This window comes from Blastococcus sp. Marseille-P5729, assembly GCF_900292035.1.
GTDB lineage: Bacteria > Actinomycetota > Actinomycetes > Mycobacteriales > Antricoccaceae > Cumulibacter.
The window spans coordinates 1,189,767-1,246,023 of the sequence record NZ_OMPO01000001.1 but is presented as its reverse complement, the minus strand read 5'-3'; the positions used below and the strand labels follow the sequence as shown (position 1 = coordinate 1,246,023).

Below are 56,257 nucleotides of genomic sequence, written 5' to 3'. Positions count from 1 at the left end.
AGGTGGTGTGCGCCCCAGGCAACGCCGGCATCGCTGATGATTGCGCCGTCGCGCCGGTCGACGTGTCCGACCCGGCCGCCATCACGGTGCTCGCCCGCGAGCAGGCCGCCGACCTGGTCGTGGTCGGGCCGGAGGTGCCGCTGGTGGCTGGAGCAGCGGACGCCCTCGCCGACGCGGGCATCCTGTGCTTCGGCCCACGCGAGGATGCCGCCCGGCTAGAAGGATCGAAGTCCTTCGCGAAGGAGGTCATGGCCGCCGCCGGCGTCCCGACCGCCGGGTCGCGCACCTGCGCGACGCCAGAGGACGTCGCGGCCGCTCTCGATGAGTACGGGGCGCCGCACGTGGTCAAGGACGACGGCCTCGCCGCTGGCAAGGGCGTGGTCGTGACCAACGATCGCCAGGCGGCGCTCGCACACGCGACGGCCTGCCTGGAAGCCGGATCGACCGTCGTCGTGGAGGAATTCCTGGACGGGCCCGAGGTCTCGCTGTTCTGCATCACCGACGGCACCACGGTGCTTCCCCTGCAGCCTGCGCAGGACTTCAAGCGCGTGGGGGAGGACGACGCCGGGCCGAACACCGGTGGCATGGGCGCCTACACCCCGTTGGACTGGGCGCCGTCCGGGCTGGTCGACGAGGTGGCGCGTGACATCGCGCAGCCGACTATCGACGAGATGCGCCGCCGCGGCACGCCGTTCGCCGGGGTGCTGTACATCGGGCTCGCGCTCACCTCGAAGGGCACCCGGGTCGTGGAGTTCAACGCTCGGTTCGGCGACCCCGAGACCCAGTCGGTACTGGCAATGCTGACGACGCCGCTGGGCGAGCTGCTGGCCGCCGCCGCACGCGGTGAGCTCGCGAGCCACCCGCCCCTGGAGTGGCGGGACGGCGCGAGCGTCACCGTCGTCCTGGCCGCGTCCGGTTACCCGGCTTCGCCGCGTACGGGTGACCCGATCGTGGTGGACGGCGGTCCCGTCCCCGGCACGGCGATCCTGCATGCCGGCACCAGGATGGACGGCGTCCAGGTCGTGTCGGCGGGCGGCCGGGTGCTCAGCGTCGTCGCGGTCGGCGAGGACCTCGCGGGGGCCCGTGCCGCCGCGTACGAGCAGATCGCCCACATCCACCTCGACGGCGCGCACTACCGCCGCGACATCGCCGCGAAGGCAGAGCGCGGCGAGATCACCCTGACCGGCTGAGCGAAGGAGAACGCGTGGTGCAGCACAGTGCGGACTGGTCCGACGAGGTCGCCGAGATCGCGGAGCGCAGGCGGCAGGTTCAGCAGATGGGCGGCGAGGCGAAGCTCAAGCGGCAGTCGGACGCCGGGCGCCTCAACGTGCGCCAGCGGATCGACGCTCTCGGCGACGTTGGCTCGTTCCGTGAGGTCGGTGGCATCTCGGGCTTCGGCGAGTACGACGAGCATGGGCAGCTGGTGAGCATCCGCTCCAGCAACTTCGTCTTCGGGACCGTCCGCGTCGATGGTCGCAAGGTGGTCGTGGCCGGTGACGACTTCACGGTGCGCGGCGGCGCGGCGGACGCCGGCATCAAGGAGAAGCAGATCCATGCCGAGATGCTCGCCAACTCGCTCCAGCTGCCGATCGTCCGGTTGATCGAGGGCACCGGCGGCGGCGGCTCGGTGCGCACGTTGGAGGTCGACGGTTACACGTACGTGCCGGCGAATCCTGGGTGGGACTACGTCGTCGACAACCTCTCCGTGGTCCCGGTTGTGGCCTACGGCGGCGGGCCGGTCGCCGGGCTCGGCGCCGGCCGCACCGCGATGTCGCACCTGGCGATCTTCGTCAAGGAGAAGGCGCAGCTGTTCGTCGCTGGGCCGCCGGTCGTCCTGCACGCCACCGGTCAGGACCTGAACAAGGAAGAGCTCGGCGGCTACCAGGTGCACGCGCGCAACGGCGCGATCGAGCGGTGGGTGCGGTCTGAGGAGGAGGCGTTCGCGGAGATCCGGCGGTTCCTGTCCTACCTGCCGCCGTCGGTGTACGAGCTGCCGCCGGTCATCGCCAACGAGGATGACCCGGTGGACCGCGCCGATGATGCACTGCTGTCCCTCGTGCCGCGGGACCGGCGCAAGGTGTACCGTTTGAAGACGCTGCTCGACGGCGTATTCGACAAGGGCTCGGTCTTCCAGTACGCCGAGTACGGCGGGTCGATCTTCACCGGCCTGGCTCGGCTCGACGGGCACCCGGTCGGTGTCATCGCCACCGACCCGTACAAGGGTGCGGCCGTCACCGCCACCGGTGCGCAGGCCATGGCGCGGCTGATCGACCTCTGCACCACCTTCCACCTGCCTCTCGTCTCGCTCACCGACCAGGCAGGCCTGGCGATCGGTCTCGCCGCCGAGATGACCGGGGCGATCCGGGACGGCGCCCGCGCGATCGTCGCGGCCTACCAGGCGAACGTCCCGACCGCCGAGGTCATCGTGCGTCGCGTGTTCGGCGTGGGCGGCGCCGGGCAGGTCAACCGGCACCGGCACGTCACGCAGTGGGCGTGGCCCTCCGGCGACTGGGGCTCGCTGCCGGTCGAGGGCGGCATCGAGGCGGCGTACACCGCGGATCTGCTGGCTGCCGAGGACCCCGAGGCGATGCTCGCCGAGATCCGAGAGCGACTCGAGGCCATCAGGAGCCCGCTCCGGACGGCGGAGCGCTTCGGCGTCGATGACGTCATCGATCCGCGACAGACCCGGACGCTGCTGTGCGACTGGGTGCGGGACGCCTACCAGGTGCTGCCGCGGCTCGTCGGTCGCCCGTCCTTCGGAGCGCGGCCATGATCGATTCCAACGAGACGGCACGGCTGACCGCGCTGCTCGAGGAGGGCGGCGCGACCTTCATCGAGGGCTTCGACCGGCACGCGGCCGAACGGCCCGAGGCGCTCGCGGTGACCTACGGCCCGACGGAGGAGCAATTGAGCTTCGGCGAGCTGGCGCGGCGGTCGGACGCCGTCGCCGGCAACCTTCGTCGACGTGGCCTCGACGACGGCGATGTCGTGAGCGTGCTCGCGACGGACCCGTTTCAGACGACGGTGTGGATGGTGGGGATCTGGAAGGCCGGCGGCATCTACGCGCCCGTCAACTTCCAGTACGCCGGCGGGCTGCTGGCCTACTCACTGAACGACGCGAAGCCGAGGCTGCTGATCGTTCAGGATGAGCTGCTGACGCGGATCACCGACATCTGGGAGGGCGTCGAGCAGCACCCAAACGTGCTCGTTGCGGGCGCGCAGCCGGGTAACTCACCGATGCCCGTCCAGAACGCGGCCGCGCTCGACGAGCCCTGCGAGCGTCCGCGTGTGCCGATCGCCTTCGATACTCCGGCGAGCCTCATCTACACCTCAGGAACGACCGGGCCGTCCAAGGGCGTCGTCCACCCGCATCGTTGGATCAACCAGTACACGTGGGGGCTACGTCGGCGGCTGACCACCGACGACGTCGTATATAACGACCTGCCGATGTACCACGTCGGCGGTGCGTACGCGAATGTCGCGGCGGCCCTGTGGGCCGGCGCCGGCGTCGTCCTCTGGGATCGCTTCTCGCCGACCGAGTTCTGGGCGCGGATCCAGTCCGGGGCGTGCACGACCGCGATCATCCTCGACGTCATGATCCCGTGGCTGCTGGCCAACCCGGCCTCCGCCGACGACCGGCGAAACACCCTCAACAAGGCGCACATGCAGCCGCTGCCGGTGCGGCACGCCGAGTTCGCCCAGCGGTTCGGCATCGACTCGGTGACCTGTGGCTTCGGCCAGACCGAGGGAGGAGCCCCGCTCTCCATGACGATCGAGGAGTGCGCGCCGGGCGAGGGAACGCCCGATGAGCTGTTCCGCGGGAAGTCGCAGGCACAGCTCCGGGCGGACGCTGAGGCGGCGGGGTTGTACGTTACGACGGGTGAGAAGGTGACCCGCAAGGCCGCGATGGGCCTCCCGGGACCGTTCTTCGACATCGCAGTCCTCGACGAGCACGATCAGCCTTGTCCCAGGGGGACCGCTGGGCACTTCGCGCTGCGACCCAAGCTGCCCTATCTGCTGTTCACCGAGTATCTCGGCAAGCCGGATAAGACAGTGGAGGCGAACCGCAACCTGTGGTTCCACACCGGCGACTCGGCAGTGCAGGACGACGACGGGTTCTTTTACTTTCTCGACCGACTCGGAGACCGGATCCGCGTCCGCGGTGAGAACGTCTCAAGCGTGCACGTCGAGGAGATTCTGTCTGGCCATGACCACGTCGATGTGGCGGCGGTGGTCGCTGTACCAAGCCCACGCTCGGATGAGGACGAGATCGTCGCCTTCATTCAGCTGCGGCCGGGTATCGAACCCGACGAGCAGACTCTATGGGAGTACGCCGAGAAGACGATGCCGAAGTTCATGAGGCCGTGGCAGTACCGCTTCGTCGATGAGCTGCCGAAGACGCCGACCAACAAGATCGAGAAGCACAAACTGCGCGCCGCCGCGCGCGAAGAGGAGGAACAGCAATGACAAGCACGGTGAGGTCCGAGATGGTCGGTAACGTAACCCAGGTCGTCGTGAGCTCCGGCGATCAGGTGCAGACCGGTGATCCGCTGTTGTTCATCGAGTCCATGAGGATGGAGATCCCGGTCGAGGCCGAGGCTGCTGGAACGGTCGCGGAGGTCCTCGTCGAGCCCGGCGCGAGCGTGAGGTCCGGCGACCCCCTCATCGAGATCTCGTAACGCCCGTCCCGCCCTGCGGCGCAGTCGTCTTGGGAACCGGCGGGTTCGATGCGTACTCTGATCGACGTGGATCCGCTAGTAGTCATCCTGATCGTGCTCGTCGTCGTCCTGGTCGGCGCGGTGCTCTATTACCGCGGCAAGAGGACACAGAGGCCCCAGCGCGCCGCGGGTGTCGATCCGTTCTCCTCGGCGGACGACGACTCTGTCTGGGGCAATCCCCGCACCCTCAAGCCCGGCGACCTGGTGACGGTCCGCGGGCAGGACTACACCGTCCGCGGTGCTCTGCGACTGTCCGAGGGCAGCTACACGTGGAGCGAGATCTTCCTCGATACCGGGGTCGGCGACAAGGTGTGGCTGTCCGTGGAGGACGACCCCGACCTCGAGGTCGCGCTCTGGCGCGAGATCAGGGGTGTCGCCGTCCAACCGGGTCCTCCGTCGATCGAGCTTGACGGACGCCGCTATCAGTCCGACGAGTCCGGCACTGCGCGCTTCGTCAGCGAGGGCACGACCGGCGTTGCTGAGCGGGGCACCGTCGAGTACCACGACTACGAGTCCGGTGACGGCACGCTCTTGTCGTTCGAGCGGTTCACGGGCCCGCAGGGCCAGTGGGAGGCTGCCCGTGGAGAGCGCCTGGGTCGCGCCGACTACACCATCTACCCACAGAACAACTCCTGAATCGCCATGATCGTCGATCTTGCCGTTCCCTTCAAGGATAGCCATGCCGACCAGCTGTCGTTCTCGCTGCACACGCCGCGGCTGCCCGCCGAGCACGTGCAGCAGTGCGCTGTCGACGGCTTCGAGATCGAGGTGCGCGTGCTCAGCGCCAGCCACCAGGTCGTCGTTCGGCACGCGGACGGCGAGCTGATCGAGACCGTCGCGTGTCTGCCGGGTGACGGTTCCCTCCCGCGCCGCCACCGCACCTGCCGCGGAGCACTTACGCACGAGATGGTCTCCCGTACGTCCCAGCATGAGGCGGGCGAGCTACACGGTCTCGTCGCCCGGCTCGTCGAGCGGGCGCAGACCGGCGACCACGTCCTCGTCGGCCGGTTCCCAGGAAGCCCCGACGCGATCACGGCCATCGAGCTGCAGGACGGTGCCCCAGGCGGCTGGCAGACCTGGCACGCCTACCCCGAGCGTGATGAGCTCGTCTGGACCCGCTCCTGGATTGGTCAGCGCAAGTGAGTAGATATCCCGCCTGGGTGAAGGTTCTCGCGGTCATCACCGGCATCGTCGCAGTCGTCGTCCTCGCGCGGGCCTGCTCGTCGCCGGACGACCCTCGCAAGTTCATCGCCGACACCTACCAGCGCACGTCGTCCCTCGATGAGGGCCAGCTGCGGGCATACCTCGCCCGCGGCAAGGGGCCGCACGCGGTCGCCACCGAGATCTCCGCCGAGGTGCAGCCGATCGACCGTCGATCTGTCCCGGATCCGGCTGGAGCGAACGCCGACGACGCGGTCTTCTTGCAGTACGGCGACCAGATCGTGGCCGTCTTCGCCCACGAGGGTGGGTCACGCGTCATGGTGGGCGAGTACCGCGCCGCGCGCAGCCACTACATCGCGTTCATCGGCGGCTATTGGCCGGCCACTCCGTCATACGGCGGTACGGGCAGTGGCAACCGCGGCGGCGGCTCGGGAACCGGCAAGTGAGTGACGTCGAGATCCGCCCGTGCGGGCGGCCAACCATGAGGAGCGGGAGATGTTCGAGGTAATCGGCAAGGACGCGCTTGCCGCCGGCGCCTATAGCGTCGTCGGCATTCTGTTGATGATGCTGGGATTCGTCGTGGTCGATCTGCTGACGCCGGGCAAGCTGCCGGTCCTCATCTGGCAGCAGCGCAACCGCAACGCTGCCATCCTGACCGCCTCGAGCCTGCTCGGCGTCGGCCTCATCGTGTGCGCCGCGATAAACGCCAGTGAAGGGGACCTGGGCAACGGTCTGCTCGGGACCGCGCTCTACTCCCTCATCGGGCTCGCGGCGATGGCCGTCGCCTTCCTCATCATCGACCTGCTCACCCCGGGCAGGCTTGGTGACGCGCTCGCCGACGCCCAGCCGCACCCGGCCGTGTGGGTGCAGTCGGTGCTGCATCTCGCCATCGCCGCAATCGTGGCTGTATCCCTGCTCTAGCGCGTGTCGAGCACCAGGGCGGATGCCGTCACCCGTCGCGAGCTGCCGGATGAGGCCGTGTCGCCCAGCGCGGCGCCTGGCCGTTCCGGGCCGGCTCGGACGGTGCTGCTCGGCGTCGTCTTCGTCTGCGCGGCATGCGGACTGGTCTACGAGCTCGCCCTGGTCACCCTCGGCAGCTACCTGCTGGGCAACACTGCAGCGCAGGCTTCGATCGTCCTTGGCGTCATGGTGTTCGCGATGGGGGTCGGCTCACTGCTGGCGAAGCGGCTGCGCCGGAGCCCAGTCGTATCATTCGTCGTCATCGAGCTGGTGCTTGCCCTGGTGGGCGGGTTGTCCGTCCTGGGCCTGTACCTCGCCTTCGCCTTCCTGGCCATCTACACGCCGGCGTTGGTGATCGCTGCATTTGCGGTCGGTCTGCTGATCGGTGCGGAGATGCCGTTGCTGATGGAGCTGCTGCAGAGGATCCGCAAGCAGGCGGCCGGTGAAGCGGTCGCTGACCTGTTCGCCGCGGACTACATCGGTGCACTGCTCGGCGGGCTCGCCTTCCCCTTCCTGTTGTTGCCGATGCTTGGTCAGATCAACGGTGCGATCGTCGTCGGCCTGGTCAACGCGCTGGCGGCGAGCATCATCGTCTTCGCGCTGTATGCCCGGTCGATGACCCCGCGGCAGCGCGGCGTGCTGTCGGCCGCAACCGCCGCCGTCGTGGCGGTGCTGGTCGCTGCGCTGCTGCTGTCGAGCCGGTTCGAGGCCTCCGCCCGGCAGTCGCTGTACCGCGACCCGATCGTGTATTCCGCGCAGACGCCTTATCAGGAGATCGTCGTCACCGAGTCGGTGGACGGTTCGGACCTGAGGCTCTTTCTCAACGGCGACCTGCAGTTCAGCTCAACCGACGAGTACCGATACCACGAGTCGCTCGTGCATCCGGCGCTCGCGGGAGACCGGGGCGAGGTGCTGGTGCTCGGTGGTGGGGACGGGCTCGCGGTACGCGAGATCCTGCGGTATCCCGACGTCCAGGGGGTGACTGTCGTGGACCTGGACCCTGCGGTCACCGACCTGGCCAGCACGATGCCCGAGCTTCTCGAGCTCAACTTCGACAGTCTCAACGACGGGCGCGTGGAGGTGATCAACGCCGACGCGTTCAGCTGGCTGCGCGAGCATTCCGAGCAGTACGACGTGATCATCGTCGACCTGCCCGACCCTGATCAGACAGCCATCACCAAGCTCTACTCGGTCGAGTTCTACGGGATCGTGAAGGCTCATCTCGCCCCCGGTGGCCGGGTGGCCGTGCAAGGCGGATCGCCGTACTTCGCACCGAAGTCCTACTGGTGCATCTCGGCGTCCCTGCAGGCGGCGGGACTGAGCACGACGCCGTACCACGTGGACGTGCCGTCGTTCGGCGACTGGGGATTCTTCCTCGCGACGGCCGAGGGGACGCCGCCGCTCACCTTGCAGGCTCCCAGTCCGCTGAAGTTCCTCACTCATGACCTATTGCAGGCTGCGTCGGTATTCCCGGCCGATCGCGGGCCGCGGCAGATGCCGACCTCCACGCTCATGGATCCGGTGATCCTGGAGTACGCGCAGGCTGAGTGGCGCTTCTACTAGTGGTGTGTCCCAGTTCGGTTGTCTGGTTGATCGACCGGCGCGCCGCGTTGGGCCGCTTTCGTGACAGAACTAGTCGACTCCGGGGGAGAGGTACTGCTGTGTGGAACAGTCCTTTGAGTCGATGTCGCACCAAAGGCCGTCGTACTCGAGCACCGCGCCGCGGCAGGTTCGCAGCTGCCCGTACTTGGCAACCGCGCGGTCATCGGGAAGCTCCTCGCCGGTCAAGGTGACGACCAGGTCGGACAGCCCTGGGTTGTGGCCGACGATCATGATGACCTCCTCGTCCTCGTCGACCTCGCGCAGGACCTGGAGGATCTCGTCCTCGTCGAAGGCATACAGTGCCGGGGTCTCGCGGACGACGACCTCCGGGCCGAGGGCGGGCTGGATCTCATCCCAGGTCTGAGCGGCTCGCAGCGCCGTCGAGACGAGCACGACGAGACGATCGTCCAGACCGAGCTCGGCGACGTCGGGGCCGAGGGAACGAGCCTGCGCACGTCCGCGATCTGTGAGGTTGCGGTGCCAGTCGTCGACGGCGTCCGCCTCGGTCTTGGCATGGCGCAGGACGATGAGGGTCTTCACGCGTGCTCCGTTCACGAGATCTGCGGTGAGCCCCTGCCGGTGCCGATAGCCATTATCCCGGCCCGCTCACACCGCGGGCGGCGGCAGGCCCTACTCGACGTACGACGCCGGTGGGGTGAAGCGGAAGGACGAGATGACGTGCTCGAACTCGGGGCCGAGCGCGTCGGCGTCCGGCTCTGCCCACTGGATGATCAGCGTGGGTACGACGCGGGTCCGCACGTCCTCCGGCGCCTCGGCGATCATCACGTAGGCGGTGGCGACCGGCGGGTCCTCTGCGCGGTCGACGACGATCCGCACCGCCTGGCCGGTGCCGCTGAAGTCGCGATCGACGGCCTGTGCGAGCTGCGCCCGAGGGTTCTCGGCCAGCAGGCGACCGATCGTGAGGTCGGCAGCGTCGCGAGCGGAGAGGTGGCCGGAGAAGGTCTGGCTCTCCAGCCGCAGCAGAGCGTCGCGGCGCAGGTCAGAACCGGAGCGGATTGCCTCCGTGACGCTGTCGCCGAGCGAGTCGATGGTGGTCCAGGTCGATGGCAAGCTCAACTTGAACTGTGAGTGCGGCACCCGAACCTCCCTCGGTGCTGGGGCGACGCGGGAACGAACGTGAAGTGCGGTCCGCGCTGCTGCGAACTCGGTCAGTTCCGTTTCTACTACAGATCAGTCGGCGGTTGGGGTTTTTGGATCGGCGGCTTCCACCGCGTCGAGCTCGTCCTCGGGGTCTGGCGGTTGCTCGTAGAGATAGCTGAAGGCGGCGTTGAGCGATGCGGCCAGCGGGACGGCGAGCAACGCGCCGACGATACCGGCGGTGATGGTGCCGACCGCGATGGCCAGAATGACGCCCAGTGGGTGGATACTCACCGCGTGCCCCATCAGGATCGGCTGCAGCAGATGCGACTCCAGCTGCTGGACGGCGATGACGATGCCGAGGGCGATGAGCGCCTTCACCGGCCCGACCGTGACAAGCGCGACCAAAACGGCGACAGCGCCGGAAAGCGTCGCGCCGACGAGGGGGATGAACGCAGTCAGGAAGACGAGCGCAGCCAGGGGGATGGCCAGCGGGACGCCGAGGATGACCAGGCCGATCCCGATGCCGATGGCGTCGACCAGCGCGACCATCGCTGTCGCCTTCACGTAACCGGCGAGCGAATCGAACGAGCGGTGAGCGGCACCGTTGATGGAGCCGCGGGACTGCTGCGGCACGAACCGCAGGACCCACTGCCAGATTGCAGCGCCGTCCTTGAGGAAGAAGAACAGGATGAACAGGGTCAGCAGGAAGCCGGCGATCACGTGCCCTGCGGATGTCGCCGTGCTGAGCGCCCCCGTGGTGATCTTGTCGCTGTTGTCGCCGATCCAGTTCTGGGCGGTCTCGACCCAGCCGGAAAGCTGCTGGTCGCTGATGTGGAACGGGCCGTTCTCGAGCCAGTCCAGGATCTCGTCGAGGCCACCCTGCGCCTGTCGGGCGAGGTCCGGCGCGCCCTGCACGAACTGTTGCACGATCAGGCTGATCAGCCCCAGCACCACGACCAGCCCACCGACGAAGACGAGAGGTGCGGCCACACCGGGGGGCACGCGCCGGCGGACCATCCAGCGCTTCGCCGGGCTGAGCAAGGCGGACAGCAGCAGCGCGATCGCGATCGGGATGGTGACGGTGGCGAGGAAGCCGATGATCTTCGCGAATACCCAGATGGCCGCGATGACGAGCAGGAAGCGCCATGCCCACGAGGCGAAGACGGTGAGGCTCGGGGTGACCAGGTCGCTCTGGCGCCGTGGCCACGGAAGTCGCGGTGTGAAAGGCGCTGCCTCGTAGGCATTGCGTGTCTGGTCTACCTCGGTGAAATCGCTCGAGACCTCAGGGTGCTGGGCCTGTTCCGGGTTGCGGTCCAGGTCGTCTGGAGAGTGTCGCGCGGCGCGATGTCGGCCGGGCTGATCGTCGTCGTTCTCAGCAGCGCTAGCGGCCACGGACGGCCCCCCAATCGAGACAAGGTTCGAGTACCCCGCCGAGTGTAGAGCCGCGAGCGGCGCGATGTGGCGACCTGCCACGCCGCCGGGCGGCCGGCAGCGCCGATTTGCCAGAATGGCCGGAGATGCCCACCTGGCGATGTCCGTGTCGCCCCGCTTGAGGAGCCCCATGCCACTGCCTCCGCAGCCCCTCTCTCCGCTCGACGGCCGCTACCAGAGGCAGGTCGGCAACCTGTCCGAGCATCTCTCGGAATCCGGGCTGAACCGGGCACGGGTGCGCGTCGAGGTCGATTGGCTGCTGTGGTGCGCGCAGCATGGGCTCTTCGGCGCCGGGGCGGTTGAGCAGGCGGATGCCGAGGCGCTGCGCGCCTGGGCGCGGGACTTCGGACAGCCCGAGATCGACTGGCTGGCCGAGAAGGAGGCAGTGACCCGCCATGACGTCAAGGCGGTGGAGTATCTCGTCCGGGACCGGCTCGCCGAGCAGGGCCTGGACCGCCTCTCGGAGGCGGTGCATATCGCCTGCACCAGCGAGGACATCAACAACCTCTCCTATGCGCTGACCATCCGGGCCGCCGTCCACGAGGTGTGGCTGCCCGCGTTCCGGGGCGTCATCGACAAGCTGCGGTCACTGGCCGAAGAGCATCGCGAGCGCCCGATGCTCTCGCTCACCCACGGCCAGCCGGCCACGCCGTCCACCCTGGGCAAGGAGCTCGCCGTGGTGGCTTGGCGGCTCGAGCGTCAGGCGAGGCGGATCGAGAGCTGCGAGATCCTGGGCAAGTTCGCCGGTGCCACAGGCACCTTCTCCGCGCACGTCGTCGCCGAGCCGGACGCCGACTGGCCGTCCGTCGCCGAGGGCTTTGTCGCTTCCCTCGGTCTCACCTGGAACCCGCTGACGACCCAGATCGAGTCGCACGACTGGCAGGCCGAGCTGATGAGCGCGATCTCGCACGCCGGCCGGATCCTGCACAACCTCGCCACCGACGTGTGGACCTACATCATGCTCGGCGTCTTCACCCAGATCCCGGTCGCTGGTGCGACCGGCTCGTCGACGATGCCGCACAAGGTCAACCCGATCCGCTTCGAGAACGCCGAGGCCAATCTCGAGATCGCCTCCGCGCTGCTCGAGACGCTGTCTGCCACTCTGGTGACCAGCCGGCTGCAGCGAGATCTCACCGACTCCTCCACCCAGCGCAACATCGGCGTGGCGCTCGGGCACTCCATGCTGGCGCTCGACAACCTGCGGCGCGGGCTGGACGAAATCGCGGCATCGGACGCCGTCCTCGATCGCATGCTTGAGGAGAACTGGGAAGTGCTGGCGGAGGCGATCCAGACCGTAATCCGTGCCGAGGTGCTGGCCGGTCGCTCGTCGATCGACGATCCCTACGCCAAGCTCAAGGAGCTCACCCGCGGCCACCGGGTGGGTGCCGAGGAGCTCGCGGCCTTCGTCGACGACCTCGACATCGGACACGACGCGAAGGCTCGGCTCAAGGCGCTCACGCCCGCGACCTACACCGGTCTGGCGGCGGCGCTGGTCGACCGCCTGCCGGAGCGATCGTGAGCGTCCGCGTCGCCCGGCTGTTCCGCTATCCACTGAAGTCCGGACGCCGGATCGAGGTGAGCGAGGCGGAGGTCCGCTCGACCGGTCTCGCGGGTGACCGCGAGTACATGGTCGTAGACCCGGACGGCGACCTGGTCACGATGCGCGAGCTGCATGCCCTCGGCCTGCTCGACTCGGCCGACGTGATCGCCGCCTGTGAGCGCACCGGGCAGATCCGTCCGGTGCGGGTCTGGAAATGGGACGGACTCGGAGAGGACCAGGGCGACGCGGTCGCCGATCTCGTGAGCCGCCATGCGGGCACCGAACTGCGGGTGGTCCGATTCCCCGACCGGCACCGTCGTCCGACGGTGTTGGGTGGTGGCGAGACGATGTACGCCGACGGTTACCCGCTGCTCGTGGCCTCGACGCGCTCACTGGAGGAGGTCAACAGCTGGCTCGACGAGCCGATTCCGATGGAGCGATTTCGGCCATCGATTGTTCTCGATGGGCTTGACCGCCCGTTCATCGAGGACGACATCGCATCGATTGCGATCAATGATGTGGTCATCGATCTCGTCACGCCGTGCGGGCGATGCGTGATGACCACGATCGATCAGGACACCGCCGAGAAGACCGGCCGCGAGCCGCTGCGCACCCTCGGGCAGCGCCGGGTGCTCCCCCAGGTCGGGGGCGGGCAGGAGATCATGTTCGCGATGAACGCCGTCCCGCGGACCATCGGCACGATCCGGGTCGGTGACGAGGTCACCGTGACGATGCATGATCGTCCGTACCTGGAGCGGGTCCAGCAGGTGTGACCGGCATGCGGTGGGTTCTTTCTCGCTACCGCCGGATGCGGTGGGTTTCACCCAGCTAAAGGCCCGATAGCGTGGTGAAACCCACCGCGAGATGTGAGGAGACGCATGAGCGAGATCGACCTGAAGCACGTGGCCTCGGGCAAGGTGCGCGACATCTACGAGGTGGACGACGAGCACCTGCTGTTCGTCACCAGCGACCGCATCTCGGCGTACGACTATGTCCTGTCCACGCCGATCCCGGACAAGGGCGCGATCCTCACCGCGCTGTCGACGTGGTGGTTCGAGCAGCTTGCTGACGTGGTCCCCAACCACCTGGTGTCGGTGGACGACGACCGGATACCGACCTCTGCCCGAGGGCGCTCGATGCTGGTACGCCGGCTGTCGATGGTGCCGGTGGAGTGCGTCGCGCGTGGCTACCTGACCGGGTCAGGTCTAAAGGAGTACGCGCAAGGACGCGCGGTATGCGGCGTGCCGCTCCCCGATGGGCTGGTAGACGGCAGCGAGCTGCCGCATCCGATCTTCACCCCCGCGACGAAGGCCGAGCTCGGCGACCACGACGAGAACGTGTCGTACGAGCAGGTCGCGGCGTCACACGGTGAGCAGCTGGCCTCGAGGCTGCGTGAACTGACGCTTGCCGTCTACTCCCGAGGGCGCGATATCGCGCGACGCAACGGCATCATCGTCGCGGACACCAAGTTCGAGTTCGGGCGAACACCCGACGGTGCGCTGGTGCTGGCCGACGAGGTCCTGACCCCCGACTCATCACGCTTTTGGCCCGCCGACCAGTGGCAGCCGGGCCGGGCGCAGGCGTCGTACGACAAGCAGTTCGTACGGGACTGGCTCACCGGCCCGTCCGGATGGGATCAGGAGTCCGAGCCGCCGGCACTGCCGGACGACGTCGTCGCCGCTACCCGAGCGAAGTACGTCGAGGCGTACGAGCGCATCACCGGTCTGCGCTTCGACGACTGGCTCGCCCGGTTCCGCTAGCTGTACTGACCGGACACGTTGATCAATCGTGAGAAGGGCGGCGGCTGGTTGCCGCACGCGGTGTGGGGCCTGTGGTGGTTGTACTGATGCAGCCAAGCACCCAGGGCGTCGCGTCGTTCTTGCTCGCTGGTGTAGCAGCGGGCGTAGGCCCACCCGTCGGCCATGGTGCGATGGAAGCGCTCCACCTTCCCGTTGGTCTGCGGCCGGTACGGACGTGTCCGCTTCGGAGTGATCGACAGGGCTTCGCAGGCGTCGCGCCACAGGTGCGACCGGTACGCGCCGCCGTTGTCCGACAGGACACGTTCGATGGTGACGCCGCGGTCCGCGTACCACTCCACGGCGCGGTGCAGGACGGCAACTGCTGTGGCGGCGGTTTCGTCGTCGTGGACCTCGGTGTATGCGACGCGGGAGTAGTCGTCGATGACGGTGTGCACGAACGCGTACCCGAGCTTCGGGTTGTGCCACTTGCTCTTCGGTTTCCCAGGGGTCGCCGCGCGGTTCCGTTCTCCCTGCGGCCGGCCGACATAGCGCCACCCGCCGCCGTCGGGGATGTTCCCGAGCTTCTTCACGTCCACGTGCACCAAGGACCCGGGGTGGGGGTGCTCGTACCGGCGGATCGGCTCACCGGTGGCCCGGTCGACGTACGACAGCTGGTTGAGGCGGGCCGTCGTGAGGATGCGGTGGACTGTCGACGGGGCGATGCCGAGCCGGGCGGCGAGCTGAACTGGCCCTTCCCGCAACCGCATTCGCAGGCTGACGCAGCGCTTTGTCACCGACTTCGACGTCTTGTTGGGCGAGGTCCTCGGGCGCGACGAACGATCCTGCATCGGCTCGCCGGCGAGGTAGCGGTCGACCCACCGCTTCACCGTGGGCCAGGAGACCTGGAACCGGGCGGCGATCTCGCTGATAGGCCACCCGTCCTCGACGACGAGGCGAGCGACTTTCAGGCGATAGCGCGAGGTCAGTGCGGCGTTGGGGTGGCTCAAAACTCCTCCTGACATGGGTCGGTGGCCGGCTGCGTCAGCGACCGGCCACCGTGGGCGACGTTCTACTTGGTGCCCTGCGCTGCGTGGAAGGACAGCGCGGGCGCGAGCCAGCTGTCGAGTCCGGCCCCTTCGAGCGCGGCCGGCTCGACGCTGATCCAGCCGTCACCCATGGGTCGGCCTGCCCCCATGAGCGCGGGGCGGGCGCCCGGGCGGGCGAGCAGTTCTGCCGCCGTGCTGGGGTCGATGCGCAGCAGGAGCGCCCCTTCGCGGCGCGCGGCGACGACCATGCGGCCCTCCACCATGAAGGACACGCCCCCGAACATCGGTACCTCGCGGGGGCTACGGTCCCGCAGTGCGTGGCGAACGCGTTCAAGGAGGCTCTGCTGGGCCGTCATCGGCCGCCCTTCTCGATGTACTCGGGGCCGTTGTAGTGCAGGTTCAGGGACGTGATGAGGTTGCCGTCGAGGGTGAAGAACTCGGCAAAGGTCATGGGGCCGCCGGGCATGGTCGCCGTGTACAGCACGGCCGAGCCGGTGGCGCCGTGCATGTCGTGGATGATCTCGATCTGCTTGACCGTCGCGATGAAGCCTGAGACGCCTCGCAGGAAGCCCTCAGTGGCATCGGGGCGGTAGCCGGCGAGGGGCCCGGTGAAGTCGAGATGGTCGCCGAGCAGGGGCCGCAGGGCGGCCCCGTCCTCGTACTTGTCGGAGCCGGACTCGAGGATCCGGTAGTAGTCCTTGAGGACCTGCGGGGCAGTGGAGGACAGGGTGGCGGGCATGGCTCTCCTTGGTGTGAGAATGATGCTTGAAACTTTCAAGCAAGCACTTGAGAAAGTCAAGGAGTGTTGGGTGAAGTCCTACGGACAGTTGTGCTCGATCGCCCGCGCCCTAGATGTGGTCGGCGACCGCTGGACTCTTCTGATCGTGCGCGAACTCCTGATCCAGGGGCCGTCGCGGTTCGGGGAAGTGCAACGCGGCCTGCCCGGCATCGCGACAAACCTGCTCACCCAGCGCTTGCGCGACCTCGAGGCGAACGGGGTCGTCACCCGCGATTCATTCCCAGGGGTGACGGGCGTCCCGACATACCGGCTCACCGACCGTGGCATGGCCCTGGACGGAGTGTTGCGTGAGCTCTTGAAGTGGGGCGCGCCCACGGTTCCAGACGCGCCGCGCGACGCGATCTTCCAGATGCACTGGCTCAGCCAGCCAGCGCGCTTCCTGCTCCAGGACCACCGGCCGACCGAGCCGGCCGTCGTCATCCGCTTCGGCACCCTCGATGACGGCTTCGACCTCACCGCAGCGAGGGGAGTCGTGGCAGTCCAGCCCTGCAAGCTCGACGCGAGCCCCTGCGCCAGCGTCACGGGTCCAGGACCTGTCCTGGTCGCGCTGCTGCAGGGAGCCATGCCCTTAGCTCTTGCCGTCGCAAATGGTGTTCGCGTCGAGGGAGACGCCAGTGCACTTGACCGAGTCCTGCCACCCACGCGCTGATCAATCAACGTCCCCGGTCAGTTCCGCTAGCCGGACGCCGTTTGCCTACTCGCCAGTCGCCCGCTAGACAGGCAAGTGAGGCCGCTCACATGTGCGGCTGCTTTGCGACACATCGGAGGACCAGGTGCAGAGACTGAAGTTCGGCGCTTTCGTGGCGCCGTACCACAAGGCAGGAACCAACCCGACCGCCGCGCTGCAGCGTGACCTGCGGACGATCGAATACATGGACGAGTACGGCTTCGACGAAGTGTTCATCGGCGAGCACCACTCGTCCGGCGGTGAGTGGATCGCCTCACCGGAGATCTTCATCGCCGCAGCCGCCGAGCGCACCAAGCGGATCATGCTGGGCACCGGTGTCACGTCGATCAGCTATCACAACCCACTGTGGGTGGCCGACCGGATGATCCAGCTCGACCACCAGACGCGCGGGCGGGTGATTCTGGGCATGGGTCCCGGCTCGCTGCCTTCGGACTCCGCAATGATCGGACTGAACCCCACCGACACGCGTGAGCTGCTCGAGCAGAACGTCGACATCATCACGCGACTCGTGCGCGGTGAGACCGTTAACGCCGAGACCCGGACGCACAAGCTGATCGATGCCGAGCTGCAGTTCGCGCCGTTCACCCCGGGCGGCTTCGAGATGACGGTCGCCGGCGTCGCGTCGCCGACCGGAGCGCGGCTGGCCGGCAAGTACGGCATCGGCCTGATGTCGATCGGCGCGACCCTCACCAAGGACGGCTTCGACGCGCTCGCCCACCACTGGAACGTCGTCGAGGAGCGCGCGGAGGAGTTCGGCCAGACCGTCAGCCGAAGCTCGTGGCGATTGGTCGGTCCCTTCCACCTCGCGGAGACCGAGGAGCAAGCCCGCAAGGACGTCGAGCACGGCATCGAGCACTGGTTCGAGTACTTCCAGCAGGTCGCCGCCTTCCCGCAGATGGCCGTCGACGGCAGCAACCTCAAGGAGATGATCGACTTCATCAAGCAGGCCGGCATCGGCGTCATCGGCACACCCGATCAGGCGCGTGAGCAGATCCAGCGGCTGATAGAGCAGAGCAACGGCGGCTTCGGCTCGATCCTGAACATGCATACAGACTGGGCGAACCCGGAGGCCACCCGCCGCTCGTACGAGCTGATGGCCCAGGAGGTCATGCCGCACTTCCAGGGGCAGGTCGAGCCGTTGATGAAGGCCGAAGGCAAGGCGCGCGCCGCGCGAGAGAAGCTCGCTCAGCAGCAGGTGGACGCCGTCGAGCACATGACCAAGAAGTACGAGGCCGAGCTCGCGGAGAAGCAGAAGCGCTGACGCCTGCCCGCTGCGGTCATGACCTGGCTCATCCGGGTCATGACCGCAGCGCTACGCCACTGTGATGGACGTGAGTGGAGACGATGAACAATCTCGACCTGGTACGCCGCTACTACGCCGCCTGTTATGCCGCCGACGTCGAGGCGATCGCCGGCTGTCTCACCGACGGCTTCATCCACTACTTCCTCGCCCCCAACCAGGGCTCACATCCGCGGGAGGGTGCGCGAGCACTCGCCGCCACCACCGCCAAGTCGGTCCGGCTGATCGGATCCCAATGGACGATCGACCGCTACATCGAGCAGGATGATCGTGCTGCGATCGAGTACACGATGACCTGGACGCCGCGCGATACCGCAATCGCGACGTCGATGCGCGCATCCGAGTGGTTCCTCATCGATGACGGCCGGCTCAGCGAGGCGCGTTCCTATCACCAGGTGACCGCGACGGCATCCGACCTCGACGGCTTCGACTACGACCGCCGGGGTTATGGCGGCGCGGTGCCGGCAGCTCAGCTCGCGGTTCCGGGGGATCCTCCCCGGCCGTCACGCCTGCCGCTGATCGTGGCGTACTACGACGCGTGTACCCGGGCAGACGCGGGCGCCCTGCAGAGCATGTTCGCCGACGACGTCGTTCACTACTTCCTGCAGCCCAACGTGGGCTCTTCAGCCGTCGGGGGAGCCGAGCATCTCGCCCGGTACTGGCGCAAGGTCGCGCGGATGCTGCGCGCGCGGTGGGTCGTAGAGAGCCTGATCGAGCGCGGCGACGAAGCGGTCATCGAGTGGTCCATGTACTGGGAGCCGGAGACAGACAGGCGGCGGATCGTCACTCGCGGCACCGAGTGGTACGTCTTCGACGGTGACCGGATCGCCGAGATCCGCTCCTATCACAAGCAGGCGCGGGAGAGCTCTGAGCTCGACGGGTTCGACTACCCGGCGGCCGGATTCAGCACCGCAGGTCATGAGTCCAGCCGGCTGCACGACGCCGCCCGGACACCGCTGAGCGAGCCCCTGTCGTAGCGACCTTAGATGCGGTGCCCGTCGAGGTCGAAGCGCAGCCAGGGTTGATCGACGCCGCGCTTGCGGGTCATCACCTCGTACGCCGTCGCCCCGTCGCGTCGCTGCGCCTGAACGCGGACCTCGTCCCGATCATCCAGTCCCGCGGTCTTCGCCGATTCCGTCGCGATCTGCTCGATGACGGCCGGGTCGAGGTCGGCCGGATCCAGGCCTTCGCCGGCAGCGATTCCGGGGGAGAGCTTGGTCTGCACCACCTGAGTCCCGCCGTCCGGCTTCACCGAGATGATCTCGCCGCCGGTGCTGCCGGAGGGACCGCCGGCGAGCGGCACGATGATCGACGACTCGTAATGGTTCGACAGGTAGATGCCGAGGATCGGCCGTCCGCCGGCGTGCTCCACCAGACGCTGTAGCAGCTGGTCGACGTTGTCCTCGGCGTAGAAGGTGGACGGCGCGTTGTCGGGATGCCCCGCGATCGAGCGCCAGTGGCCGGTGCTCGAGACGGCCGAAATCAGGATGGTGAGGATCAGCCCGGCCGCCACGGCGAGGAGAGAGTGCCTCCGCGTCGGGCGCGAGTTCGCGAAGACCCAGAAGGCCGCACCCAGCGCCGTGAGCGCCACCGCCACGAGCAGCCACACCGTTCCCGCGAGCGGACGGCTTCCCTCGGGCACCGCGCGCAGATAGATCAGGAACCCGAATCCGGCCGCGGCGATCGCCCCGCCGAGCAGGGCGAAACCGAGCAGCTGCAGGTCGCCGAGTTGGTCGGACAGACCGCGGTGGCGCCCCGGCGCAAAGCGGCTCGGCATTCAGCGGTCCCTTCGTGACCCGCAGGTGGCAGGATGATCAATGAACAGGTTGTCAGGAAGAGGTGGCGTCGTGGGTTTCTTCGATGAAGCAAAGCACAAGCTCGAAGAGGTCGCAGGCAGGGTAGAGAAGTTCGTCGGTGAGGCGCGCGGCGACGTCGCCATGCAGTTCGAGGGCGAGGCTCACGCCGAGCATGGTGAGGCTCTGCAGGAGCAGGACGACGCCGAGGGGCGCACCGAGCACGACAAGGCGCTGCAGGAGAACCGCGACGAGGAGCAGGCCCGTACCCAGGCGGCCCGCGCCGAGCACGATCAGCGCAAGCTGCAGGACCCGCCCAGCGGCGACGGCATGCGCCGCGCCGAAACCTAGGCGTACGGCTGTTGGGCGCCGCTGCCGGCACCGGTGTGTCGCGCGCCGCTCGATACCCTGGAGGGGTCCCCTTCGATGCTGCGGAGCCGCCTCTCATGAACCCCTCGCACCACTATGCGCTGGTCACGATCGAGGCGGGCCGCGCACTGTCCGACTTCCGCCTGGCCGGCCTCCTGGCGCGGCTGCGTACCGTGGCACCGCAGGTCACCGCCGTCGCCGCGCGCCACGTGCACCTGGTCGCCACCGACGAACCCATGGACGCGGACGCGCTCGAGCGCGTCACCTGTCTGCTGACATACGGAGAGCCCTACGAGCCGCCGGCTACCGGCGCCGATCAGCAGTGCACGGCGTACGTCGTCGCACCGCGACTCGGGACGATCTCGCCGTGGGCGTCGAAGGCGACCGACATCGCGCACAGTTGCGGCATCGACGTGCACCGGATCGAGCGGGTCACGCAGTACGTCGTCGTCCACGAGGGCGGCCTGGACGACGCCGCCCAGGCCGCATGCGCCGGTCTGCTGCACGATCGGATGACCGAGACCGTGCTGGGCACGCTCGAGCAGGCCCAGCGGCTGTTCGCCGATCGCGATCCCGAGCCGATGGAGCACGTCGACGTCCTCGGCCGCGGGCGCGCCGCGCTCGACGAGGCCAATCAGGCCTACGGGCTTGCGCTGTCGGATGACGAGATCGAGTACCTCGACGAGGCGTTCACAGGACTGCGGCGCAACCCGACCGACGTCGAGCTGATGATGTTCGCCCAGGCCAACTCCGAGCACTGCCGCCACAAGATCTTCAACGCCGACTTCATCATCGACGGTCAGCCGCAGCCGAGGTCGCTGTTCGGCATGATCCGGCACACCGAGCAGCAGCATCCCGAGTCGACGATCGTCGCGTACAAGGACAACGCCTCGGTCATGGAAGGCGGACGCCGTACTCGCCTGCTACCGGAGACCCCGCAGGAGCCGAGCCGGTATGCGCCGCGTGACGGCGACGTGCACGTGCTGATGAAGGTGGAGACGCACAACCACCCGACCGCCATCTCGCCCTTCCCGGGCGCCGCGACCGGCGCCGGCGGCGAGATCCGCGACGAGGGCGCGACCGGACGTGGGTCGCAGCCGAAGGCCGGGCTCACCGGGTTCATCGTCTCGAACCTGCACCTGCCCGGCACCGAGGAACCGTGGGAGCGCGAGCCGTACGGCGCACCGGAGCACATCGCCAGCCCGCTGGAGATCATGACCGACGGACCAATCGGCGCAGCGGCCTTCAACAACGAGTTCGGCCGCCCCGGGCTCGGCGGCTTCTTCCGTGTGTACGAGCAGACTGTCGACGGCGTCCGCCGCGGCTACCACAAGCCGATCATGAGCGCCGGGGGGCTCGGCACGATCAGCGCCGAGCAGACCGAGAAGATCCAGTTTCCCGAAGGCACGCTGCTGGTGCAGATCGGCGGGCCGGGAATGCGGATCGGCATGGGCGGTGGCGCGGCGTCCTCCATGGCCGCAGGCGTTAACGCCGCCGAGCTCGACTTCGACTCGGTGCAGCGCGGGAATCCCGAGATGGAGCGGCGCGCGCAGGAGGTCATCAACCACTGCTGGGCCCTGGGCGAGCGAAATCCGATTCTGGCGATCCACGACGTCGGCGCGGGAGGCCTGTCCAACGCCTTCCCGGAGCTGGTGGACGGCGCCGGACTCGGTGCCCGCTTCGACCTGGGCGCCGTGCCCCTCGAGGAGTCCGGTCTCGCGCCGAAGGAGATCTGGTGCAACGAGTCGCAGGAGCGTTATGTCCTCGCGATCGCGCCCGAGTCGCTCGGCCTGCTGCAGACCCTCGCCGCGCGTGAACGCTGCCCGGTGGACGTCGTCGGCCGCGCCTCGTCGGACGGCCAGCTCGTACTTGCCGATGAAGCGCTCGAAGATCCGCTGAGCACCCCTGAGGCAGACCGGGCGATCGACATGCCGATGGAGGTGCTGCTCGGCAAGCCGCCGCGGATGACCCGCGACGTACGCCGCATCGAGCGCTCTGGTGACGATCTCGATCTGAGCGGCCTCGGCGGGGATTTGTTGCGTGATACGGCGTACGCCGTCCTGCGGCACCCCACGGTCGCGAGCAAGCGGTTCCTCGTGACCATCGCCGACCGGTCGGTCGGCGGGTTGACCCACCGTGACCAGATGGTGGGTCCGCGGCAGGTCCCGGTCGCCGACGTCGCCGTGACCCTCGCCGACTACACCGGCTTCACGGGCGAGGCAATGTCGAGCGGAGAGCGTACGCCGCTGGCCGCGGTCGATGCCCCGGCGTCCGGCCGGATGGCAGTTGGCGAGGCGATCACCAACCTGCTCGCGGCCCCGTTCGAGCTGCGCGGCACGAAGCTCTCGTGCAACTGGATGGCGGCTTGCGGCGAGGACGGCGAGGACGCCGCCCTGCACGACACCGTGCACGCCGTCGCGATGGAGCTGTGCCCGGCGCTCGGCATCGGGGTGCCGGTCGGCAAGGACTCGCTCTCGATGCGCACCCGCTGGCAGGACGGCGATACCGCCAAGCAGGTCACCTCGCCGGTCTCTCTCGTCGTGACCGCCTTCTCCGCCCTGGACGACGTCCGCGGCACCCTCACCCCGCTTCTGACGAGTGCAGGATGCGGCCGACGCTCCGAGCTGCTGCTCATCGACCTCGGCGCGGGCAAGAACCGCATGGCTGGATCGATCGCCGCGCAGGTGAACGGCGGCTTCGGCCGCGAGGTCCCCGATCTCGACGATCCGCAGCGGCTTGTCAGTCTGGTCACGGCGGTCAACGAGCTGCGCGCAGCCGGACTGATCACCGCGTACCACGACCGGTCGGACGGCGGACTCTGGGCGACGCTCTGCGAGATGGCCTTCGCCTCGGGCTGCGGCCTCGACGTCGCCGTTCCGTCGGTGCCGACGCTGCTCTCCGAGGAGCTCGGCGCGGTCGTCGAGATCCGCCAGGAGGATGCCGCCGCCGTGACCGCAGTGCTGCAGAAGCATGGCCTCGGCGACCTCACCTCGACGGTCGCCACGCCCAGCGATCGCGAGCGGATCCGAGTCCGGATCGCCGGCGCTGAAGGGATCGACGAGCCGTTCGAGGAACTGTACCGCGCTTGGGACGAGGTGTCCTGGCGGATCAGTCGGCTGCGGGACAACCCTGACTGCGCGGACTCCGAACGGGGGGTCGCCGACCCGCTGCTCGAGGTCGTCACCGCCTTCGATCCCACCGATGACATCGCCGCGCCGTATCTGAACCTCGGCGCCCGCCCCAAGGTCGCGATCCTGCGCGAGCAGGGCGTGAACTCCCACGTCGAGACCGCGTTCGGCTTCCACACCGCCGGCTTCGACGCGATCGACGTCCACATGACCGACCTGCAGTCCGGCCGATTCGACCTCGCGGACGCCGCCGGCCTCGTCGCCTGCGGCGGCTTCTCGTACGGCGACACCCTCGGCGCGGGGGAGGGCTGGGCGCGCTCGGTACTGTTCAACCCGCGACTCACCGACGCCTTCAGCGAGTTCTTCCACCGCCCGGACACGTTCGGTCTGGGCATCTGCAACGGCTGCCAGATGTTTGCCGCGCTCGCCGAGCTGATCCCCGGGGCGCAGGCATGGCCGCGGTTCACCCGCAACCTCTCGGAGCAATACGAGGCGCGCCTGTCGCTGGTCGAGGTGCTCGACTCGCCGTCCGTCTTCTTCGCCGGCATGGCCGGCAGCCGGATGCCGATCGCCGTCGCACACGGCGAGGGCTTCGCCGACTTCCGGCACCAGGGCAGCGAGGCGGACGTCGTCCGCTCTCTGCGCTACGTGCATCCAGGGGGCGAGGTGGCGATGCGCTACCCGGCCAACCCCAACGGCTCACCCGACGGACTCACTGCGGTCACCACGCCGGACGGCCGGTTCACCGCGATGATGCCGCACCCCGAGCGGGTTCAGCGCAACATCCAGATGTCCTGGACCAGCGGCAATCCGGACGACGAGAGCCCGTGGCTGCGGATGTTCCGCAACGCGCGAGCCCACCTCGGGTAGCAGCGCGATGTCGCAGCGTAAGGCGCTGTCCGCCGCCGAGGTCCGCGAGCTCCTCGCTCCGGTCGAGGCGTGGCTTGCCGGTGGCGGCGAGCCGCCGCGGCCGGTGGTCGCGAGCGCGGTCCGCGCCACGGCACGGTATCTCGCAGCATCCCATCCCGGCGGCTCGGTCGAGCTGCGGATTCCGCCGTACGTCGCGGTCCAGTGCATCGCCGGCCTCGATCACCGCCGCGGCACGCCGCCGAACGTCGTCGAGATGGCACCGGGTACCTGGCTGATGCTCGCCACCGGCCGGATGCCTTGGGCGGACGCCGTCGCCGACGGCCTCGTCTCCACCAGCGGCACTCGCGCGGACCTCAACTCCGTCCTGCCCCTCGTGGAGCCGGCCGAGTGAACCGGTACATGCGGATCCTGATCGCCGTGACGGCGCTGTTCTTCGGGGCGCTCGTCGCGGGGTCAGGGATCTTCGGCGCTGCCAGCAATCCAGACCAGGCACTCAACGGCCTGCTGGTCGCGCTGTTCGGCGCCGTGGCCGTCGCGGTGGGCATCTGGCTGGGCGTCGGCGGTGCGGACGACGGCGGATCGATCGGTGGAGGGCGCGGCGGAGGCCGGTCGGGTTACCTGCTGCTCTCCGCCGTCACCGGCGTCCTTGCCCTGATTAGCCTGGGCTACTTCTTCACCGGGATCGGCGACTCCACCAGGCCCGAGCAGGACGGCGGCTTCGGGTTCATGCCGATCGGCCTGGTCGGCATGGTGCTCTTCGGCAGCGCGAGCGTGCTGTGTCTGGTTGCCTGGCTCGGCGCGAAGCGTAGCTGACCGCGGCAGGTCGGCCACCGCGGTACCAGTGCTCGGTACCGTGACAGCGGGATCGCCAGGGACCGTGCGGGTGCGCGCAGCCTCGACCGGCCGTCGTCTCCTGCTCGCCGCGCTCGCATTCCTGCTCCTGGCGGGGGCGGCAATCCTGGCCTGGGGGTGGACCTGGCTGTCGTTGCAGTCCGCCACGTCGCCGAACCTGCTCATCGGGCTGACACCGCTGCCGATTCTGTGGCTGGCGTGGGTGGCTGGGCGAGGCGCATTCCGAGACAGCGGCGTCGACGTGCGGGCCGACGGTATCGACCTCGTTGACGGCTCGTCACGGCAGCTGCTGACCTGGCAGCAGATCCGGTGCATCTGGGTTGAGACCGACCTGGCGCGCGAGGTCCTGCGGATCGTTCCGGTGGACAGGTCGATCATCGACCCACGGATGGTCAGGTATCCCGTCGTGAACCGGCACGGGTGCGGGTTCGATCTGGGCGTCGTCCGTGCCGAGCAACGTGCGGAGCTGTTCTGCGCGCTGCAGGCCTACGCCGCAGATGCGTTCGGCATGCCGATCTCCGCGGTAAGCGGCGGTCCTACGGCTGCGGATCCGCGACTGCGGAGACGCATCGTCCACCCGCGGGACGAGTTTCCCGGATACCCCCGATCGCAGCGCACCGGCGTCGTCGTCCTCGGCGTGATCGCGCTGCTCGCCGTCCTGCAGGGAATGCTGATCCTGACCGACGTGGGTGGCTTGGACGGCGTGCTGCGTACGGTGACGCTCGTGATCGGGATCGTCGTCATCCTCGTCGGCGTGGCGACCGCCTACTACGCGTGGCGGACTGCCTCTGTGCCCTGGATCCGCATCGCGCCCGACGGGGTCACGACGCACGTGTTCTGGTCCACCACGCACGTGCCGTGGGGGCAGATCCGGCAGGTCGTCGAGCCCACGCTGCGCAGCATCAGCGTTCGGCCGGTCGACCACCAGAGCTTTCCGCGCGGACGTCCACCGTTGGGGGTGCCGCGCTACCGACGGGCCACTGGCACGATGCAGCTCACCAGCGGCGCCGTCCAAGGCGGTCGTCGCGAGATCTCCGACGCCTTCGTCGTCGCGGCATACGCCGCGGGCCGTCCGGACGCGGTCGCTGCGCTTCTCGATTCTCGCTGAAGGGTCGCAGGCCACAGCCGCTATCGGTGCCGGACGCAGTCCCGCGGTCGTAGACTCGACAGGCAAGACTTCCGCTCGCCGCGGCCCTCTGCCCTCCAGGAGTCCCATCGTGCAGCCAGCCCTCACGCCCCGCGAGATCGACGACGAACCCCGCGAGGAATGTGGCGTCTTCGGCGCCTGGGCGCCTGGGGAGGATGTCGCCAAGCTCGCCTACTACGGCCTCTACGCGCTGCAGCACCGCGGCCAGGAGGCTGCCGGAATCGCGGTCAGCGACGGCTCGCAGATCGTGATCTACAAGGATGTCGGCCTGGTCAGCCAGGTGTTCGACGAGGCGACCCTCACCAGCCTGCGCGGCCACATCGCCGTCGGCCACTGCCGTTACTCGACGACCGGCGGGTCGAAGTGGGAGAACGCACAGCCGACCTTCCGCACCACGTCGACCGGCACGTCGATCGCGCTGGGCCACAACGGAAATCTGGTCAACACCACCGAGCTCGCCCAGCGTGCCGCCGAGTATGGCGTCCCCGGCATGAGGGGCACGTCGACCGACTCCGACCTGGTCACGGCGCTGCTGGCCAGCCGGCCGGACCTGAGCATCGAGGCCGCCGCGATCGAACTGCTGCCCACCTTGCGCGGGGCGTTCTCGCTCGTCTTCTGTGACGAGCACACCCTCTATGCCGCGCGCGATGCGCACGGCGTCCGGCCCCTGGTGCTCGGCCGCCTCGAGCGCGGGTGGGTCGTCGCGTCGGAGACCGCCGCCCTCGACATCGTGGGCGCCTCGTTCGTGCGTGAGGTCGAGCCCGGCGAGCTGATCGCCATCGACGATGACGGGCTGCGCTCCGCACGCTGGGCCACCCCCGAGCCCAAGGGCTGCGTCTTCGAGTACGTCTACCTCGCCCGGCCCGACACCACGATCGCCGGTCGCGGGGTGCACGCCGCCCGCGTCGAGATCGGACGCCGGCTCGCCCGTGAGCATCCGGTCGATGCCGACCTGGTCATCCCGACGCCCGAGTCGGGTACCCCGGCCGCGATCGGCTACGCCGAGGAGTCCGGCATCCCCTACGGACAGGGACTGGTCAAGAACGCGTACGTCGGCCGCACCTTCATCCAGCCCTCGCAGACCATCCGGCAGCTCGGCATCCGCCTGAAGCTCAACCCGTTGCGTGATGTCATCCGCGGCAAGCGGCTGGTCGTCGTCGACGACTCGATCGTACGCGGCAACACCCAGCGGGCCCTGGTGCGGATGCTGCGGGAGGCCGGCGCGGTCGAGGTGCACGTGCGAATCTCGTCGCCGCCGGTGAAGTGGCCCTGCTTCTACGGCATCGACTTCGCCAGCCGTGCCGAGCTGATCGCCAACGGCCTCGACGTCGACGGCATCCGCACCACGATCGGCGCGGACTCACTCGGATATGTGTCGGTGGAGCAGCTCGTCCGGGCGACCGAGCAGCCCTCATCCCGGCTCTGCACCGCGTGCTTCACCGGCGAGTACCCGATCGATCTCCCGTCGTCCGACCTGATCGGCAAGCACGTGCTGGAAGGCGTCCAGCGTCGGGTGGACACCGATCCCGTGGACGGCCTGCCGTCGTTGGAGGCATCCGGCGGCGCCGAGGACGCCGTCCGCCGCCCCTGACCCTCGTCGATGTTGGAATGACGCGCTCGCTGCAGGGAGCGCGTCAGCCCGCAATCGGGTGGGTCGTGATTGCTAGCAACACGGCGATCGCGAGGCCGACGCCGAACGTCAACGACAGCAGCCCGGGGGAGAAGACGTCCAGCTCGCCGTCGGAGCGCCCGGCCAAAATCAGGGTCAACAGCCAGACCCCGGCCACCGCGACAGCACCCGCCACGATCGCGACTGCATGCCAGCGGCGCACCTGCGGTCCGAGGTCGTTGAACGTCATAGCCAGGACGGCGCCGCCGCACGCCGGGATAGCCGCGATCAATACCCAGACCGCGGCGCCGGCCAGCCACGCCTGCGCGCGGTAGGGCCCGATGCCGGCGTTGGTCAGCGCTGCAGGAATCAACAGTAGCGAGAGCGATTCCGGCTCATCGGAGCTCGTGTGCAGTCGGCTCGGCCATCAATGGGTCCGCTGGAGGACGGCGGCGATCGCCTTGACCACGTGGTCGATGTTGCCCTTATTGATCGCCGCCACGCAGATGCGGCCCGTGTCGGTGCCGTACACGCCGAACTCCGAGCGCAGCCGCTCCATCTGCTCCTTGCTCAACCCCGAGTAGGAGAACATGCCGCGCTGGGTCGTGATGTACTCGACGTCGTCGGTGACTCCAGCGGCCTGCAGGCCCTCGACCAGCGACGAGCGCACATCCCGGATCCGGTCGCGCATGCCCGCGAGCTCGGTCTGCCACTTCGCTCGCAGCGCGTCGTCCGTGAGCACCGTCGACACCACCGCGGCCCCGTGCGTGGGCGGGTTGGAGTAGTTGGTGCGGATCAGCACCTTCAGTTGCGACAGCACCCGCTTGGCCTCCTCGGGGTCCGAGCAGAATGCCGACAGACCGCCGACCCGCTCGCCGTAGAGGCTGAAGTTCTTCGAGAACGAGGTGGCCGCGAGGAAGTCGATGTCGGCCGCGGCGAACCTGCCGATGACCGCGCCGTCCTCGGCAATGCCGTCGCCGAAGCCCTGGTAGGCCATGTCGAGGAAGGGCACCAAACCGCGGTCCTGCACGACCGCAACGACCTGGTCCCACTGCTCATCGGTCAGGTCGTAGCCGGTCGGGTTGTGGCAGCAGGCGTGCAGGACGACGATCGTGCCGGCCGCGGCCTGCGACAGGGTGCTTAGCATGTCGTCGACGCGGACGCCGCGAGCGTCCGCGTCGTAGTAGGGGTAGGTCTCGACGTCGAAGCCGGCGGTGCTGAACACGCCGCGGTGGTTCTCCCAGGACGGATCGCTGAGCAGTACCTTCGCGCCGGGGTAGAGGCGCCGCAGGAAGTCGGCTCCCACCCTCAGCGCGCCCGTGCCGCCGAGGGTCTGCGCCGTCGCGATGCGGTCGGGATCGACGTCCTCGCCGAACACCAACGACTTCACCGCGTTGTCGTAGGCCTTCATGCCGTCGATCGGTAGGTAGCCACGGGCGGAGGGGTTGGCGGCAAGCTGCTGCTCGGCGGCCCGCACGCACTCCAGCAGCGGGATCTTGCCGTCGTCGTCGTAGTACACCCCGACGGCGAGGTTGACCTTCTGCGGGTTGTCGTCGGCGTTGAACGCCTCGGTGAGCCCCAGGATCGGGTCGCGCGGTGCCTCGGTGACGGAGGAGAAGAGAGCCATGCCCCGATCGTAGTGGGTTGCTCGCGGTGGGTTGTACCACGCTAGATCGCTCGTAGCGGGGTGAAAGCCACCGCATCCGGGCCCAGCGGGCGGGGAGCCACCGCGTCCGGCTGTGACCCACGCCGTGCGGCAGACTGGAGAGACGAGCAGGTGCGAGAAAGGTGTCCTATGACCGAGGCTTCGAAGTCAGCGACGTACGCCGCAGCAGGCGTCGACCTGGAGGCCGGTGATCGCGCCGTCGAACTGATGAAGTCCAAGGTCGCGACCGCCACCCGCCCCGAAGTCGTCGGTGGGCTCGGCGGGTTCGCGGGGCTCTTCCGGCTCGACGTGGCCAAGTACCGCCAGCCGCTGCTGGCCTCGTCGACCGACGGTGTGGGCACCAAGATCGCCATCGCCCAGCAGCTCGACAAGCACGACACGATCGGGCAGGACCTCGTCGCGATGGTCGTCGATGACCTGGTCGTGTGCGGTGCCGAACCCCTCTATCTGCAGGACTACATCGCGTGCGGCAAGGTGGTGCCCGAGCGCATCGCCGCGATCGTCGGCGGCATCGCCGACGGGTGCCGGATGGCCGGGACGGCGCTGGTCGGTGGTGAGACCGCCGAGCACCCGGGGCTGATGGCTTCCGACGAGTACGACGTCGCGGCCTGCGCGACCGGCATCGTCGAGGCGGACGACGTCCTCGGACCAGAGCGGGTGCGGGCCGGCGACGTGCTGGTCGCGATGGCGTCCTCGGGCTTCCACTCCAACGGGTACAGCCTGGTCCGCAAGGTCGTCGCGGACGCCGGCCTCGATCTGCACGCCACACCGCAGGAGCTGGATCGTCCGCTCGGGGAGGTGCTGCTCGAGCCGACCCGCATCTACACCCTGCCGCTGCTCAGCCTGCTGCCCAAGGCCGACGTCCACGCGATGTGCCACGTGACCGGCGGTGGGATTCCGGGCAACCTGCCGCGGGTGCTGCCGCCTGGCCTGGCCGCTACGGTCGACCGGTCCACGTGGTCGGTGCCGCCGGTGATCGAGCTGATCGCGCGCGCCGGCGGCATCGCGCAGGACGAGGCCGAGCGAGCCTTCAACGTAGGCGTCGGGATGATCGCCGTCCTGCCGCAGGCGGACGCCGACCTCGCACTCGAGCACCTCATCGAAGCAGGGATCGACTCGTGGGTCTGCGGCGAGGTCACGGCTGGCGACGGGAATCCGACCACGCTCGTCGGCACCCACGCCTGACCACCTGCGCAGGTGGAGAGACGTACGAACGTCGGGCCGTCCGGCCCGACGTTGTCTTCAGATGACCGGCGTACGCCGGGAGTGACTAGATCAGCCTACGGAACGCCGGCCTGAACCGGGCTCGTCGTCGTAGTCGGCGTACTTGTCGGCGAGATCCGCGTACGGATCATCGTCGTAGTCCGCCTCGCTGGTGGTGGCTGCCGCCCCACCCAGCTCGCGCTGCAATGCGCTCAGGTCAGTGTCCGGCGAGAAGTACTTCAGCTCGCGAGCGACCTTGGTCTGCTTTGCCTTTGCACGGCCGCGCCCCATGGCTCGACCCCCTCATACGCAGTGCGGGGCGCAGGAAAACTGCTGCCCCGGATCCATTAGTCATATCGTGCCGACAAGACTACCTGTCTTTCCTCGCTTCGCCCACCTGGTGCGACCCCTTTGGAATGCGTGTCACGGCCACAGGTTGCGCTCAGGGCGAAATCCGGCTACCGGAGCGCTGCGCGCACTATCGTCAGAACGTGTTCGTTTCGTACAAGAGCTCGCTGCGGGTGTACGAGCCCGTGTGGGCCTTCCACCCGGCCGAGCGGGCCCGGTGGATGCGGTATGCCAACCGCGAGCGGGCCACCGGATCGCTTGAGCGTGAGCGCGGCGCCATGCTGCAGGCCGTGATCAGCACGCGTCTGGACTTCGGGCGGCTCGAGGTCGACGAGGAGGCGTTGGTCGCCGAGTGGTCCGGCAACCTCGTGGTGTGCCCGCTGGACACCCACTCGCGCGCCCTGCAGGCGATCATCGACTCGGAGTGGGCGCTGCCCTTCCCGCTCAGCGACCTCACCTTCGGCCGGGCCGTACGGCGCCAGGCAGCCGGACGCCAGCTGCGGCCGCGCGCCACCCGCGGGTCCGATGCCAAGGACCACATGCTCACCGCGAGCTGGGACGTGCCGTTCTGGTGGTCGCTGCTGTTCTGCCGTGAGGACGCCGTTCCCACCGCGGACCTCGAGTCGCTGGTCTACCGAGCGCCGGTGGCGACCGCCGTCCGCCGGGGAGAAGAGGCCTACGCGCTGATCACCGACACCTTCGGCGCCACTCCGTTCATCTCTGATCTCGACGTCGCCGTGCGCTGGCTGGGCACCTTCGATCAGGATTCGATGGTCGAGCTCGACTACGGCTCGCTCGGACCGCTCGTCGTCAGCCTCAGCGAGGATGGCGACGACTCGATGGCCCTGGCCTCCGACTCGATCGCCCACCTCAAGGACGGCGACCTGGAGCAGGCGCTGACTGCCTATCAGGAGTACATCTCGACCTGGGAGGACGTCGCCCGCCTGGAGTCCTGGAACTAGCGATCCTGTTACGGCGCACCACCGGGCGAGTCCTCGCCGGCTGCCACGTCGTCCGCGCAGAGCGGATCGCCTGGGTCGGGCGGGTTGCCGATGTCAGTTGCAGCGGCCCGCCGCTTGTCTCGGGACAGCGACCAGGTCGTCGCCACCGCCATCAGCAGCAGGGCGCCCACCGCGTACGCGGCGGCCGTGCCGGTGAATCGGAGCGCGTCGTCCGGGCTGTCGTGCAGCGCGCCGAACGAGGCGGTGTAGAGCGAGCCGGTGCCGACGTCGTCCGAGTCGGGCAGGAAGTACCCGATGGCCGCCATCGCCACCCACGCCAGGCCGTGCAGCACCAGCGTGCGCGCGCCGACCACGCTCGCGGCCCGTTGCACCGAGCGCGACAGATCGACAAGCACACTCCCGAGGATCAGCCCGATCAGCACGAACGCGTAGAGGCCCCAGCCGGCGTAACCGGCCAGCGACGGCCCGAGCACCATGAACACGGTGACGCCGACGTCCACGATGAAGAGCCAGCCGAAGTCCCCGGGTTGGGCCGACGGCCCGGACGGCGGCGGGGGCCAGGCGTAGTTGTCGTAGGGCACGGTGGCGCTCCTCTGCTCGGACGACGATCGCCAGTGGCCTCAGAGTCGCAGCCACGCCGCCCGGTGTCGACCGCCCGTCCGTGCCTGTGGACAACTCAAGTGCCGCCGCGCCGCTCGGCCGGTCGCCGATTTAGTGAGGGGTGCTAATGATCCCGGTTCGGGTGGGGCGTAACGTCGGCTGGAATCCCGACCCGAAGGAGTTCAGATGGCTGCGGAGGTCACCGGACACAAGCAGAAGCAGGCGTGGGTCGATCGGGTCCTGCCGCCGGTCGAGGAGGTCCAGCCGGGCCTGTGGTCGATTCCGGTTGAGATCCCGATCCGGCCGCTGCGGTACGTGCTGGTCTACGTCCTCGAGCTGACAGACGGCATCGCGATCATCGATGCCGGATGGAACGACCAGAAGTCCTACGACGCGCTCGAGGCCGGGCTGCGGCAGGGCGGTTACGCGATCGGGGACATCAAGGACGTGCTCGTCACGCACGTGCATCCCGACCACTTCGGGCTGGCCAAACGACTCCGCGAGGAGACCGGCGCGCGGATCGTGCTGCACGTCGCCGAGGCGCAGACGCTGATGATCGACCCGGGTCAGGAGGTCCACTGGCAGATGGAGGCCGACTTCCACGGCGTCCAGCACGGCGTCCCGGACGACGAGCGCCAGCACATGCAGCGAGAGGTCGGCGACTTCCGCAAGTTCGTCGATCACTCGCCGCCGGACATCCTCGTCGAGGACGGCCAGCGCCTGGACCTGCCCGGCTGGGAGCTCGACGGCGTCTGGACGCCGGGCCACACTCCCGGACACATGTGCTTCGTGGACGCCGGCCGCAAGGTGATGTTCACCGGTGACCACGTCCTGCCACGCATTACGCCGAACATCTCCGTGCACTCCAACAACCCGCCGGATGCGCTGGCGAAGTACCTCGACTCGCTCACCAAGGTGGCGAAGGTCGCCGACACCATCGCCGACCTGGAGGGTCTGCCGGGTCACGAGTACCGGTACGCCGGCATTCGCGCCCGCGCCGAGGAGCTGGCTGAGCACCACGAGGAGCGGCTGGCCGAGCTGGTGGAGATCGTTCGTGACCAGCCGGGCGTCACCACGTGGGAGATCTCCCAGCGGCTGACCTGGACCCGGCCGTGGAGCACCTTCCAATTCCCGGAGCGGCGAGCCGCGCTCGGCGAGGCGGTCTCGCACATCGAGCTGCTTCAGCAGCGTGGCGCTGTGCGCACCGATCCCGGTGAGACAAACCGCTGGCACCTCGCTGGGTCGTAACCGCGCCCGGAACAACCGGGTGCCGAGTCTCGTTGAACGAGTCATGATCCACCTGATTGCCGTGATCGTCGCGGTCGCCGGAATCCTGGCCGTCGCCGGGAACGCCGGATACCTGCTCCTGCTCGACAAGGCAGCCAAGTCTCGAGGCGCCGCGGGCAAGCCGGTCAATGACTACGTCAAGTCGCAGTGGAAGACCGTCGGCGCGGCCGGAGGTGCCGCGGCCGTCGCGCTGCTGCTCACCAGCGGCGGCGTGTTCTCCGACATCCTCGCGATGCTCCTTGCTGCTGGTGCCGGAACGATCGCAGTCGGCCACCTGGGCAAGGTACGCCAGAAGTACGGCAACACCCCGCCCGCGATCGGCTAGGCCGTGGTGCAAAAGTCCGGACTCTTGGCCGTGGTGCGAAGGTGGTTCGCGGACGATTGTTGCGTTCGGGATCGTCCAGCGGACGACGCCGTCCCACACGCTCGGGCGCTTTCGTAACGGGCCCGCTCAGTCGGTGTCGCGTCCCGCGGTGGTCGCGATGCCGCCGTCCACCGCCAGGACGCTGCCGGTGACATAGGCCGCCGCGCGGCTCGAGAAGTACACGACGGTGCCGGCGATGTCGTCGGGCCGCCCGATCCGGCCGAGCGGGGAGGACGCTGCGATGGCGTCTCCCTTCGCCGCGAGCGTCGCGGCCATCATCTTCGACTCGAACGGTCCTGGCGCGATGGCGTTGACGGTGATGTACCGATCGCCCAGGTTGTAGGCCAGCACCCGCGTCAGCTGGTGGATCGCGGCCTTGCTCGGCCCGTACGGGAAGGCAGTGTGCCGCGGCACGTGGATGCCGTCGATGGACCCGATGTTGACCACACGGCTCGGATCGTCCTGGGTGGCATTCTTCTCCAGTAGCGGCAGGAGCGCCTCGGTGAGGAAGAACGGCGCCTTGACGTTGATGTCGAAGACCTTGTCCCAGGCCTCGACCGGGAAGCTGCCAAGGTCGGCGCCCCAGGTCGCACCAGCGTTGTTGACCAGGATGTCGAGGGAGTCCTCGCGCCCGGCGATCTCGGCCGCGAACTCCGTGCATGCCTCGGCGCTGGAGAGGTCGGCAGAGAGCCCCAGGACGTCGCCGTGCGCGGAGAGCTCTGACACCGCCTCCTCTACCGCCTGCGCCTTGCGCGAGACGATGTAGACGCGGGCGCCCGCGTCCAGCAGGCCGCGCGCGGCCATCATGCCGATGCCCCGGCTACCGCCGGTGACGATCGCGACCTTGCCGCCCAGTCCGAACAGATTCTCGAGTGCGTTCATGCGCTCACTCTGCCACGAGCGCCGGAATGCGGGATGATCACGGCCAAGGTCATCTGGTCGTGGAGGAGATAGCGTGTCTGGTCGCTTGCTGCAGAACGACTTGAATGGCCCGCCGATGCCGACCGCGGTGCGCGCTGAAGGCGTCTGGATCACCGATGTAGCAGGAAAGCGCTATCTCGATGGCTGCTCCGGCGCGATCGTGAGCAACATCGGTCATGGTCACCCCCGCGTCGTCCGAGCGATCTGTGACCAGGCGTCGCGGCTGACCTTCGCGCACCGCACGGCATTCACGACCGAGCCGCTCCGCGAGCTGGCCGACGCGCTGTGCATGTTCACGGGATATGACGCGGCGTGGTTCGTCGGCTCGGGCTCAGAGGCGACGGAGGCCGCGATCCAGCTCGCAGTACAGTTCCATCGCGAGCGGGGCGACCGCAAGCGCACCTGGTTCCTGTCCTTCCGCCGCGGCTACCACGGCAACACCCTCGGCGGGCTGAGCCTGTCGGGCAATGCACGCCGGGACGCGGTCCTCAACCTGGTGCATGACTTCCCGTCACTCCCGGAGCCGTACGCCTACCGTGATCGTGGGGACCGCTCCGACAGCGAGTGGACGGCGGGCATGCTCGCCACCGCCCGGCTGCTGTTCGAGAAGTACGACAAGACCCTCGCGGGCATCGTCGTCGAGCCGGTGGGCGGGGCCACGATGGGGGCCACCGTGCCGCCGGCCGGCTATCTGCCAGGCCTGCAGGAGCTGTGCGACGAGTTCGGGGGCCTGTTCATCGCCGACGAGGTGATGACCGGGATGGGTCGCTGCGGGACGGCGATGGCGGCTGAGCAGTTCGGCGTCCGGCCGGACATCGCGGTGATGGGCAAGGGCCTGGGGGCGGGCTACACGCCGATTGCCGCGGCGCTGGTCAGCCCGCGTGTGCACGAGCAGCTGCGCGCCGGCTCGGGACGGATCCTGGGCGGCCACACCTACGCCGGCAACCCGCTGTCGGCGGCCACCGCGCTCGCGGTGCTGCGGGTGGTCCGCGAGGAGGGCGTGCTGGAGAACGCTGCCCGAGTCGCGCCGCGTCTGGCCGCAGGCCTGGCCGAGATCCAGCAGCGCAGCGACCTGGTCGTCGATGCCCGCGGCCTCGGGATGCTGCAAGCGATCGAGCTGAGCTCCGACAAGGCGACCGGCAGGGCGCCGGACCCGCAAGGCGTGCTGGCCCGGGAGGTGGCGGCGCGGGCCGCGGCGAACGGGCTGATTCTCTATCCGACGACCGGCGGTGTGAACGACGCCCTGATCGTCGCCCCGCCGCTGACCATCACCGACGACGAGGCCGACGTTCTGCTGGAGAAGCTAGCGAACACCGTGCGAGCCTGAGGCCCCGTCGTCACCGGTCGGGTGCTCAGCTGTGCACGCAGGACGGCGCTCAGGCAAGCACCCAACCACTCCGGCGATCCGAGGATGCCGCCGCGAGACTCAGCCGCGGCGAGATCAGCCAGGGCGGGGTTAGCCGAGGCGGCCGGTGAGCGGGTCGCGGTCGGTGATGCAGTAGGGCACCCCGGACGGGTCGATCATCCGAGACCAGCCATCGAGCTCCTCGATCTCGGCCGCGCCCAGCTCGATGTGCCGTATCACCTCGGCATTGCGGCTGGTGGCGCCGACGTCGAGGTGGGCGGCGACGCGTCGCAGCTTGGCGTCACGCTGCATCAGCAGCCGCAGCGCGAAACCGGGATCTGCGTGTAGCACCCGGAAATCCTCATTGGTGCGGTTGTGATACGGCCAGTCGGTCAACGAGCTCCAGAATGCCGTCTCCTCGACCCAGATCGAGGCGGGGATGTCGATCGTCACCTGGTTAACCATGCTGCTGGTGCCGTCCGGCCAGTGCATCGCCGGCGGGACGGTGCCGCCGCCGCCGCTCACGAGGCAGAACTGCAAGCCGCCGGGGGAGAGCAGGCAGACGAAGTCCGCGCGATGAAGCTGCCTTGCCCCGAGCGCGACCGCGCGATCCGCGCTCGCATCGACGTCGTCGACGTGGAGGTCGATGTGGATCCGGCTCTGGCCCGAGCCGGCCTCCTGCACCTGCAGGTAGGCCGATCCCTCGGGAGGCTCGAGAGTAGAGAACTCGCCGTTGCGCCCGCGGCTTGCTGAGCGGGTGTAGCCGGTCACCGCCTCCCAGAATGCGGCGGACTCGTCGAGGTCCCCGTCCGGGAGATTGATGAAGGCCGTGGTCCAGCCGATCATGAGGCGAGCGTATCGCGCGCCCCGGACGGGTCGGCAGACGCGATCAGCTCGGCGCGGACCCGGAGGCCCCACCTGCGCTAGACGATCGCGAGCTGCTCGCCGGCGAGGTGTGCGTAGCGCCCGCCATACGCGAGCAGCTCGTCGTGGGTGCCGGTCTCGACCACCTTGCCGTGGGAGAGCACGGCGATCCGGTCGGCTGCTTCGATGGTCGACAGTCGGTGCGCGATCGTGATCGTCGTTCGCCCCTCCACCAGCCGGTCGAGCGCCGCCTGCAGCTCGCGCTCGGTGTCGTTGTCGAGCGCTGAGGTCGCCTCGTCGAGCACCAGCACCTTGGGGTCGCGCAGCAGTGTGCGGGCGATGGCCAGGCGCTGCTTCTCGCCTCCGGAGAACCGGTGCCCGCGGGATCCGACCACCGTGTCCAGGCCCTTGGGCAGCGAGGCGACCAGGTCGGCGATCTGGGCGGCGCCGAGCGCGCGCCACAGCTCCGCCTCGGTAGCGCCCGGCTTGGCCAGCAGCAGGTTCTCCCGGATGGTCGCGTGCACCAGATAGGCCTCCTGGGTGACGACCCCCACGATGGCGGCGAGCGTTTCAGGTGAGAGGTGCCGGACGTCGATGCCGTCGATCGTGACTCGGCCGGCGGTCGGGTCGTAGATGCGTGAGGCGAGTGCGGCCAGTGTGCTCTTGCCCGAGCCAGTCTCGCCGACCAGGGCCAGGGAGCCTCCGGCCGGCACCCGCAGGTCGATGTCGCGGAGCGCGTCGACGTCCGAGCCGGCGTAGCGGAAGCCGACCCGCTCGAAGGCGACCTCGCCGCGCACTGCATCCAGGTCCAGACGGACCGGGTTCTTGGGGGCCGGGACGTCGACCGGGAGGTCGAGATAGCCGAAGATCCGGCTGAACAGCGCCATCGACGACACCCACTGCACGCCCACGTTCAGCAGGCCGAGGATCGGCCGGAAGATCGTGGCCTGCAGCGCGCTGAAGGCCACCAGGGTTCCGATGCTCATACCGCCGGAGGTCGCGGGGAACCCGGCGGCCAGGTAGATCAGCGCGGGAATGGTCGCGAAGATGATCGTCATCGTCGCCATCCGCCAGCGGCCGGCCAGCTGGGACTTGACCTCGAGTTCCGCGATGTCGCCGGAGGCGTCGCGGAACCGGTCGCTGGACTGCGTGGTCGCGCCGAGGGTCTTCACCAGCAGCGCGCCCGACACCGACAGCCGCTCCTCGATCTGTGACTGCAGGTCGGCTCGTCGCCGCTGCAGCTCGGTCGTCTTGTCACGACGCACCATCGCGACCTTGCGGCTGATGTAGATCGCCGGTGGCAGGACGACGAGCGAGAGCAGCGACAGTCGCCAGGAGAGCGCGACCATCGCGATAGCGGTGCCGACGGCGGTCGTGAGATTGGAGGCGATCGAGGTCGCGGTGGTGGTCACGACGTTCTGCATGCCGCTGATGTCGTTGGTCAGCCGGGACTGGACCTCGCCGCTGCGCTCTCGGGTGAAGAAGGCCATCGACTGGCGCTGAAGGTGGTCGAAGACGTCGACCCGCATGCGGTGCATGACCTGCTGACCGACCTTGGTCGACAGCCACGTCTGCCACACGCCCAGCACGCTCGCGGCAACGGCGATGCCGACCATGCCGGCGACGCACCACACCAGCAGGCGGGTGTCGGCGTGCGGCAGGGCGTCGTCGATGACGGCCCGCACGAGGAACGGTTGGGCGAGGGAGATGACCGAGGAGGTGACGATGAGGGCGACGACCAGCGTGATCGCCGCGCGATGCGGCGTGAAGAGTGCCGCGATGCGGCGCATCGAGACCGGGGACTGCGCCAGCTGAGCGACGTCAGCGGGGTCGACCCGGGCGGGGCCGCGCATCGGGGGCCCGCCACCTCCGGGAAGGAATGGCTCTGCCATGAGAGCTCCTTTCGACTCGGAGAACTTAGTGAGGTTACCTCATAATGAGGTCAATGCGGCGCCTGTACGATTCATTCCGTGGCCGATGACACCGAGGAGCTCGCCGAGCTCGTGCGCCACGTCTCGCGTGCCCTGCGCCGTCGCACTCACGCCATCGCCGAGCCGTACGGCCTCACGCCGCACCAGCTGCGGGCCGTGCGGCTGATCGCCTACGGGACCCCGGATGACGAGAAGGCCAGCCACCCGCTACGGATCTCCGACATCGCCGAACGCATGCGGATCGTCGCTCGATCGGTCACCGACGTGGTCGACGACCTGGAGGCCAAGGGGCTGGTGCGCCGCGCGCCGCACCCCACCGACCGACGCTCGACGATCGTCGATCTGACCGCGCAGGGGCGCAGCGTCCTTGAGGAGGTCGAGTCGCGGCGTGCGGAAGATGCCCGGCAGTTCTTCGGCCAACTCACCGCAGACGAGCGCCGCCAGCTCCGCCGGCTGCTTCGCCGACTGGACACCTGAGCGGATCTACGGTGGCAGGCAGCGCTCGGTGCCGGACAGCCCTACTCGACCGCGACGGGTGGACTAAGCATGGTGGACTAATTACGCTGAAGCCATGGAGACGATACGGGTTCACGACGCGAAGACGCACTTCTCCGCCCTGCTCGCGCGCGTCGAGCAGGGCGAGGAGATCGTGCTGGCGCGCGGCGACAAGCCGATCGCCCGGCTCGTCCCGCTCGAGGTGGACGTCGTCCGCCCCCTGGGGTTCGTCGACGTGCGCATCCCCGACGAGCTCTTCGACGACCTGCCGGACGACGAGCTCGCGGCGTGGGAGCAGTGAGGCTGCTGCTCGACACCCACGCGCTCCTGTGGGCGCTGACCGAGCCTGACCGGCTCGGCCGCGAGGCGAGTACGGCGATCCGCGACCGGTCGACCGAGTTGCGGGTCTCCGCGGCATCGGCCTGGGAGATCGCCACGAAGCAACGGCTCGGCAAGCTGCCCGGGACGTCCGCTCTGGTGCGCGGGTACGCCGCACATCTGCGCCGGCTCGGTGCGCAGGAGCTGGCCGTGACGAACGAGCACGCGCTGCTGGCCGGCGTGCTGACGTGGGAGCACCGCGATCCGTTCGACCGGATGCTCGCCGCCCAGACGATCATCGAAGGATTGGTCCTCGTCACCCGCGACGCGGTCTTCCAGGAGGTCGCGGACCTGAGCACCCTCTGGTGAGTAGATCTGCGGCATGGTTCGTAGACTGGCTGCGAATCCGACGTTCGAGCACAACGAGGTGCCCACCATGGCCGATAATGCCGTCCCTGAGGTCGTCTGGCAACCGACGCCCGAGTACATCGAGACCACCAACATCCACGCCTACGCGCAGTGGGTGAAGGACAAGCACGGCGTCGACGTCGACGACTACGACGACCTGTGGCAGTGGTCGGTCGACAACCTGGAGGACTTCTGGGCCTCCATCTGGGAGTACTTCGAGCTCGGCGGCGAGTACGACGAGGTCATCGACGAGCGCAAGATGCCCGGGGCGAAGTGGTTCACCGGTGCGAAGCTGAACCTAGCGGCGCACATCGTGGGCAGGGGTGCGGACGACGACGTCGCCCTGATCACTACCGGCGAGCAGGGCGACTATGCCGAGCTGACCTGGAAGGAGTTCCGCCGCCAGGTCTCGGCCTTCGCGCACACCCTCCGCGAGCTCGGCGTCCAGCCCGAGGACGTCGTCGTGGGCTATCTGCCGAACGTCGCCGAGACCATCGTCGCGGCGCTCGGCACTGTCTCGATCGGCGCGATCTGGTCGGGCGTCGGACAGGACTACGCGCCGGCCGCCGCCACCGACCGCTTCGCCCAGCTCGAGCCGAAGGTGCTCGTGACCGCGGACGGGCACTGGTTCGCCACCAAGGAACGCGACCAGCGCGACGCCGTCAAGAAGCTCCGCGATGGGCTGCCGACGGTGCAGCACGTCATCGGCGTCACCCGCATCGGCAAGGGCGTTGATGACGCGATCTCCTTCGAGCAGGCGACCGAGGGCGACCACCCATACGAGCCGCTCATGGTGGGCGTCGAGCATCCCCTCTGGGTGCTCTTCTCCTCCGGGACGACCGGCCTGCCCAAGGGCATCGTGCACGGTCACGGCGGCGTCCTCGCCGAGCAGGTCAAGCTGCTCATGCTGAACTGGGACCTCAAGCCCACCGATGTGTTCATGTGGTACACCTCGCCGTCCTGGGTGATGTGGAACTGCCTGATCGGAGCGCTGTCCGCCGGCGGCGCGTCGGTCTGCTACGACGGCGCCCCGATGGCGCCGACAGCCGCGGCCTGCTGGGATGTCGTCGCCCGCTGCAAGGTCACGATCTTCGGTACCAGCCCGGGCTTCCTCGGTGCCTCCCAGGATCAGGGCATCCATCCGGCCAAGGACTTCGACCTCTCGGCGCTGCGGATGATGGGCGTGACCGGCTCGCCGTGCCCGGACCACTCGTTCAAGTACGTGCGGGACAAGGTCGGAGATATCCCGCTGTTCTCGATGTCCGGCGGCACCGACATCGCCGGAGCGTTCGCCATGGGTTCGCCGAACGTCCCGGTGTGGAGCGGTGAGCTGCCGGTGCGCGGGCTCGGCATCAAGGTTGAGGCGTGGGACGACCAGGGCAACCCGCACATCAACGAGGTCGGTGAGCTGGTGTGCGCGGAGCCGATTCCCTCGATGCCGGTCCGGTTCTGGAACGATCCGGACGGCAAGAAGTATCACGACGCCTACTTCAACGTCTTCGAGGGAGTCTGGCGGCACGGGGACTGGATCAAGGTCACCGACCGCGGCAGCGTCCTGGTGCTCGGCCGCTCCGACTCCACGCTGAACCGGCACGGCGTGCGGATGGGCTCCGGCGACATCTACTCGGCGATCGAGTCGATGCCCGAGATCGGCGAGGCCCTGGTGATCGGCGCCGAGGAGGAGGACGGCGGCTACTGGATGCCGCTGTTCGTCGTCCTCAACGAGGGCTACGAGCTCACCGATGAGCTCAAGGACAAGATGAAGAAGCGGATTCGCGAGCAGGCCTCACCGCGTCACGTGCCCGACGAGATCGTCGCGGTGGAAGGAATCCCGCACACCCGCACGGGCAAGAAGCTCGAGGTGCCGATCAAGCGGATGATCCAGGGCGCGTCGTACGACGATGTCGTGAACCCCGACGTCGTCGACGTACCGGAGTTCATGGACGCCTTCCGCGGCATCGCCGAGAAGCGCTACGACCAGGTGCAGCGGCGCAAGTGACGGTCTCGGTCGCCCGCCCATAGGGTGGGCCCACTCGCGACATCGCTTGTGCCGCAGGCAAGGTAGCCGCCGCTCTAACTGCGGACGTCGAGCCGGAGGTGATCGACGGCGGCGAGATGATCCTGCTTCCGTCATTCGCCGACGTCCACGTGCATCTCGACTCGACGCGGTGGGGCCCGCCGTTCAAGCCCCACGCGGCAGGGCCGTCGCGGCCGGCTGATCGAGCAGCTCGTCGAGCTCGGCGTCGCGCTGCTGATCCTCAGCCAGCCGACAGCTAGGACGAACGGCTACTGCTTCATCTCCTCGGGGCGTACACCAAGCCGCTGCATCGCTGACGGAATCGCCGCGGCCATGCCCTCCACGACCGCCTGCAGCCCTTTCATCGGCCGGATCATCACGGTGAAGTCGTCGATCAGCCCGGCCGAGTTCACGTGGATGAAGTCGGCGCCTTCGAGCTGCTTGTCGCCGACGTGTGCTTCGAACACGAGGACGCTGTCGGCCCCGTCCTCCAGGACTCGCGTGTATCGGAAATCCTCGAACACCTCGTTGACCGCGCTGAGGATGACCGATGTCGGGCGCTTGCCGACATATGGCGTGTGCACGGCCGGGCTGCGGAAGACGACGTCGTTGGCGAGGGTGTCGAGCGCGGCGTCTGTGTCGCCGCGCTCGATCGCGTCCATGAACGTCTTCATGCGGAACCTCCGGGGGTTGAGTGGGCTGACATCCACCGCAGGCTACCGCGTGGTCCTGTAGCCACCGTTCGTCGTGATCCGCCCCGCGCCCGGGGGAGCGCTGCCCGGAACGCTGTACGCCCTACAGTCGAGATGTGCCCGACCGCGCAGTTCGCCGCGAGGCCCTCGCCTTCCTGGCGATGGCGGTGCTCGTCGCCGCCTGCGGCACGGGAGAGGGCGCGCCTCACGGTGGAGACTTCCAAGAGCCGCCGCGCTGGGCTCCCCGGCCTGCTGACCAGTGGGAGATTCAGCTGCAGGGCGCGGTTGCGCTGCGTGAGGACACCGAGGTGTACGACGTCGATCTCGACGAGACCGCTGCCGCTGCCGTGCAGGAGATGCACGACGCTGGGGCCAAGGTGGTCTGCTATCTCAATGCCGGCGCCGTCGAAGACTGGCGATCCGACTCCGCCGACTTCCCTGCCGAGGTGATCGGCGAGCCGATGGACGGATGGCCGGGCGAGCGGTGGCTTGACGTGCGACGGATCGACGTCCTCGAGCCGATCATGCGCGCTCGCATCGAGGCCTGCCGCGCAAAGGGGTTCGACGCTATCGACCCCGACAATGTCGAGGGCTACGCGAATCCCAGCGGCTTCGACCTCACGGTGGCAGACGCTGTTGCCTACTTCGACGTACTCGCCCGGATCGCCCACGAGCAAGGGATGTCGATCGGGCTGAAGAATGGGGCGGCGATGGTGACAGATGTCGTCGACCTCGCCGACTTCGCGGTCAACGAGCAGTGCCAGGCCTTCGGCGAGTGCGATGGGTGGAAGCCTTTTGCCGAGCGGGGCAAGGCGGTGCTGAACATCGAATACGAAGGCGGAGCCGACGCCGCGTGCGCGGGGCGACCTGACGGGTTCACCACCGTGTACGGCGTCCCCGAGCTCGATCGCCCCGTCACCCGGTGCTGAGCGTCGTCACCCCGCGTAGCTGCCGAAGCTCCAGACGTTGCCCTCAGCGTCCTTGATAGCGAAGCCGCGGGAGCCGTAATCGGTCTCTTCGAGTCCCTGGACGACCTCGGCGCCCGCCGCCTCCGCGCGGGCGAACACCGCGTCGGGATCGTCGCAGACGACGTAGACGCCCTGCGCACCGCGGTCGGTTGCGAACTTGCTGTCACGTCCCCTGCTGCTCACCATGACCCGGCCGCCCTCGGGCCAGATCATCTCGCTGTGGTGGATGAGGGACTCGTCGTCCGCGTCGGGAACGACGATGCCTTCGGTGAACCCGAGTGATGACATCCAGACGCGTGCCGCGGCAGCGTCGTCGTAGGTGAATCCTGGCCAGATGTTGTGATCAGTCATGGCTCTCACTGTGGCGCAGCGCGTTCGCCGAGTCTTGGACGAATGCGAGCCGGTCGGACTGCCGCCAGCCGCGCGGCGTGGTACCGGTGAGCGCGCGCCAGTCACGGGTCAGATGCGGCTGGTCGGCGAATCCTGCGCGCACGGCAGCCTCGGCCAGGGGAGCATCGTTGCGGACCAGCGACAGCGCATGCTCGAAACGGCGCAGCCGGCACGCCTGCTTCGGGGTGATGCCCAGCTCTCGGCGAAACTCCTGCTCGAGATGACGCCGGGACCAGCCGACGGAATCGGCGAGCTGCTGGACGCCGATCCGGCCGCCGGAGCGCAGTATCAGCCGCCAGGCAATGGTCACCTCCCGCCGGACGCCGTCCACGTCGTCCCGGCTCAGCAAGCCGGCCACCGCCGCACACTGATCCGCCAGGCAGTCGGCTGATCCGGCCGCATCCCTCAGCCGGGCGGCGCGGTCGCCCCACAGCTCGTCGAGGTCGATCACGGACTCGGCGAGCTCGGAGGCGGGGACGCCGAGCAGCGCCCGGCTGGCGAGCGGGTCGATCGCCAGCTGGATCCCGCGCTGACGCGCCCCGTGGTGGATGGTCGCGGCACTGGTGTGCAGACCGCCGACCACGACGTCGTACCGGCGTCGCCTCCCGCCGAAGGCGACATCGATCGGGTCGTCGGTCGACAGCACGAAGGTCAGCGTGGTCGAGGGCATGCCGAGGTGCTCGCCCGGCTGCAGTCCGTCGTGCTGGTATCCCACGAAGCTGCGCAGCACGCCGGCGAGCTCAGGAGCGGCCCGGTGCGCGACCTGCATGCGCCCAGGCTAGCCGCCGCTGGGCATCCCGCTCGCCTTTCGACAAGAATTCGCGCTGCGCCGCGCGCACCCTTGCCGCATGAGCAGCGCCCCCGTGCCCGACGACGTGGTCGAAGCGGTAGTGACTCCTGTGCTGGTGTCCATGCTGGGATCTCGCGCGCCGCCGCGATCTGCCGATCCACCTCCACAGCTACGTCAGTGCCATTGGCATGCGTGATCATGACGCCGCGTACGGGCGGCCGGTCACCGATCGCCTCGACCAGTTCGGACTCCTCGGGGCGCAGACCGCCCTCGGGATGGCGACGAACGCCTCCGTTGCGCTCGGACGGCCGGGGCTTCTGGGGCAGATCGCACCCGGCCGGCGCGCCGACCTGGTGGTCATCGACCGATCGGGTGCGCATCACCTCCGCGGCGGGCACCCGGTGCCGGACCTGGTGATGCACTCGCGGGGCAGCGATGTCCGCACCGTCGTCGTCAACGGCACGGTCGTCGTCGACGGGGCCAGGCACGCCACCGTCGACGAGCACGCGACGCGGGCGGACGCCGAGCAGGCGCTCGCGGCCCTGCGTCCGGGCTAGCGCTTGACATCTACGTCAGGTGAGGTGGTCGAATGGCTGCATGACTGACGCCCCCTTCGACCTGACCGTGACCGACGAGCTGCTGACGACGACGCGCGCCGTCCGCAAGCGTCTCGACCTCGAGCGCCCCGTCGAGCGCGAGGTGCTGCTCGACTGCATCGACATCGCTCAGCAGGCGCCCACCGGCGGCAACCGCCAAAAATGGCACTGGATCGTGGTGACGGATGCCGACAAGCGCCGCGAGCTCGGAGCGATCTACCAGGACGCCTCGGCCGAGTACCTGGCCAACCCGCCGGCCGAGGCACCGAACCTCGATCCGAAGCAGCAGGAGCGAGTGCGTTCGAGCTCGCGCTACCTGCGCGATGTGATGCCCGACGTCCCGGCGCTCGTCGTGCCGTGCGCCGAGGGCGACCCGCTGCAGATGCCGCTGGCCGGCCAGGCGTCGTACTACGGGTCGATCATCCCGGCGGTGTGGAGCTTCATGCTCGCGCTGCGATCGCGAGGCCTGGGCAGCTGCTACACCACGCTCCATCTGAACCAGGCGCAACGCGCCTCCGAGCTGCTCGGCATCCCGGACGGCGTCACCCAGGTGGCCCTGCTACCGGTCGCGTACACCAAGGGGACGGACTTCAAGCCGGTGAAGCGTCCGCCTGTCGAACAGATCGTGTCATTCGATACCTGGTAGATAACGGCCCGCTGTGATGCTTGGCTCACCCTTTACACATCTGTAAAGTGCGCGGGAGACGCTCTGGATGTTGAGCGTTCTCGACAGGAGGAGTGCTGGGCGTGGGTAGGCTGCTGGTCGCCAACCGGGGCGAGATCGCGGTACGAATCATCGAGTCCGCGGCGTTGATGGGCCTGCAGACAGTGGCGGTCTACCCGGACGATGACCGAAGCACCCTGCATGTGGAGCGCGCCGACGAGTCGGTGCTCGTCCCGGGGGCCGGCCCGGCCGCCTATCTGGACGTCGAGGCGATCATCGGCGCGGCGACGTCCGCGGGCTGCGACCTGCTGCACCCCGGCCTGGGCTTTCTGAGCGAGAACGCCGACCTGGCTCGTCGCTGCGCCGAAGAGGGCATCACCTTCATCGGCCCGGACGCCGAAGCGCTGGGCCTGTTCGGCGACAAGGCGGCGGCCCGGGCTCGCGCTGTCGAGGCCGGCGTACCGGTCGCACAGGCGACCGAGGGACCAACCACGCTCGACCAGGCCAGCGAGCTGATGGCCTCGCTGGGCTCCGGTGCCGCGGTGATGGTCAAGGCGATCGCGGGCGGCGGCGGTCGCGGAATGGCGCCGGTGACCGATCCCGGCGAGCTATCCAAGGTGTTCGAGCGTTGTGCGGCCGAGGCCCAGGCGGCCTTCGGCAGCGGCGAGCTGTACGTCGAGCAGCTGGTGCAGGATGCGCACCACGTCGAGGTGCAGATCGTCGCTGACCGGCACGGTGCGGTAGCCGCGGTCGGCGATCGCGACTGCTCTGCGCAGCGCCGCAGGCAGAAGTTGATCGAGATCGCACCGGCCCCATGGATCAGCGACGAGGTCCGGTCACGGCTGCACGACAGTGCCGAGCGGATCATCGACGGAACCGGGTACGCGGGGCTCGCCACGGTCGAGTTCCTGGTCTCCGGCGATGACATCGTGTTCCTCGAGGTGAACCCTCGGATCCAGGTCGAGCACACCGTCACCGAGGAGGTCACCGGGCTGGACCTCGTCGAGGTCGCGATCCGGATTGCTTACGGGGCCCACCTGTCGGAGATCGGCGTCGTCCGATCCCCGCAACCACAGGGATTCTCCCTTCAGGCGCGAGTCAACACCGAGACGTTGAACGTCGACGGCACGGTTCAGCCAGGCACCGGCAGGCTCACCCGATTCCAGCCGTCGGCCGGGCGCGGCGTGCGCGTCGACACGCACGGATACGCCGGGTACACCGTCAGTCCGCGATATGACTCGTTGCTGGCGAAGGTCATCGCCAACGGCGCCACCATCGAGGCCGCGATCGCCCGGGCCGAACGAGCGCTGGCCGACTTCGAGGTCGCGGGCGTCGCTACCAACATCCCGGTGCTGCGAGCCATCCTGGCCGACCCCGCCACGACGGCCGGCGAGGTGGACACGGCGTACGTCGATGCCCACCTGAGCGAGCTGCTCAGCTCGGCGTCCACCAAGCAGGGCACGGTTCGGGCAGAGGACACGGCCGACGTCCGAGCGGTCGCCTCCATCGATGTACCCGACGACGCGATCGCCGTTCTGGCGCCGATGCAGGCAGTCGTCGTGGAGGTCGACGTCACCGAGGGGCAAATCGTCGCTGCCGGCGACGAGGTGGTCGTTCTCGAGGCGATGAAGATGCAGCACGTCGTGACCGCCGAACGCGCGGGCGTCGTCCGCGCCATCGCGATCGAGGTGGGCGATGTCGCCGGTGAGGGGCAGGCCCTGGTCTACCTCGAGGAGGTGGACTCCTCGGAAGCGGCCACTGGCGGGCAGGAGGAGGTCGACCCCGACCTGATCCGCCCCGATCTGCAGGAGGCCATCGACCGGCACCGTCCCGGGCTCGACGAGGGGCGTCCTGACGCGGTCGAGCGGTGGCACGGGAAGGGCCGCCGGACAGCGCGCGAGAACATCGCCGACCTCGTCGACGAGGGATCGTTCGTCGAGTACGGCGCCCTGACCATCGCCGCGCAGCGGCGCAGGCGGTCGCTGCAGGACCTCATCGAGCGGACCACCGGCGACGGCATCGTCCTGGGCACCGCGACCATCGACGGCATGCCGGTCGCGGTGATGTCCTACGACTATCTCGTGCTGGCGGGTACACAGGGCCTGCAGAACCACCGTAAGACCGACCGCTTCCTGGACGTCGCGCAGCGCCAAGGCCTGCCCGTGGTCATGTTCGCCGAGGGTGGCGGCGGACGCCCCGGCGACACCGACCATCCCTACGTGGCGCAGCTCGACGTTCCCACCTTCCGCACCCTCGCCTCCCTGGTCGGGCAGGTGCCGATCGTCTGCGTCGTCTCCGGCTACTGCTTCGCGGGCAACGCGGCGCTGGTCGGCTGCGCGGACGTCGTCATCGCCACCGAGGACGTCAGCCTCGGCATGGGTGGGCCGGCGATGATCGAGGGCGGTGGGCTGGGTGTCTACGCGCCGAAGGATGTCGGCCCGGCATCGGTGCAGTATCCCAACGGCGTCATCGACGTCCTGGTGCCCGACGAGGTCACCGCGGTCGCTCGGGCGCGTGAGGCAGTCCTGCTGCTGAGCAGGCAGACCGGAGCCGTCAAGCACCACGACCAGCGCGTCATGCGCCACCTCATTCCCGAGAACCGGCTGCGCAGCTACGACGTCCGCCCGGTCTTGGAGACCTTGGTCGACGAAGGGTCGCTGCTCGAGCTGCGCCGCGGGTACGGAGCGGGCATCGTGACCGCGATCGCCCGCATCGACGGGATCCCGATCGGGGTGATGGCGAACAACCCGCATCACCTTGGTGGTGCGATCGACCACGACGCCGCCGAGAAGGCCACCAGATTCCTCACCATGTGCCAGGACCATCAGCTGCCGGTCGTGTCGTTGTGCGATACCCCAGGGTTCATGGTCGGCCCGGAGTCGGAGAAGCACGCGACGGTCCGCAAGTTCGGCGCCTTCTTCGTCGCCGGTGCCCGGCTCAGCACGCCGCTGGTCACCGTCGTGCTGCGCAAGGGCTACGGCCTGGGCGCGATGGCGATGGCGGGCGGCTCGATGCACGCGCCGGTGCTGACGGTGTCCTGGCCGACCGGTGAGTTCGGTGGAATGGGGCTGGAGGGCGCCGTGCGGCTCGGCTACCGCAAGGAGCTCGAGGCGATCGCCGATCCGCGGGAGCGCAAGCACCGCTACGACGAGCTCGTCGCCGAGCAGTACGAGCGCGGCAAGGCGCTGAGCACCGCGGCCGCGTTCGAGATCGACGACGTCATCGACCCCGCTGACACCCGCGAGGTCGTCGTCCGCGCGTTGCGGGCCAGCAGGATCTGACCACGAGGTACCGCATGAACAACCGACGCAGGCAGCTCATCGACGCCGCGGAGCGGGTCTTTGCCACCAAGGGCTACGCGGAGACGACGATGGCCGATCTGGCCGAGGCCGCCGGGGTCACCAGACCGACCGTCTACGCCTACTTCTCGTCGAAGGACGACGTGCTCTCAGGTGTCGCCGAGTTCGTGCGCGATCAGTTCATCGCCCTGCAGGAGCAGTCCGGGCCAACTCCGGAGGAGACGCTCGATCTGACCCTGCGGGCCTACCTGCACGAGTGGGTGGAGCACTACGGCGTCCTGACCGTGCTCGGCCACCAGGCGCTGGGCGATCCGGCGTACGCGCGGCTGCTCGACGACATCCATCGACGCACGAACCGGCGGCACGAGAAGTTCATGCAGCGCGTCGTCGACGAGGGCCACGCGCACCCCGCGGTGCCGCCGAGCCACATCGCGGAGATGGTGACCGGGACGGCGATGCGCTTCGCGCAGCTCATCGTCGAGCGCAAGGGCAGCGAGCGCCAGTACGGCGATGCGCTGGTGCGCATGCACTCCGCGCTGCTGGGCATCAGGTCGGCCTCGACCAACGTCGCGGGCTGAGCGACCTGCGGGCCGATGCCCGCCGCGACGGGGCGAGGGCCTAGGAGGCGGCCTTCTTCTTGGCGGGCGCCTTCCTGGTCGCCTTCTTCGCGGGTGCCTTCCTCGCCGCCTTCTTGGCCGGGCTCTTCTTGACCGTCCGCTTACGCGGCTTGTCGTCCGCCGGCTCGTCCTCGGCGGTCTCGTCGTCCGCGGACTGGTCGTGGTCGGCGTCGGCAGGCTCGTCCGTCGCGTCGTCCTGCGAATCGTCGGACGAGGCCGCCGAGCCCCGCTTGGTCTCGATCGAGCGGCGCAGCGCCTCCATCAGATCGATGACCTCGCCCTCCTCGGCCGAGGCCTGCTCGCCGAAGGTCGCCTCGGTGTCGAGCGTGTCGCCCTGCTCGATCTTGGCCTCGATGAGCTGATGCAGCTGGTCCTGGTACTCGTCGGTGAACTTCTCCGGCTCGAAGTCGGTGGCGAGCGACTCGACCAGCTGGGCGGCCATCTTCAGCTCGGCGTCGCTGACCTTGACCTCCTCGCTGAGTGAGTCGAACTCGGCGTCGCGGACCTCGTCAGGCCATAGCAGTGACTGCATCACCAGGACGTCGTCCTTCACCCGGAGCGCCGCGAGCCGGGTCCGCTGGCGCATCGCGAACTTCACGATCGCCAGCCGGTCGGTCTTCTCCAACGCCTGGCGCAGCAGGACGTAGGCCTTCGCCGACTTGGAGTCGGGCTCGAGGTAGTACGTCGAGCTGTACATCTCCAGCGGCACCTGCTGACGAGGCACGAACTCGACCACCTCGATCTCGTGGCTCTTCTCGGCCGGCAGCACCGACAGGTCCTCGTCGGTCAGCATGATGGTCTGGTCACCGTCGACGTACGCTTTCGCGATGTGCGCGTACTCGACGATCTCGTTGCACTTCTCGCAGCGGCGCTGGTAGCGGATGCGGCCGCCGTCCTCGTCGTGCACCTGGTGCAGCGGCGCGTCGTGGCTCTCGGTGGCGGAATACAGCTTCACCGGCACGTTCACCAGACCGAACGCGATCGCGCCCTTCCAGATCGACCTCATGACTGCTCCGTTCGTCGTCCCGCCCAGCCTGGCCGGTGCGCGGTCTGCGCCCACCCGTCACACTGAATGCTATGGCCCGCGCCGACATGCCCGCAGCAACCGTCATCGACGGGCGCTCGCTCCGGCTGACCAGCCTTGACAAGGTCATGTACCCGCAGACCGGTACGACCAAGCGCGAGGTGCTGTCCTACTACGCGGCGGTGGCGCCCTACTTCATTGCGCATGCATCGATGCGGCCGGCGACCCGCAAGCGCTTCGTGGACGGCGTGGGGGAGGTCGGCCGGCCCGGCAAGGTGTTCTTCGAGAAGAACCTCGGGTCCGGAGTCCCGTCCTGGCTCCAACGGCGCGGCATCAAGCACTCCGATCGCGTGGTGACCTATCCCCTGATCAACGAGCCCGCCGCCCTCGTGTGGTGCGCGCAGATGGGCGCGCTCGAGCTGCACGTTCCGCAGTGGCGCTTCGAGGATCTCAGCGACGAGGTCCTCAGCGAGCGCGAGGAGCGTCGTCCGGACCGGTTGGTGCTCGATCTCGATCCAGGGGAGGGAGCCGGGCTCGATGCCTGCGTCGAGGTGGCGCAACTGTGCAAGGCGATCCTCGACGACATCGGGCTCGAGACGGTGCCGGTCACCTCGGGGAGCAAGGGCATCCATCTGTACGCGCGGCTCGACGGAAGCCAGACCTCCGAGCAGGCCTCCAAGCTCGCCCACACCCTCGCCCGTGCGCTCGAGGCCGACCATCCGAAGCTGATCGTCAGCGACATGAAGAAGTCGCTGCGCGGCGGCAAGGTCCTGCTGGACTGGTCGCAGAACAACAGCGCGAAGACGACCGTCGCGCCCTACTCGCTACGCGGCACGCCCACTCCGCGGGTGGCCTGTCCCAGGCAGTGGAACGAGATCGAGCCGGGCCTCGCGCAGCTGGAGATGTACGAGGTCATCGAGCGGCTGCAGACCGCCGGCGACCCCATGTCGTCGGTGGGTCAGGAACCAGAGGCACCGACACGTGCCGAGCAGCCACCGCGCAGGGGAGCGACCGAGAGGGCGAGGGAGCGTGCTGCGGCGGGCGGGACACGAGCCCGAGTCCAAGCGGGCGAGCCCGCCGAGGCAGAGCAGACACCGGTAGCCGAGACTGCTCGCACCCCCGGATCGCCCGGCAGTACGCTGACCTACCGCCCGATGCACGCGACGATGGGAACGATCGCACAGGTCCGCGGGGACGGCTGGGCGTACGAGGTGAAGTGGGACGGCTACCGGGCGATCGTCACGGTGCGCGACGGCGAGGTGCGGCTGACCAGCCGCAACGGCATCGACCTGACCAAGACCTACCCCGAGCTGCAGGAGCTCGCCGACTGCGTGGCCTCGGACTGCGTGCTGGACGGCGAGATCGTCGTGATCGGCCCGGGCGGCGTCCCGAGCTTCGAACTGCTGCAGGACCGCCCGGGCTCGCGCACCATCCGCACCCAGCTGATGCTCTTCGACGTCCTCGAGATCGACGGCGAGCAGCTGCTGGCCGCGCCGTACCGCGACCGCCGCGCCGCGTTGGAAGAGCTCGTCAGGGACGCGACCCACGTCCACGTGCCGCCGCCGCTGCCCGGTGACGCCGATGCCGCGCTGCAGCAGAGCAGCGATCTGAGGCTCGAGGGGATCATCGCCAAGCGTGTCGACAGCCCTTACACGCCCGGCATCAAGTCGGTGAGGTGGGTGAAGCTCAAGCACGTGCAGACCCAGGAGGCGGTCATCGTCGGGTGGAGCCCGGGATCTGGCAATCGGGCCGGCACCATCGGTTCGCTGCTGCTCGCGGTGCCGGAGAACGGCAGGCTCACCTACATAGGCAAGGTCGGCAGCGGGTTCACCGATCGCCAGCTGACCGAGGCGCTGCGCCGGCTGCAGAAGATCGAGCGGCGTTCGCCGCAGGTCGAGTCGGTGCCCGCGGCGGATGCCCGCGGCGCTCGATGGGTCAGCCCGGTGTACGTCGGCGAGGTGGCCTACGCGGAGTGGACCTCCACCGGCCGGCTACGGCAGCCGGTGTGGAAGGGCTGGCGCCCGGACAAGAAGCCCGCGCAGGTTCGGCGAGAGGTCTAGTCTGGGGCGTTTCGCGGTTGGAAAATGGCCGGTAGCCTGCGAAAAGGAAGCCGGCAGCCGGAACGAGGCGGCCACGGGTGGCGTCGGACGACCAGCCTCGTAAGCAGTCACGAGGCACCATGACAGGGGTAGGCGGGGACGGACCTGCCTACGAGAGGGGACACTCGTGTTGCCCCATTCGAACGCCCAGGGCCTGGGCGACGCATTGCGCATCACTCGGCTGCTGGTGCGACATCGGGAGATGCCGGTCGAGGTGGTCGCCAAGCGCGCAGCGTTGGCGCCGGACCGCGTCGTCACGGTCGTGAGCGAGCTGGTGGCTGCCGGTCTCGCAACGGTCGTGACGGTGTCCGGTGACCGCTTGGTGCGGGCAGGACACGGCCTGGTCGGACAGCCTGCCACCCGCACGGCCGATGACCACCCGAGCCGGGCTCCCGCGGTGGGCGTCTTGACCCAGCCACTGGCTGACAGCCGGGTTGCGGCCGAACGGTGCTGCGCGCTCATCGAATCGGCGACGAGCGAGGTGCTGGTGCTGCTGGCGACGACGCCGCTCGCAGCGTGCCATCAGAGAGCCGTCTGCTCGGCGGCGAACACGGCGCTGAGCCGCGGCGTGCGCGTGGTGCTGGTCATCGACCAGGAGCACCGCGACGAGGAGTTGATGACCAGTGCTCGTCGGCTCGCTGATCGCGGGGCCGACATCGGACTGGCGAGCTCGAAGATGGAGCAGACCGTCGTCATCGCTGACGAGATGAGGGCGGTCGTCGAGACGTGGACCGACGAGGAGTCCGCACGTGCGAGAGCCATCGGTGATCGCGTGCTGTGTCGCGTGCTCGCGTCCTACGCCAACGGGGTGATCGAGCGGATGGCCGAGCTCGGCGTCTCGAATTATGACCGGCCCACCCCGCTCGAACGTCAGGTCGCGTTGCTGCTCGCGCAGGGGCTCACCGACATGGCTGCCGCGAAGCACGTGGGCGTGACCGACCGGACTTTCCGGCGCCACGTGCGAAGCCTGCTGGGCCGACTGGGAGCGCAGAGCCGGTTCGAGGCCGGGGCCAAGGCCGTGCTGCGCGGCTGGCTCTAAGACCGTTCCCGCGGCAATCGATGCTTCAGCGCCCCGGCCCGGGATCAGCTGTTCTCGCCGAGGGTGTCTTGAGCGCTCACCAGGCTCGCGTACAGCACATCGACCGCGAGCAGCTGCTCATGTGTCCCGTGGGCGCGGATCTTCCCGTTCTCGACGACGATGATTTGCCCCGCATCGCGGATGGTCGACAGCCGGTGGGCGACAACGACGACCGAGATCTCCCTCGCGACGTCGTTGACCAGGTCACGGATCATCGCCTCGTTCGCCGCGTCCAGCGCCGACGTCGCCTCATCGAGCAGTAGCAGTCGCGGACGGCGCAGCAGAGCGCGCGCAAGGGCGAGCCGTTGACGCTCGCCGCCAGACAGCGTCGCTCCCCGATGCCCCAGGGTCTGGTCCTTGGTCTCTGCGAACCTTTCCCGCAGACCGACCCGCTCGAGAACCTCTTGGGCGTGCTGCTCGTCGACGTCGTCGAGGCCGTAGGTGAGGTTCCCCGCGACGTCCGCGGCAGGGGTCGGGGACTCCTGTTCGACGTATGCGACCGCGTTGCGCAGCTCGTCGAGGTCCCACTCGACGACATCGCGACCACCGACGCGCACCCGTCCGTGATCGAGGGGATAGAAGCCCTCGACGAGCCGGAGGACGCTGGACTTGCCGCTTCCCGAGGGACCCACGATCGCGGTGAGTCCGCGCTCGGGAATCGTGAGCGTGAAGTCACTGAGGGCCGGCGCCTCTGCGTTGGGGTAGCTGAAAGTGACCTGCTCGAACTGCGCTGCCGGATCCCAGTCGACCGCGCCGAGATTCGCCGCGGTGCCGGGTGCCTCTCCCGGGTCGGCGTCCATCTCGGACTCGAATGAGTCGACCTCGGCGATTCGCTCGAGCGCTGCACGCCCGCTCTGGAACACGCTCACTGCCTGGGTGAGCTGAAGTACGGGCGCCGAGAGCTGCATCGCGTAGAGCAAGAACGCGATCAGGGTCGGCACCTCCATCGCACCTGTCGACGCCCGGTAGCCACCGAATCCGAGCACCGCGAGGAAGGAGGCCTGAATGGCGAGTGTCGACGTCAGTGCTGCGAGCGAGGACCAGAGCGCGGTTCGGATGCCGGAGTCGTGCGCCTTGACCATTCGGTCGACGAGCCGCTCGCGCTCCTCGTCCTCCGCAGCGGACGCCTTCACGGTCGTGTATGCGCCGAGGACGCGCTCGAGCTCCGAGCCCATCTTGCCGACGTTCTTCTGCGTCTGCTGTGAAGACCGTCGGATGCGGGGCATGATGATGCCCATCAGCAGTCCGACAACCAGCACGACACCGAAGGTCACGAGGAACAGCACCCAGTCGAGCAGGATCATCAGGACGATCGCGCCCACCACCATCACCGTTCCGGTGACCAGTTGGACCAGCGACGAGAGCGCGATCTGTCGGATCAGCGCGGTGTCCGAGGTGACCCGAGCCATCAGGTCGCCCGGCTCGGCCTTGCGCATCTCGGGTACGGCGACACTGAGT

General features: G+C 68.7%; 56 protein-coding genes (2 of these 56 only partly in view). 37 read left to right on the top strand and 19 right to left on the bottom strand.

Going from position 1 to position 56,257, the window contains the following annotated elements; all coding sequences use genetic code 11:
* The 9 genes from purD to DAA40_RS06125 all read left to right on the top strand — a co-directional run.
* A protein-coding gene (purD, locus tag DAA40_RS06165; protein ID WP_106848760.1) for a phosphoribosylamine--glycine ligase crosses the window boundary here: on the top strand, positions 1-1,190 show its 3' portion. 79 nt of this gene lie to the left of the window's left edge; 1,190 of the gene's 1,269 nt are visible here — the last part of the coding sequence; its start codon lies off the left edge, out of view; the stop codon is at positions 1,188-1,190.
* Positions 1,191-1,204: 14 nt separating this feature from the next.
* Positions 1,205-2,773, top strand: coding sequence for an acyl-CoA carboxylase subunit beta (locus DAA40_RS06160; protein WP_199849539.1), 1,569 nt, complete (start codon positions 1,205-1,207; stop codon positions 2,771-2,773).
* Positions 2,770-4,467, top strand: coding sequence for a class I adenylate-forming enzyme family protein (locus DAA40_RS06155; RefSeq protein ID WP_106848759.1), 1,698 nt, complete (start codon positions 2,770-2,772; stop codon positions 4,465-4,467). The genes DAA40_RS06160 and DAA40_RS06155 overlap by 4 nt, the downstream gene beginning before the upstream one ends.
* Positions 4,464-4,679: a biotin/lipoyl-binding carrier protein gene (locus tag DAA40_RS06150; RefSeq protein WP_106848758.1), complete on the top strand. Its 216-nt coding sequence runs from the start codon at positions 4,464-4,466 to the stop codon at positions 4,677-4,679. Before DAA40_RS06155 ends, DAA40_RS06150 begins: the two co-directional genes overlap by 4 nt.
* Positions 4,680-4,745: 66 nt before the next feature.
* Entirely contained in the window at positions 4,746-5,354 is a 609-nt protein-coding gene (locus tag DAA40_RS06145) for a DUF4178 domain-containing protein (protein ID WP_199849538.1), read from the top strand.
* Positions 5,355-5,360: 6 nt separating this feature from the next.
* Positions 5,361-5,861, top strand: a complete 501-nt coding sequence (locus DAA40_RS06140; protein ID WP_106848756.1) for a DUF2617 family protein — start codon at positions 5,361-5,363, stop codon at positions 5,859-5,861.
* Positions 5,862-5,878: 17 nt separating this feature from the next.
* Positions 5,879-6,325, top strand: a complete 447-nt coding sequence (locus tag DAA40_RS06135) for a DUF4247 domain-containing protein (RefSeq protein ID WP_158716272.1) — start codon at positions 5,879-5,881, stop codon at positions 6,323-6,325.
* Positions 6,326-6,374: 49 nt separating this feature from the next.
* Positions 6,375-6,800: a DUF350 domain-containing protein gene (locus tag DAA40_RS06130; protein WP_106848754.1), complete on the top strand. Its 426-nt coding sequence runs from the start codon at positions 6,375-6,377 to the stop codon at positions 6,798-6,800.
* 3 nt (positions 6,801-6,803) lie between these two features.
* Entirely contained in the window at positions 6,804-8,402 is a 1,599-nt protein-coding gene (locus tag DAA40_RS06125; RefSeq protein WP_234356253.1) for a polyamine aminopropyltransferase, read from the top strand.
* A 69-nt stretch (positions 8,403-8,471) separates the two neighbouring features.
* Here the strand turns inward: DAA40_RS06125 and DAA40_RS06120 are convergent, their stop codons facing one another.
* The 3 genes from DAA40_RS06120 to DAA40_RS06110 all read right to left on the bottom strand — a co-directional run bounded on the left by DAA40_RS06120 (position 8,472) and on the right by DAA40_RS06110 (position 10,934).
* On the bottom strand, positions 8,472-8,981 hold the full coding sequence (locus DAA40_RS06120; RefSeq protein ID WP_158716271.1) for a histidine phosphatase family protein: 510 nt from the start codon (positions 8,979-8,981) through the stop codon (positions 8,472-8,474).
* Positions 8,982-9,071: 90 nt separating this feature from the next.
* Entirely contained in the window at positions 9,072-9,539 is a 468-nt protein-coding gene (locus DAA40_RS06115) for a hypothetical protein (protein ID WP_106848752.1), read from the bottom strand.
* 93 nt (positions 9,540-9,632) lie between these two features.
* Positions 9,633-10,934 carry an AI-2E family transporter gene (locus DAA40_RS06110; protein WP_158716270.1) on the bottom strand — a complete coding sequence of 434 codons (1,302 nt, stop codon included), beginning with the start codon at positions 10,932-10,934 and terminating at the stop codon, positions 9,633-9,635.
* Positions 10,935-11,103: 169 nt separating this feature from the next.
* Between DAA40_RS06110 and purB the strand changes: the two genes are divergently transcribed.
* From purB to DAA40_RS06095, 3 genes are all read left to right on the top strand, one after another.
* On the top strand, positions 11,104-12,492 hold the full coding sequence (gene purB / locus DAA40_RS06105; RefSeq protein WP_106848750.1) for an adenylosuccinate lyase: 1,389 nt from the start codon (positions 11,104-11,106) through the stop codon (positions 12,490-12,492).
* A complete protein-coding gene (locus DAA40_RS06100; RefSeq protein ID WP_106848749.1) occupies positions 12,489-13,286 on the top strand; it encodes an MOSC domain-containing protein in 798 nt (265 codons plus the stop codon). The genes purB and DAA40_RS06100 overlap by 4 nt, the downstream gene beginning before the upstream one ends.
* Before the next feature lie 105 nt (positions 13,287-13,391).
* Positions 13,392-14,273: a phosphoribosylaminoimidazolesuccinocarboxamide synthase gene (locus tag DAA40_RS06095; protein WP_106848748.1), complete on the top strand. Its 882-nt coding sequence runs from the start codon at positions 13,392-13,394 to the stop codon at positions 14,271-14,273.
* On the opposite strand, the gene DAA40_RS06090 is transcribed toward DAA40_RS06095, so the two are convergent.
* From DAA40_RS06090 to DAA40_RS06080, 3 genes are all read right to left on the bottom strand, one after another.
* Entirely contained in the window at positions 14,270-15,259 is a 990-nt protein-coding gene (locus DAA40_RS06090; protein ID WP_199849537.1) for an IS481 family transposase, read from the bottom strand. The genes DAA40_RS06095 and DAA40_RS06090 overlap by 4 nt on opposite strands.
* A gap of 62 nt (positions 15,260-15,321) precedes the next feature.
* Positions 15,322-15,582: a TfoX/Sxy family protein gene (locus DAA40_RS06085; protein WP_106849290.1), complete on the bottom strand. Its 261-nt coding sequence runs from the start codon at positions 15,580-15,582 to the stop codon at positions 15,322-15,324.
* 68 nt (positions 15,583-15,650) lie between these two features.
* Positions 15,651-16,037: a hypothetical protein gene (locus tag DAA40_RS06080; protein ID WP_106848746.1), complete on the bottom strand. Its 387-nt coding sequence runs from the start codon at positions 16,035-16,037 to the stop codon at positions 15,651-15,653.
* Between DAA40_RS06080 and DAA40_RS06075 the strand changes: the two genes are divergently transcribed.
* From DAA40_RS06075 to DAA40_RS06065, 3 genes are all read left to right on the top strand, one after another.
* Positions 16,036-16,746, top strand: a complete 711-nt coding sequence (locus DAA40_RS06075) for a winged helix-turn-helix transcriptional regulator (RefSeq protein ID WP_234356252.1) — start codon at positions 16,036-16,038, stop codon at positions 16,744-16,746. The genes DAA40_RS06080 and DAA40_RS06075 overlap by 2 nt on opposite strands.
* Positions 16,747-16,870: 124 nt before the next feature.
* Positions 16,871-18,046 carry an LLM class flavin-dependent oxidoreductase gene (locus DAA40_RS06070; RefSeq protein WP_106849288.1) on the top strand — a complete coding sequence of 392 codons (1,176 nt, stop codon included), beginning with the start codon at positions 16,871-16,873 and terminating at the stop codon, positions 18,044-18,046.
* Between the two features lie 83 nt (positions 18,047-18,129).
* Positions 18,130-19,062: a nuclear transport factor 2 family protein gene (locus DAA40_RS06065; protein ID WP_158716269.1), complete on the top strand. Its 933-nt coding sequence runs from the start codon at positions 18,130-18,132 to the stop codon at positions 19,060-19,062.
* 5 nt (positions 19,063-19,067) lie between these two features.
* Here the strand turns inward: DAA40_RS06065 and DAA40_RS06060 are convergent, their stop codons facing one another.
* On the bottom strand, positions 19,068-19,862 hold the full coding sequence (locus tag DAA40_RS06060) for a hypothetical protein (protein WP_106848744.1): 795 nt from the start codon (positions 19,860-19,862) through the stop codon (positions 19,068-19,070).
* 40 nt (positions 19,863-19,902) lie between these two features.
* Between DAA40_RS06060 and DAA40_RS06055 the strand changes: the two genes are divergently transcribed.
* The 6 genes from DAA40_RS06055 (at position 19,903) to purF (ending at position 27,835) form a co-directional block, all read left to right on the top strand.
* Positions 19,903-20,229 carry a hypothetical protein gene (locus tag DAA40_RS06055; protein ID WP_158716268.1) on the top strand — a complete coding sequence of 109 codons (327 nt, stop codon included), beginning with the start codon at positions 19,903-19,905 and terminating at the stop codon, positions 20,227-20,229.
* Positions 20,230-20,324: 95 nt separating this feature from the next.
* Positions 20,325-24,245: a phosphoribosylformylglycinamidine synthase gene (purL, locus tag DAA40_RS06050; protein ID WP_106848742.1), complete on the top strand. Its 3,921-nt coding sequence runs from the start codon at positions 20,325-20,327 to the stop codon at positions 24,243-24,245.
* 7 nt (positions 24,246-24,252) lie between these two features.
* The gene (locus DAA40_RS06045; protein WP_106848741.1) at positions 24,253-24,636 is read left to right on the top strand and encodes a sterol carrier family protein; all 384 of its coding nucleotides are present in this window, start codon (positions 24,253-24,255) and stop codon (positions 24,634-24,636) included.
* Entirely contained in the window at positions 24,633-25,058 is a 426-nt protein-coding gene (locus tag DAA40_RS06040; RefSeq protein WP_106848740.1) for a hypothetical protein, read from the top strand. The genes DAA40_RS06045 and DAA40_RS06040 overlap by 4 nt, the downstream gene beginning before the upstream one ends.
* Positions 25,059-25,122: 64 nt before the next feature.
* Entirely contained in the window at positions 25,123-26,205 is a 1,083-nt protein-coding gene (locus DAA40_RS06035; protein ID WP_106848739.1) for a hypothetical protein, read from the top strand.
* Between the two features lie 109 nt (positions 26,206-26,314).
* On the top strand, positions 26,315-27,835 hold the full coding sequence (gene purF, locus DAA40_RS06030; RefSeq protein ID WP_234356251.1) for an amidophosphoribosyltransferase: 1,521 nt from the start codon (positions 26,315-26,317) through the stop codon (positions 27,833-27,835).
* A 43-nt stretch (positions 27,836-27,878) separates the two neighbouring features.
* Here purF and DAA40_RS06025 read toward each other — a convergent pair whose 3' ends face one another.
* Together DAA40_RS06025 and DAA40_RS06020 are read right to left on the bottom strand one after the other, a co-directional pair.
* A complete protein-coding gene (locus tag DAA40_RS06025; RefSeq protein WP_106848737.1) occupies positions 27,879-28,226 on the bottom strand; it encodes a hypothetical protein in 348 nt (115 codons plus the stop codon).
* A gap of 54 nt (positions 28,227-28,280) precedes the next feature.
* Positions 28,281-29,480 carry an amino acid aminotransferase gene (locus DAA40_RS06020; RefSeq protein ID WP_106848736.1) on the bottom strand — a complete coding sequence of 400 codons (1,200 nt, stop codon included), beginning with the start codon at positions 29,478-29,480 and terminating at the stop codon, positions 28,281-28,283.
* A gap of 168 nt (positions 29,481-29,648) precedes the next feature.
* On the opposite strand from DAA40_RS06020, the gene purM reads away from it, so the two are divergent.
* Positions 29,649-30,704: a phosphoribosylformylglycinamidine cyclo-ligase gene (gene purM, locus DAA40_RS06015; RefSeq protein WP_106848735.1), complete on the top strand. Its 1,056-nt coding sequence runs from the start codon at positions 29,649-29,651 to the stop codon at positions 30,702-30,704.
* Positions 30,705-30,794: 90 nt separating this feature from the next.
* Here the strand turns inward: purM and DAA40_RS06010 are convergent, their stop codons facing one another.
* Complete coding sequence (locus tag DAA40_RS06010; RefSeq protein ID WP_106848734.1) at positions 30,795-31,013, bottom strand: DUF3073 domain-containing protein; 219 nt, start codon at positions 31,011-31,013, stop codon at positions 30,795-30,797.
* A gap of 200 nt (positions 31,014-31,213) precedes the next feature.
* Between DAA40_RS06010 and DAA40_RS06005 the strand changes: the two genes are divergently transcribed.
* Entirely contained in the window at positions 31,214-32,032 is an 819-nt protein-coding gene (locus tag DAA40_RS06005) for a hypothetical protein (RefSeq protein WP_106848733.1), read from the top strand.
* Between the two features lie 8 nt (positions 32,033-32,040).
* Here DAA40_RS06005 and DAA40_RS06000 read toward each other — a convergent pair whose 3' ends face one another.
* Positions 32,041-32,613: a hypothetical protein gene (locus DAA40_RS06000; RefSeq protein WP_106848732.1), complete on the bottom strand. Its 573-nt coding sequence runs from the start codon at positions 32,611-32,613 to the stop codon at positions 32,041-32,043.
* A gap of 205 nt (positions 32,614-32,818) precedes the next feature.
* Here DAA40_RS06000 and DAA40_RS05995 point away from each other — a divergent pair, with 205 nt between their 5' ends.
* Positions 32,819-33,880 carry an MBL fold metallo-hydrolase gene (locus tag DAA40_RS05995; protein WP_106848731.1) on the top strand — a complete coding sequence of 354 codons (1,062 nt, stop codon included), beginning with the start codon at positions 32,819-32,821 and terminating at the stop codon, positions 33,878-33,880.
* A gap of 43 nt (positions 33,881-33,923) precedes the next feature.
* A complete protein-coding gene (locus tag DAA40_RS05990; RefSeq protein ID WP_106848730.1) occupies positions 33,924-34,244 on the top strand; it encodes a hypothetical protein in 321 nt (106 codons plus the stop codon).
* 126 nt (positions 34,245-34,370) lie between these two features.
* Here DAA40_RS05990 and DAA40_RS05985 read toward each other — a convergent pair whose 3' ends face one another.
* A complete protein-coding gene (locus DAA40_RS05985) occupies positions 34,371-35,165 on the bottom strand; it encodes an SDR family oxidoreductase (RefSeq protein ID WP_106848729.1) in 795 nt (264 codons plus the stop codon).
* Between the two features lie 73 nt (positions 35,166-35,238).
* Here DAA40_RS05985 and DAA40_RS05980 point away from each other — a divergent pair, with 73 nt between their 5' ends.
* Positions 35,239-36,531 carry an aspartate aminotransferase family protein gene (locus DAA40_RS05980; protein ID WP_106848728.1) on the top strand — a complete coding sequence of 431 codons (1,293 nt, stop codon included), beginning with the start codon at positions 35,239-35,241 and terminating at the stop codon, positions 36,529-36,531.
* Between the two features lie 129 nt (positions 36,532-36,660).
* On the opposite strand, the gene DAA40_RS05975 is transcribed toward DAA40_RS05980, so the two are convergent.
* The gene (locus DAA40_RS05975) at positions 36,661-37,395 is read right to left on the bottom strand and encodes a VOC family protein (RefSeq protein WP_106848727.1); all 735 of its coding nucleotides are present in this window, start codon (positions 37,393-37,395) and stop codon (positions 36,661-36,663) included.
* A gap of 77 nt (positions 37,396-37,472) precedes the next feature.
* On the bottom strand, positions 37,473-39,305 hold the full coding sequence (locus DAA40_RS05970; RefSeq protein WP_106848726.1) for an ABC transporter ATP-binding protein: 1,833 nt from the start codon (positions 39,303-39,305) through the stop codon (positions 37,473-37,475).
* A gap of 78 nt (positions 39,306-39,383) precedes the next feature.
* Between DAA40_RS05970 and DAA40_RS05965 the strand changes: the two genes are divergently transcribed.
* From DAA40_RS05965 to DAA40_RS05950, 4 genes are all read left to right on the top strand, one after another.
* A complete protein-coding gene (locus DAA40_RS05965; RefSeq protein ID WP_158716267.1) occupies positions 39,384-39,821 on the top strand; it encodes a MarR family winged helix-turn-helix transcriptional regulator in 438 nt (145 codons plus the stop codon).
* A gap of 94 nt (positions 39,822-39,915) precedes the next feature.
* Positions 39,916-40,140, top strand: coding sequence for a type II toxin-antitoxin system Phd/YefM family antitoxin (locus DAA40_RS05960; RefSeq protein WP_106848724.1), 225 nt, complete (start codon positions 39,916-39,918; stop codon positions 40,138-40,140).
* Positions 40,128-40,526, top strand: coding sequence for a type II toxin-antitoxin system VapC family toxin (locus tag DAA40_RS05955; protein ID WP_106848723.1), 399 nt, complete (start codon positions 40,128-40,130; stop codon positions 40,524-40,526). The genes DAA40_RS05960 and DAA40_RS05955 overlap by 13 nt, the downstream gene beginning before the upstream one ends.
* A 67-nt stretch (positions 40,527-40,593) precedes the next feature.
* The gene (locus tag DAA40_RS05950) at positions 40,594-42,564 is read left to right on the top strand and encodes an acetoacetate--CoA ligase (protein WP_106848722.1); all 1,971 of its coding nucleotides are present in this window, start codon (positions 40,594-40,596) and stop codon (positions 42,562-42,564) included.
* A gap of 287 nt (positions 42,565-42,851) precedes the next feature.
* On the opposite strand, the gene DAA40_RS05940 is transcribed toward DAA40_RS05950, so the two are convergent.
* Entirely contained in the window at positions 42,852-43,256 is a 405-nt protein-coding gene (locus DAA40_RS05940; protein WP_106848720.1) for a nuclear transport factor 2 family protein, read from the bottom strand.
* Between the two features lie 134 nt (positions 43,257-43,390).
* On the opposite strand from DAA40_RS05940, the gene DAA40_RS05935 reads away from it, so the two are divergent.
* Positions 43,391-44,203: an endo alpha-1,4 polygalactosaminidase gene (locus tag DAA40_RS05935; protein ID WP_106848719.1), complete on the top strand. Its 813-nt coding sequence runs from the start codon at positions 43,391-43,393 to the stop codon at positions 44,201-44,203.
* 6 nt (positions 44,204-44,209) lie between these two features.
* On the opposite strand, the gene DAA40_RS05930 is transcribed toward DAA40_RS05935, so the two are convergent.
* Both DAA40_RS05930 and DAA40_RS05925 read right to left on the bottom strand, forming a co-directional pair.
* Complete coding sequence (locus DAA40_RS05930; protein ID WP_106848718.1) at positions 44,210-44,593, bottom strand: VOC family protein; 384 nt, start codon at positions 44,591-44,593, stop codon at positions 44,210-44,212.
* Positions 44,586-45,401 (bottom strand): helix-turn-helix domain-containing protein, encoded by an 816-nt coding sequence (locus DAA40_RS05925; RefSeq protein ID WP_106848717.1) that lies wholly within the window; start codon positions 45,399-45,401, stop codon positions 44,586-44,588. Before DAA40_RS05925 ends, DAA40_RS05930 begins: the two co-directional genes overlap by 8 nt.
* A 209-nt stretch (positions 45,402-45,610) precedes the next feature.
* On the opposite strand from DAA40_RS05925, the gene DAA40_RS05920 reads away from it, so the two are divergent.
* The 4 genes from DAA40_RS05920 to DAA40_RS05905 all read left to right on the top strand — a co-directional run bounded on the left by DAA40_RS05920 (position 45,611) and on the right by DAA40_RS05905 (position 50,559).
* On the top strand, positions 45,611-45,979 hold the full coding sequence (locus DAA40_RS05920; protein WP_106848716.1) for an amidohydrolase family protein: 369 nt from the start codon (positions 45,611-45,613) through the stop codon (positions 45,977-45,979).
* A gap of 40 nt (positions 45,980-46,019) precedes the next feature.
* Positions 46,020-46,664: a nitroreductase family protein gene (locus DAA40_RS05915; RefSeq protein WP_106848715.1), complete on the top strand. Its 645-nt coding sequence runs from the start codon at positions 46,020-46,022 to the stop codon at positions 46,662-46,664.
* 101 nt (positions 46,665-46,765) lie between these two features.
* Positions 46,766-49,963 (top strand): carboxyl transferase domain-containing protein, encoded by a 3,198-nt coding sequence (locus DAA40_RS05910; RefSeq protein ID WP_199849535.1) that lies wholly within the window; start codon positions 46,766-46,768, stop codon positions 49,961-49,963.
* A 14-nt stretch (positions 49,964-49,977) separates the two neighbouring features.
* The gene (locus tag DAA40_RS05905) at positions 49,978-50,559 is read left to right on the top strand and encodes a TetR/AcrR family transcriptional regulator (RefSeq protein ID WP_106848714.1); all 582 of its coding nucleotides are present in this window, start codon (positions 49,978-49,980) and stop codon (positions 50,557-50,559) included.
* 40 nt (positions 50,560-50,599) lie between these two features.
* Here DAA40_RS05905 and DAA40_RS05900 read toward each other — a convergent pair whose 3' ends face one another.
* A complete protein-coding gene (locus DAA40_RS05900) occupies positions 50,600-51,604 on the bottom strand; it encodes a Ku protein (protein WP_106848713.1) in 1,005 nt (334 codons plus the stop codon).
* A gap of 71 nt (positions 51,605-51,675) precedes the next feature.
* Here DAA40_RS05900 and ligD point away from each other — a divergent pair, with 71 nt between their 5' ends.
* Positions 51,676-53,682 (top strand): non-homologous end-joining DNA ligase, encoded by a 2,007-nt coding sequence (gene ligD, locus DAA40_RS05895; protein WP_199849534.1) that lies wholly within the window; start codon positions 51,676-51,678, stop codon positions 53,680-53,682.
* 166 nt (positions 53,683-53,848) lie between these two features.
* Entirely contained in the window at positions 53,849-54,760 is a 912-nt protein-coding gene (locus DAA40_RS05890) for a helix-turn-helix transcriptional regulator (RefSeq protein ID WP_106848712.1), read from the top strand.
* A 44-nt stretch (positions 54,761-54,804) separates the two neighbouring features.
* On the opposite strand, the gene DAA40_RS05885 is transcribed toward DAA40_RS05890, so the two are convergent.
* A protein-coding gene (locus DAA40_RS05885) for an ABC transporter ATP-binding protein (RefSeq protein ID WP_158716266.1) crosses the window boundary here: on the bottom strand, positions 54,805-56,257 show its 3' portion. The gene runs 872 nt beyond the window's last position; 1,453 of the gene's 2,325 nt are visible here — the last part of the coding sequence; the start codon falls outside the window, past its right edge; its stop codon occupies positions 54,805-54,807.

What these genes read in the sequence shown, in the direction of transcription:
- DAA40_RS06155 (WP_106848759.1), top strand. Translation starts at nt 2,770, where the DNA reads ATGATCGATTCCAACGAGACGGCACGGCTGACCGCGCTGCTCGAGGAG.
- DAA40_RS06150 (WP_106848758.1), top strand. Translation starts at nt 4,464, where the DNA reads ATGACAAGCACGGTGAGGTCCGAGATGGTCGGTAACGTAACCCAGGTC.
- DAA40_RS06140 (WP_106848756.1), top strand. Translation starts at nt 5,361, where the DNA reads ATGATCGTCGATCTTGCCGTTCCCTTCAAGGATAGCCATGCCGACCAG.
- DAA40_RS06130 (WP_106848754.1), top strand. Translation starts at nt 6,375, where the DNA reads ATGTTCGAGGTAATCGGCAAGGACGCGCTTGCCGCCGGCGCCTATAGC.
- purB (WP_106848750.1), top strand. Translation starts at nt 11,104, where the DNA reads ATGCCACTGCCTCCGCAGCCCCTCTCTCCGCTCGACGGCCGCTACCAG.
- DAA40_RS06095 (WP_106848748.1), top strand. Translation starts at nt 13,392, where the DNA reads ATGAGCGAGATCGACCTGAAGCACGTGGCCTCGGGCAAGGTGCGCGAC.
- DAA40_RS06085 (WP_106849290.1), bottom strand. Translation starts at nt 15,582, where the DNA reads ATGTTCGGGGGCGTGTCCTTCATGGTGGAGGGCCGCATGGTCGTCGCC.
- DAA40_RS06075 (WP_234356252.1), top strand. Translation starts at nt 16,036, where the DNA reads ATGGCTCTCCTTGGTGTGAGAATGATGCTTGAAACTTTCAAGCAAGCA.
- DAA40_RS06080 (WP_106848746.1), bottom strand. Translation starts at nt 16,037, where the DNA reads ATGCCCGCCACCCTGTCCTCCACTGCCCCGCAGGTCCTCAAGGACTAC.
- DAA40_RS06065 (WP_158716269.1), top strand. Translation starts at nt 18,130, where the DNA reads ATGAACAATCTCGACCTGGTACGCCGCTACTACGCCGCCTGTTATGCC.
- DAA40_RS06060 (WP_106848744.1), bottom strand. Translation starts at nt 19,862, where the DNA reads ATGCCGAGCCGCTTTGCGCCGGGGCGCCACCGCGGTCTGTCCGACCAA.
- DAA40_RS06055 (WP_158716268.1), top strand. Translation starts at nt 19,903, where the DNA reads ATGAACAGGTTGTCAGGAAGAGGTGGCGTCGTGGGTTTCTTCGATGAA.
- purL (WP_106848742.1), top strand. Translation starts at nt 20,325, where the DNA reads ATGAACCCCTCGCACCACTATGCGCTGGTCACGATCGAGGCGGGCCGC.
- DAA40_RS06045 (WP_106848741.1), top strand. Translation starts at nt 24,253, where the DNA reads ATGTCGCAGCGTAAGGCGCTGTCCGCCGCCGAGGTCCGCGAGCTCCTC.
- DAA40_RS06020 (WP_106848736.1), bottom strand. Translation starts at nt 29,480, where the DNA reads ATGGCTCTCTTCTCCTCCGTCACCGAGGCACCGCGCGACCCGATCCTG.
- purM (WP_106848735.1), top strand. Translation starts at nt 29,649, where the DNA reads ATGACCGAGGCTTCGAAGTCAGCGACGTACGCCGCAGCAGGCGTCGAC.
- DAA40_RS06010 (WP_106848734.1), bottom strand. Translation starts at nt 31,013, where the DNA reads ATGGGGCGCGGCCGTGCAAAGGCAAAGCAGACCAAGGTCGCTCGCGAG.
- DAA40_RS05995 (WP_106848731.1), top strand. Translation starts at nt 32,819, where the DNA reads ATGGCTGCGGAGGTCACCGGACACAAGCAGAAGCAGGCGTGGGTCGAT.
- DAA40_RS05990 (WP_106848730.1), top strand. Translation starts at nt 33,924, where the DNA reads ATGATCCACCTGATTGCCGTGATCGTCGCGGTCGCCGGAATCCTGGCC.
- DAA40_RS05985 (WP_106848729.1), bottom strand. Translation starts at nt 35,165, where the DNA reads ATGAACGCACTCGAGAATCTGTTCGGACTGGGCGGCAAGGTCGCGATC.
- DAA40_RS05975 (WP_106848727.1), bottom strand. Translation starts at nt 37,395, where the DNA reads ATGATCGGCTGGACCACGGCCTTCATCAATCTCCCGGACGGGGACCTC.
- DAA40_RS05970 (WP_106848726.1), bottom strand. Translation starts at nt 39,305, where the DNA reads ATGGCAGAGCCATTCCTTCCCGGAGGTGGCGGGCCCCCGATGCGCGGC.
- DAA40_RS05960 (WP_106848724.1), top strand. Translation starts at nt 39,916, where the DNA reads ATGGAGACGATACGGGTTCACGACGCGAAGACGCACTTCTCCGCCCTG.
- DAA40_RS05950 (WP_106848722.1), top strand. Translation starts at nt 40,594, where the DNA reads ATGGCCGATAATGCCGTCCCTGAGGTCGTCTGGCAACCGACGCCCGAG.
- DAA40_RS05940 (WP_106848720.1), bottom strand. Translation starts at nt 43,256, where the DNA reads ATGAAGACGTTCATGGACGCGATCGAGCGCGGCGACACAGACGCCGCG.
- DAA40_RS05930 (WP_106848718.1), bottom strand. Translation starts at nt 44,593, where the DNA reads ATGACTGATCACAACATCTGGCCAGGATTCACCTACGACGACGCTGCC.
- DAA40_RS05925 (WP_106848717.1), bottom strand. Translation starts at nt 45,401, where the DNA reads ATGCAGGTCGCGCACCGGGCCGCTCCTGAGCTCGCCGGCGTGCTGCGC.
- DAA40_RS05920 (WP_106848716.1), top strand. Translation starts at nt 45,611, where the DNA reads ATGCGTGATCATGACGCCGCGTACGGGCGGCCGGTCACCGATCGCCTC.
- DAA40_RS05915 (WP_106848715.1), top strand. Translation starts at nt 46,020, where the DNA reads ATGACTGACGCCCCCTTCGACCTGACCGTGACCGACGAGCTGCTGACG.
- DAA40_RS05905 (WP_106848714.1), top strand. Translation starts at nt 49,978, where the DNA reads ATGAACAACCGACGCAGGCAGCTCATCGACGCCGCGGAGCGGGTCTTT.
- DAA40_RS05900 (WP_106848713.1), bottom strand. Translation starts at nt 51,604, where the DNA reads ATGAGGTCGATCTGGAAGGGCGCGATCGCGTTCGGTCTGGTGAACGTG.
- ligD (WP_199849534.1), top strand. Translation starts at nt 51,676, where the DNA reads ATGGCCCGCGCCGACATGCCCGCAGCAACCGTCATCGACGGGCGCTCG.